This is a genomic window from Nocardiopsis listeri NBRC 13360 (assembly GCF_001570765.1).
GTDB classification, from domain to species: Bacteria; Actinomycetota; Actinomycetes; order Streptosporangiales; family Streptosporangiaceae; genus Nocardiopsis; species Nocardiopsis listeri.
Genome location: NZ_BCSH01000006.1, coordinates 1 through 56,362 on the forward strand (window position 1 = coordinate 1; position 56,362 = coordinate 56,362).

Genomic DNA, 56,362 nt, shown 5'->3' on the forward strand with positions numbered 1-56,362 from the left:
CCGGTAGGTCGGGCGGCCGTCGTGGGCACTAGTGCCGGCGGTGCCGGTAACGCCCAGAGGTGCTACTTCAAGGTGTGGACACGCCGATATCCCCACCCCGCCCGACAACCCCCAAGAACCAGAGCCCCCACCCGCCCCGGCCACCTCCACCCCCTGGAATCACTCATCTAGGGGATCAGGGATTCTCGGTCCGTCCTCGCATGGACGTGGCGGAGACCCGATCGTTCGGGGCCCCGCCACGTCGCCTCGCGGCCGAAGGTTCGGCCGTCATGGTGTGGATCGGTCACTCGGTGCTTCCGCCACCGTCTTCGGTTCCGGTGCCGCCACCGGAACCTTCACCACCTTCGGTTCCGGTGCCGGTGCCGTCGCCTTCGGTGCCGGTATCACCGCCGGAACCCTCTTCACCACCGCTACCGCCCTCGGAGCCGGTGTCACTCTCGGAGCCGCTACCGTCACCGGACCCGCTTCCCTCCTCGGACCCGCTGCCCTCTTCACCGCCGGCCCCCTCGCCACCGGAGCCCTCACCACCGGAGCCCTCGCTGCCGCCGGAGCCTTCCTCGGAACCACTCTCCTCGGCCGGGAGCTGTCCGCGGACCGCCCCGTCCGGGTAGTCGGCGGTGTGCGTGTCGACGTAGAAGTTCTCGGGGTTCTCCTCGATCTGGGCGACCGTGAAGCCCTCACCGGTGTCCGTGCCCTCTTCCGCGTCCTCCTCACCGGTGGTGAAGGGTCCCTGCACGCAACCAGAGCCGACCGAGGTGCCCTCGCCCTGGTCCTCCGGGTCGGGGAAGACCACACGCGGCGGACCGAACTCGCCTTCGGCCGCCTCGTGAAGATGGGTCGCGGTATCGGCCGAGCTCTCGAAGGGTTCGGTGACGCCGGAGAGCTCGATGTCGTAGCAGATGATCTCCTCATCGCTGTTGAGCCGCAGTCCGTAGGTCCCAGTCGCGCCCTCCTCGCCGTCGACCGACTGGTTCTCGGCGTCGACGACCATGTCCGGGGTCGCGTCGACCGTGAACTCGCTGGTGAACGTCTCGGGCTCTTGGACCTCCTGCCCGCCGTCCCCTTCGGAGCCCTCGGTCTCCTCCGTTCCTCCCGTTCCCTCGGTCTCCTCGGCCTGCTCCGTCGGCTCCATCCCCTCGGTCTGCTCCGCGTGCGCGACCGTCGACTGCGTCGCGGCCAGTAGACCCGCGGCGGCCGCGGCCATCGTCACGGTCATCCGCCCCACCGTCATCCTCATATCCGCTTCCCCTCATTCGGTGAAATGTGCGCGGACCCTCCTTTATGCAACGGGAATCGCTCCGACACTCACTCTGAGCCATCAACTCTCGGCAAAAACACCACATCTCCGCATCGCGGAACTGATGTTCGGCTCGCTTCGTACCCTCGGACCTCGGGAACGTGTTCCCCCGGAACCCCGTGCCTTGGGCGGTCATCGGAACGTGGTGGAACGCGGTCCGATATCGCCGGACCTGAGCGAGGAGAGGGACATCTTGACGGCAGATCTCGACCAGGCGTGGCGGGCCTTGGAGTCCGGTGACGTGGGCTCCGCGGTGAACTCACTACGTGGAGGGGCGGACGACCTCCGCCCGGCGGACGTCGGGCGCTTCGTGGGCGCGGTCGGACGCGCGGCGAACCTTCCCGACCTCAGCACGGCGGCGGAGGCGTTGGTGGAACGACCGGACGCCCCGCAGGCCTGCCACGACTTCGGTTACGCGTGTCTGGAGGCGGGCCTGCCGCACCTGGCGATCCCCGCGCTGCGAACGGGCCGGGCGAACGCGCCGGAGGCCGCCCCGATCCTGTGGGAACTCACCTCGGCGCTGGAGGACCTGGAGCGCCACGAGGACGCCGTACACGCGCTACGGACCTGGGACGGACCACTTCCGGACTGGCCCGGCGGATACCTCCTGGCGTACAACACGCTGTGCTCCGGCGACATCGACGTCGCACGCGAGCTCCTCGACCATCTCTCCACCCCCGAGGACGAGTCCTGGGATCTGGCCCACCACCGGATCACCCTCATGGTGGAAAGGGCCGAGGTGGCCCGGGAGACCGGTCCCATGGACCATCGTGATCTGCGTGGATGGCATTTCGCGCTGACGGGCGCCGTCCTGGGCCGGATTTCTCCACATGGTTTCGACGAGGGGATGGCCGGACGATTCGCCTACCTCGGCGACGGCTACGAGAGCTGTCGCACCGGGATCGCCGACCTCGTCGCGGTACTCGCCGCCGGCGGTCACGCTCCCGACGCGGTGATGCCCTTGCCGGACCGCTCCAGCCTCATCCTGGGGCTCGCCACCGCGCGACTGCTCGACCTGCCCGTTGTCCCGGTCGAGCCGGAACGCTCGGACGCCTTGGTCGTGGCCTACGACCTCACCGACACCGACATGGAACTTCGTCGGTCCCTCGTTCCTCGTTCGCCCGGTCAGGTCCTGTTCGAGCACGCTTCCTGCTGGTCCGATCCACCCGGTGTCGCCGCCGACGTGGTCTCGGTGCTGCACCAGACCGTGAACCCTCCCTGGGGCGGAAGCCTCCGCGTCGTGGACGGCGATCTCGTCCGGGACCCGGTCGACGAGCGTCCCGATGAGGAGATCGCCGAGGAGATCGTCGCGGTCGAACCGCGGGAGGGCGACCCCGAGGTGGTGCCCTTCACCGAGGCGGTGGCACGGAGGTGGGCGGACGGACCGAGGCTGCCCTCGATGACCTCCGGACCGGTGCGCAGCTCCAAGTTCGTCTGAGTTCCCGCCCCGACCCGGTGTCCCGGGTCTGGGCGGGCCGGTCGGTGGGTCGGGCCGGCGAATGGGCGAATGGACGAATGGTCGTGGTACCGGGTTGAAGCGCCTTGGGTGACCGTCGATCGACCGTCCCCACGGGCCATGCGTCTCGATTCGCCGGGCTTGGAACGCCACGACCTGCGACGTCGATTCGGGGTCGATTCGAGTTGTCCACAGGTTCCGGGGCGAAGACACGGGAAACCCGAATCTGTGGGTAAATGGAACGTATGGTCTCCCCTCGATCACTCTTCGCCAGGAACCCCGTCCGAACGACCCTCCTCCTCGGCCCGGCCTGTGCCCTGGCCTTGGGCACCTCCCTGATCGCCTCCCCGGCGCACGCCGTACCGGCCCCGGCCCCCACCTCCGCGCCGGCCCCGTCCGCCACCGCGATCACCTCGGAATTGCGGCCCGGTGACTCCGGTGAGCAGGTGCGCGCCCTCCAGGAACGGCTGAACGAACTCGGCTACTGGATCGACGGTTCGGACGGCGAGTTCGGCATGCACACCGAACACGCGGTCCTGGCCCTGCAAAAGGCCGCCGGCATCGACCGGGACGGCATCGTCGGCCCGGCCACCCGCGGTGCCCTCGACGAGGGCACCGTCCCCTCCGCCTCCTCCGATTCCGGCTCGGTGGTGGAGATCGACCTGGAACGGCAGTTGCTTCTGGTCGTCACCGACGGCGAGGTCCAGCGCGTCATCCACACCTCCACCGGTTCAGGTCAGCCCTACGAGGGCTCCGACGGCGACGAGCGGATCGCCGTCACCCCGGAGGGCTCCTACCCGGTCTTCCGTGAGGTCGACTCCTGGGACCCAGGACCCTACGGAGCGCTCTACCGACCCAAGTACTTCAACGGCGGCATCGCCGTGCACGGCTACCCGAGCGTCCCCGCGCAGCCGGCCTCCAGAGGTTGCGCCCGGGTCAGCCTGGCCGCCATGGACTGGTTGTGGGAGCAGGGACACCTGGACATCCACGCCACCGTCCTGGTGCGCTGAACCGATCGTCCACGCGGGGTCGGCCGGTGTGATCCGGACGACCCCGCCGGCACGGATGCGGGCTCTTGTCCCGGGTAGGACCGTTCCGTGCCCTTCCTCCTCGCCACCGAAGCCGGTGCCCCCGACCATCCCAACGAGGACTTCGCCGCGGTCACCACCACGTCCGCTGTGCTGCTCGATGGTGTCAGCGCCCCTCAGGATGAGGACAACGGTTGTTCGCACGGGGTCGCCTGGTACACGCGCAGGCTCGGGGCCCTGCTGTTGGCGGGGGTGGACTCCGGCCTCCCGATGCGCGAGGCGCTGGCGGAGGCGATCACGGCCGTGTCCGCCGCGCACGCGGGGACCTGCGACCTCACCGTTCAGGAGTCACCTTCGGCGACGGTGGTCGCGGTCCGTGTGCACGACGACGCCCTGGAGTACCTGGTGTTGTCCGATTCCGTGCTGCTGTCCCAGGACGACGGCCGAACCCGGGTGGTGGCCGACACGCGTCTCGACGACCTGCGCCCACGTGTGGGCCCGGGTACCGCGATCAGGGCCTGGCGCAACGTTCCGAACGGGTTCTGGACGGCGGGTGCCGATCCACGGGCCGCCGAAGAGGCGCTGACCGGCACGCTGCCCCGGGCGCCGTTCCTGGCGATGACCGACGGGGCGAGCCGGTCGGTGGAGGTCTTCGAGGACCTCTCCTGGTCCGAGATCTTCGCGTTGGCCCGGGAGCAGGGCCCCGATGCCCTGCTGAAGCGGGTGCGCGCCCTGGAAGGGGCCGACCCGTCGGGCCTCCGGTTCCCGCGTGGCAAGGTCCGGGACGACGCGACCGCCCTCTGGTGGAGCCCCTGACCTGGGACCGTTCGTGGTGGGAGCACCGACCATGGAAGCCCTAGTTTCGGCCTGGCCTGATATCCAGTTTCGGACATTCAATTCTATCCACGAGAAAGATCGTTTCCTCGACACGCCAGAGTGAACAGGGAAAAGAAAGTTACCGACATTACAGACGTTTTTGTCGATACACCAGATCACCTTTGCTCTGGTTCCCTGGAAAAGTCCTCAACGGGACGTCACGTACCGAAGCCCCCCTGCCCGAGAGAGACGTACGCCTCCCGTGAACCTGGGCGGCAAGCGCTTTCGCGCGTCCTCTTCATCCGGTACATTTCCCTGTAACCGATCGGTCGGTGTTCCCGCCACAACATCCCAATCCGACGGTCGACGTTCACGAAACACCCTTGTCCGCGCTCGTGTCGTACGAGCGCGGGAGCACCCTTTCCATGCCCTTGGCCGTCATCACGACAGCCGAAAAGGAGACCGAGTGAGTGTCCCAGACCTCCTCGAACCGACAGGCCCGAACCGTTCGCTGTACAGGTCCGGTCGGGTGGCCCGCGTCCGGGTCGACCTCATGAGCACGCCCACGACCGACGCCCACTCCGAATCGGAGCAGCGCCCCAACCCCAGGGACGCCCGCGACCCTGCGGAGTTCCTGCTGACCATGCGCCGCTACCTCGCCTGGGCCGGTGACTGGTCCTACCTGGAACTGGAGTACAAGTGCGGCGGTGTGGTCAGCGCCGAAAAGTTCCGCCGGGCCCTTGAGGGCACCGAGCTCCCCGGCTACGTGTTCCTGATGGCCTTCGTGACCGCCTGCGTCGGCACCGACGAGGGCGAACGTCTGCGGTGGGCCACCGCCTGGCACCGACTGCGCCGCGCGGCCCGTGCCGCCGAGGACGCCCGGTTGCGCGCGGCCTCGGAGCAGGACCAGAGCTGACCACTCGCCTGGGACCGTGACGGGCACCGGTCCCAGGCGACGTCCCTCGGAGAGCCGACGTCTCCTCGGAGAGCGCGGTGGGTCCCGCGCCGAATCGTTCGGGTGGCACATTCCCGAGCCGGCGACCGGTCGACCCCGCGCGGCCTCACCCCTTCCATCCTCGGAGTCCTGAGCACAACGCCCGCTTCGATCGGCTCCGACACGCGATGAAGGGCGTCCCCGCGACCCGACGAGCAGGTGGGTGAGCGCGCTCACGGATACGGGAAACCCGCAGTGGCAGGGTTTGTGGGCCTGTGGTTCGGATCACCCGGAATCCTTGGTCAAGTCGGGATCACCATCCCTTGGACATCCGTTGCACGCGGAAGTGTCCCCACGTCGGGCACATCCCAGGTGCCCCACCCGAAGGTGGCTCACGGCGCCGACCCAACACACGACCCCCGGGTCGCCCTGTACCTTCTTCCACCCTGTTCTGGAGGGCTCGTGAGCCTGACCACTGTGCGCCCGAACGCGGGCCCCAACGTACGCACCAACGTGCGCTCGGACACCGCCGTCGCGACTCCGACGCGGCCCACGACGCTGCTCGTACTCGTCCTGGCCGCGCTGTCCGCGATCGGGCCGCTCGCCACCGACCTGTACCTGCCGGCACTCCCGCAGATCGCCGCCGACCTGGGGTCGAGCGAATCCCGGGTGAAGCTCACCCTGACCGCCGTCATGGCCGGCCTGGCCCTGGGTCAGCTGGTCGCGGGTCCTCTCAGCGACCGTTGGGGGCGCCGTATGCCCCTCCTGGTCGGCACCGGTGTGTTCACCGCGGTGACCTTCGCGATCATGTTCGTGACGTCGACCGAGACGTTCATGGTGCTGCGGTTCGTGCAGGGGCTGGCCGCGGCGGCCGGCCTGGTGGTGTCCCGCGCGGTCGTGCGAGACGTGTTCCACGGCGACACCGCCGCCACCTTCTTCTCCCGGTTGATGCTGGTCACCGGGCTGGCGCCCATGCTCGGTCCGCTGCTCGGAGGGCAGCTCCTGTACCTGGGCCCTTGGCAGCTGATCTTCGGGACGCTGGGCCTGGCCGGCGCTCTCACGTTCGCGCTGGTGTACTTCTCCCTCCCGGAGAGCCTTCCCGAGGAGCGTCGCACCAGGCAGGACCCGCGTGTGCTCGCCCGGACCTTCGTTCGACTGCTGAGCGACCCCGGTTTCATCGCACCCACCGCCGTCCTGGCGTTGAGCTTCGGGATGAGCTTCACCTACATCTCGGCGTTCTCCTTCGTTTCACAGAACCAGTTCGACGCGACCGCCCAGCAGTTCAGTCTGGTCTTCGGGGTGACCACTCTCGGGATGATCCTCGGCAACCAGGTGAACGTGGCGCTGATCCGACGGATGGAGCTGCGCCGTCGGCTGGGCGTGGGGCTCCTGGGCGCCATCGCCTCGGTGCTGGTCATGGGTCTCCTGGCGGTCTCCGGGCACGCCGACCTGCTGAACGTCACCGCCGCGCTGTTCGTGATGATGCTCTTCACCGGGCTGATCTCGCCCAACGCCACGGCGATGGCACTCTCCGGGCAGCCCTCGGAGATCGCCGGAACGAGCTCGGCGCTGCTGGGCACGCTCCAGTTCGCGGTGGGCTCCGGCCTCGCGGCCACCGCCGGCCTGACCGGCGCCGCCACCCTGGGCAGCATGACCACGGTGATGCTGCTGACCGCGGTGGGCGCGCTGGCGGTGTTCCTGTACGCCGCCCGCCGCACCCCCGCCCCGGCCGTCTGAACGAACCCGACTCCGAGGGCCCCGACGTCGACGCGTCGGGGCCCTCTGCGCGTCCGGCCCCGGACCGGTGGGTTCGGAACCCTCCCACCTACCCTGGGAGGATGTCCGAAACGGCGATGACGATGGCGGAGGCCACTTGGCCCGGGGAGCTTCGTCCCTACCAACTCTCCGCCCTCGACGAGGTGGACCGCCGTTGGGGCCGTGGGGACCGGCGGACCTGGATCGTGCTCCCGCCGGGCTCGGGCAAGACCCTCGTCGGGCTGGAGGCCGCCCGAAGGCTGGGACGCCGAACCGTGGTGCTGGCGCCCAACACCGCCATCCAGGGCCAGTGGATCCGGCACTGGGAATCCTTCGAACGCCCCAAGGGCTGTGACGCCGGCGGTGACCGTTCACTGGGGGACGCCGTCAACGTGCTCACCTACCAGTCCCTGGCGGTCTTCGACCCCGACGCCGAAACGGACGACGAGGGACGCTCACCCACCCCCGTCAGTGACCGGCTGCACCCCAACGGCCGCGCCCTGATCGACGCCCTGCACGACGCGGGCCCGCTCACCCTTCTGCTCGACGAGTGCCATCACCTGTTGCAGGTGTGGGGTCGTCTTCTCGCCGAGATCCTCGACGAACTCCCGGACGCACACGTGATCGGGTTGACCGGCACACCGGCGGGCAGTCTCACCGGTACCGAACGCGATCTCGTCGACCGACTCTTCGCATCGCCCATCACCGGCGCGTCCATTCCCGCCCTGGTCCGCGACGGCTACCTGGCGCCCTTCGCCGAGCTCGTGTACGTCGTCGAACCCGCCCTCACCGAACACGAGTACCTCGCCGGTCAGGGCACCCGGTTCAGCACGATGTGCACCGACCTGCTCGAACCCGGGTTCGCGAGCACCGACTTCCTGCCCTGGTTGGACGCCCGTTTCGTCTCCCGCGACACCGCCGAGGGTGGGCGCCTGGGATGGGGGACCCTCGCCACGGACGACCCCGAACTCACCGACGCCGTGCTGCGGCTGCACCACGAGGGGCTGATCGCCCGACCGGACGGCGCCCGCGTGTACGAACAACATCGGCACCCGCCACGGGCGCAGGACTGGACGAGGCTGATCGGGGACTACGCCCACCACTGCCTGGACCCCGACACTCCACAGGACAAGGAGGCACGCGAACGGATCCGCGCCGCCCTGCCCTCCGTGGGATACCACCTGACCCGCCGTGGAATCCGCAGGGGCGCCTCACCGGTGGACCGGGTGCTGGCTCGCAGCTCCGCCAAGTCCCTGGCCACCGTGGACATCCTCGCCACGGAACGGGACGCCGTCGGAACGCGACTGCGCGCCCTGGTGCTGTGCGACCACGAGCGCGCCACCGCCCGAACCCCCGCGACGCTGCGCGGGGTGCTTGCCGACGACGCCGGTTCGGCCTGGCTCCAGGTGGCCCGGCTGGCCGAGGATCCTCGCACCCGCGACCTGGATCCCGTTCTGGTCACCGGACGCACCGTCGCCGCCGGTGCCGGCACCGCGACGGCGCTGCTGGACTTCGCCCGCGCGGAAGCGCCCAAGGCCGACCTTTCCATCCGTGAGCTGGACGGTCTGCACGTGGTCGAGGGTTCCTGGTCCTCGCGCACCTGGGTGGGGGTGGTGACGCGTTTCCTGGAAAGCGGACGTTCCCAGGTCCTGGTGGGCACGCGTGCCCTGCTAGGCGAGGGGTGGGACGCGCGCGGGGTCAACACGGTGGTGGACCTGACCACCGCCACCACCCCCACCGCCGTGGTGCAGAGCCGGGGGCGTGCGCTGCGGCTGGACCCGGAGTGGCCGGAGAAGGTCGCGCACACCTGGACCGTGGTGTGCGTGAGCCACGAACATCCGCGCGGGTCGGCCGACTGGGACCGGTTCGTGCGCAAACACGAGGGCTACCTGGGTGTGGGCGCCGACGGTGCGGTGATGAGCGGGGTCGCGCATGTGGACCCCGAGCTCTCGCCCTACGAACCGCCCACGGAGACGGCCCCGCTCAACACGCGAATGCTGGAGCGGGCGACCGATCGGGACGGCACCCGGGACCGATGGCGGCTCGGTACCGGCTACGAGGACACCTTGCTGCCGACGTTGCGGGTGTACGAGCGGCGAGAGCGCCGGGCCGAGACCACGGAAGCCGGAGTGGACGTGGCCGTGCCCGGACCACCCGAGGTGCTGGTGGGCGAACGGGGTATCGTGCCCACGCCCCGACGTCTCCCCGCGGGCCGGGACCTGCTTCCCACATGGGTGCTCGGTTCGCTCATGGCCGTGTGCCTGGTGGCGACGGCCTTCACAACGTGGCCGATCGCGCTCGCCCTCGTCTTCGGTACGGCCGCGGGCGTCCACTGGTGGCGGGCTCTCGGCCGGACCCACCGAGAGGCCGCACGTCTCAGATCCTTGGCACGCCGGCCGGTGGACACCTCCCGCTACGCGTGCGCGGTCGCCGAGGCCTTGTGTTCGGCGGACCTGTCCGACACCGGAGCGCGAGGGGTACGTGTGCACGTGGACACCGACGGGGTGTACCGGTTCACCCTGACCGACCCGGCTTCCGCGGAATTGTTCGCCGAATCCCTGGACGAGGTCCTCGCGCCCCTGATCGGCGACCCGCGCTATCTGATCCCCCGGCATGTGCTCACCACACCGACCGAGGGGGCGGGGGAAGACGCCACCATGGCGGTCCTGCACGCGGTGCCCTCGGCCCTGGCCCGCAACAAGAAGGGGGCGCTGGCCTTCGAGCGGGCGTGGAACCGGTGGGTCTCCCTGGGCGAGGCGGTGCACACGCGCAACGAGACGGGCCGGGCCCTACTGGCCGCGCACCAGGGCAGCGCACCGTTGGAAGTAACCACCGCCCGCCGCCTGGTCTGGGACTGAACGCGCCTTCAGACGCCCATCTTCGAGAACGGTTCACGCGAATTCCTCATCAATAGGAAAACATTACAAGCACCTCCTTTCGGAAAACGAGAATTAGTTATCCGATCGTCTCTCAAAGGAGTGCTTTAATCTCGCTTTACCGATCTAGCATCAATTGTCGGCGAATGCCCATGCGGTGAGAACCGGTGTGCTCGTTCGCCGTCGCCGCAGCCCAGCCGCTTCCAGTGCGCGTGCGACATCCCCCACCGGTCGTGGAACGGAAACGACCGGATGAGACGAAGTGAGGGTTCCTTGGCTCCCCGATCCCCCGAACACTCCCTACGCGCTGCCCAGGGCGCCGTGGCCTTCATCGCCTTCGGCGCGCTCACCCTGGCGGCGGCCCCCGCCCACGCCGACACCGGAGAGGTCGGTTACGCACGGGCGCACATCGCCGATGATGCCCGCATCCAGTTGTTCGGTCCTCGGGGCGGTGACGTCCACGGCACCTATCGCTACCTGGACGCCTACGAGGACGAGATCTTCGCCGACTCCCGGACCAGCATCCTGGTGGACGTGGACACGGACGAACTCTTCTCACGTGTGCTCTTCGAGGAACTGCGCGTCGAACTCACCAAGGGCGACGTCGAGGCCATGCGTGAGGCGGCCTCCGGTGGCGTCTCCCGACCGGGCTTGGAGAACGCTGAGGGTTCCTCCGAAGAGCCCGTCCTCCATGCCTCCTTCACCGGCACCACGATCGAGACGCATCGGAACTGGGCCGGCGACGAGGAGTTCGTCCACGACGCGGGCGAGAGCTCCGTGGAGGTGAACGAGATCGGCGCCGAGTTCTCGTTCGTCACCAACACCTCCCCCTGGGAGGAGAGCATCGAAGGCACGCCCCTGTGGGGCGCCCACCACTCCCTCGAACTCGTCGTGGACTTCCCCGAGGAGGGGTTCAGCGTCACCTACGGGATCGGGGACACCTGGGTCGCAGGCGACCTTCCGCCCGAGGAAGACGACGGAGACGAAGGCGGGGAGGACGACGAGAACGAAGGTGGGGACGGGGGCGACACCGGCGGCGAGGAGGGCGGCAAAGGTGACACCGATCCCGATGAGTCCGAGGATTCCGATGACGAGGGCGACCAGGACGAGCAGGGCGATCAGGGCGGCTCCGACCCCGAGAAGGACACTGAGGCCCCGGCCGACGAGAAGCCCGGCAAGGAAGACGACCTGGCCCGGACCGGTGTGCCCGTCCTCGGCCTGATCGCCGCAGGCACCGCGATCGCCGCCGGGGGTGGCGCCGCCGCCTACCTGGCCCGCCGCAGGAAGAACTCCGCTCCGGAAAAGGCGACGAACACCCCGGAGAACGCCGAGGGTTGATCCCGTCGAGGACCTCTGGGCACGTGTGAAGTACCAACGGGGCGGCCCGTCACAGGGCCGCCCCGTTCCCGTTCTCAGGACCGGGGAAAGTAGGAGTCCACGAAGGGGTTGCGGAACTTCCCGGTCGGGTCGAAGCGCTCCAGCAGGCCGGCGAAGTCGGCCGCCCGTTCGTACCTACCGACGACCTCCAGGGGCCGCAGTGTCGTGAGCTTGCCCCAGTGCGGGCGCGCGCCCAGCGGGGCGAGCCGTTCCTCCACCTCCCGAAGGACCGGGGTCACCGCCTCCGGGTTCCGATGCCAGGTGAAGTGGAAGGTCACCGAGTCGCGGCCGTGAGCGGGGCTCAGCCACAGGTCATCGGCGCGGACCGTGCGCACCTCCCCGACGTACAGCACCGGGGCGACGCGATGGCCGATCTCTGCGAGCGCCGCGAAGGCCTCGGGAGCGGCTTCCCGAGGCAGGTAGAGCTCGGACTGGAGTTCGGCACCGGCGCTCGGGGGCAGTTCCGGACGAAAGTGCGGCAGCCGATCACACCACGGGCCGGGCACGTCCAGCTGTTCGGTGGCGGGTTCGGTGGGCCACCCCGGGACCGGGTGCTGGGGAACGTTCGCCGTACGTCCGCCGGACCACGCGTCCCCGGGCTCGTCCACGCGTCGCTTCAGCCAGACCCTTCCGGTTCGCTCGCGCCAGTCGGTGAACAGGCTGACACTGTAGGCGGCCCCGAAGACAGCGTCGAAGTTCTCCGCGACCTCGTCCAGGGGCACGTCGAGTCGGACCCGCTGGGAGACCTCGAAGGTGGGTTCGGTCTCCAGGGTGAGCCGGGTGACGATCCCCAACGCGCCGAGCGCCACGACCGCTCCGGGAAAGGCGTCGTCGCCCCGGCCCAACCGGACCGTCTCCCCATCGGCGCCCATCAGTTCGATCTCGCGGACCGCCGCGGCCAGGCACCGTTGTCGGTCACCGGACCCATGCGTGCCGGTGGCGCAGGAGCCAGCCACCGAGATGTGCGGCAACGACGCCAGGTTGCCCAGCGCGAGCCCCCTCCGGTGCAGCTCTGCGGCCAGGTCCGCGTACCGGGTGCCACCGGAGACGGTGACGGTGTCCCCGCCGACCTCGATCTCCTTGGGGAGCGCGTCCAACCGGACCAGGTCGTGTTCGGAATCCGCGACCTGGTTGAAGGAGTGCCCGCTGCCCAACGCCCGAATCCGTGTGGTCTGCCGAACCAGGGACGAGAGTTCGTCGACACTGGCCGGCCGGTGGATACGCGGGCTGGTGTAGGTGAGGTTGCCGGCCCAGTTACGGGCCGGCGTGGTCGAGGCGGTCATGGGGCCTCCAGAGGGGGTCACCATCTGGGAGCGTTCCCAGAGTTCGGATCGGGCACGCTACCAGACCGGCCTTCCGAGCCAACGGCAACCGAAGAGGGCATGGGAGCGTCCTACCCGGCGTCCCCCGGCATCGAGGAGAACCATGTCCCCCGTCCAGATCATCCGCACCGTGGCCACCGCCCTGATCGCCGCTGGTGGTGCACTCGGACTGGTCCCCACCGGCCCCTGCGGAGCGGGCTGGTGGTCCTTCCCCATGCCTCGTGGATATGCCGGCTTCGGATCGTTCAACAGCGAGGACCTGCCCCACCAGACCACCATCGGGCTGAGCGGGTGCGAAACGGCCTTGGCCCCGGTGGGTTCGTGGGCCATCGCCCTGATCGCGGCCGGTATCGCGCTGCTCGTGACCCTACGAATGAACGCCCGGAACAGAACGACGGAGAAGCCGCAGGAGTAGGCGAGAAGTTCCGGTGGCACCGAAGAAACCACCCGAGCCGATCCCACGATCCGGACGGCTGTGGGTTCGATGCGCCACAAAAGAAGCCGCCCGGGCTGCTTGCGCAGTTCGGGCGGCTGCGGGTTCAAGGCAGCACAAAAGCGACCGCCGGGCTGCTTGCACATACCCGGCGGTCGCTCCACTGTCTCAAGGTGGCGCACTCGGGAGGATTCGAACCCCCAACCTTCTGATCCGTAGTCAGATGCTCTATCCATTGAGCTACGAGTGCAGGTTTTCAGTTGTGTGTCGCTTGTTCGAGCTGCGCTCTCCCTTGCGACGTCTCCGACTCTATCACGCCATGGGAGTGGGTTCGCTCCAATTATCGGTGTGACGCGGGCCATGCGGACGCCGCCGGTGGGCCGGCGGCGTCCGGGCAGGTCAGACCGCTTCCTCCACGGAGGCCGCCCACAGTTCGAGGGCGGTGTCGACCTGGTCGCCGTCGACGATCAGCGCCGGGATGAACCGGACGACGTTGCCGGCCGGGCCGCAGGTCAGCAGAAGCAGACCGTTCTGGGCGGCGGCCTGCTGGGCACGCTGGGCGGTCTCCCCGTCGGGTGAACCATCGGCCTTCACGAACTCGCAGGCCTGCATCAGGCCGCGACCCCGCACGTCGCCGATGGCCGGGTTGGCCTCGGCGATCTTGGCCAGACCTTGCTGGAGGCGCTCGCCCTGGCGGGCGGCGTTCTCCACCAGCCCCTCTTCCTGGATGACGTCCAGGGTGGCCAGGGCACCGGCGCAGGCGACGGCGTTGCCGCCGTAGGTCCCGCCCTGGGATCCCGGCCAGGCCTTGTCCATGATCGCGCTGGAAGCGGCGATGGCGGAGAGCGGGAACCCGCTGGCGAGCCCCTTGGCCGTGATGACGATGTCCGGGCGAACGCCGGAGGGCTCGTGCCCCCAGAACGTTCCGGTGCGGCCGAAACCGGTCTGCACCTCGTCCAGGACCAGCAGGAACCCGTGCTGGTCGGCGCGCTCGCGCAGGCCTTGGAGGAACGCGTCCGGGACGGGAACGTAGCCGCCCTCTCCGAGGACCGGTTCGATGAACACCGCCGCGGTGTCCTTGGGCGAGGTGACCGTGGCGAACTGGTAGTCGAGCTCGCGCAGGGCGTAGGCGACGGCGTCGGCCTCGGACATGCCCAGCCGGTAGGCGTACGGGAAGGGCGTTACCACGACACCGGGGACGAGCGGCCCGATGCCCGCGCGGATCTTGGTGCCGGAGGTGGTCAGGGAGGCGGCGCCCATGGTGCGCCCGTGGAAGGAGCCCTGGAAGACGACGGCGTTCTGGCGTCCGGTGGCCTGGCGGGCCAGGCGCAGGGCCGCTTCGACCGCCTCACTGCCGGAGTTGACGTAGAACAGCCGATCGACGCCCTCGGGCAGGACCTCGCCGAGGCGTTCGGTGAGTCGCAGCAGGGGACGATGCATAACGGTGGTGTACTGGCCGTGGATCAGGGTCGCGACCTGTTCCTGGGCGGCGGCGACCACCTTGGGGTGGCAGTGTCCGGTGCTGGTCACACCGATCCCGGCCGTGAAGTCCAGGAAACGGCGGTCGTCCTCGTCGTAGATGTAGACACCCTCACCTCGTGCGGCGACGACCGGGGTCGCCTGCTTGAGGACCGGGGAAAGCTCCGCCATGCGATGGCCTCAATTCCTTGTATCGGGTTCCGTAGGATTGTTGACAATCGACACTGCTATGGAAACATCCGGGACGCGGCGGTGTCCAGCGGACGCACGCCGGGCAGTTCTCTGACCACAAGTCGACTGAGGAGCAAGACATGTCGGATCGGGAAGCACGGGTCGTCGCACAGGTGAACAAGATGCTCTTCCTCGGGGGGAAGTGGCGTGAGGCGTCCACGGGGTCCACATTCCCCGTGGAGGACCCTTCCACCCGCAAGGTTCTGTGCGATGTCGCCGACGCGGGTAAGGAGGACGGCCTCGAAGCATTGGACGTCGCGACGCGTGTCCAGCCGGAGTGGGCCAAGACCTCGCCCCGGGAGCGCGGCGAGATCCTGTACCGGAGCTACCAACTGCTGATGGAGCGCCAGGAGGACTTGGCGGTTCTGATGACCCTAGAGATGGGCAAGCCACTCGCGGAGGCACGCGGCGAGATCGCCTACGCCGCCGAGTTCTTCCGCTGGTTCTCCGAGGAGGCCGTGCGGGTCGAGGGTGGTTTCTCCATCTCACCGGACGGTAAGTCGCGATTCCTCGTCATGCGACAGCCGGTCGGCCCCTGCATGCTCATCACCCCTTGGAACTTCCCCATGGCGATGGGAACCCGCAAGATCGGGCCGGCCATCGCGGCGGGGTGCACGATGATCCTCAAGCCGGCCCAGCAGACCCCTCTGTCGGCGCTGGCCCTGGCCGACATCCTCACCGAGGCGGGTCTGCCGGAAGGGGTCCTGAGCGTCCTGCCCACCACGGACGCGGGCGGGCTCACCGAACCCCTGCTCACCGACGGCCGGATCCGCAAGGTGTCGTTCACGGGATCGACGGCGGTGGGCCGCAAGCTGCTGGAGCAGAGCGCCGGCCAGGTACTGCGCACCTCCATGGAGCTGGGCGGCAACGCGCCCTTCATCGTCTTCGACGACGCCGACCTGGACGCGGCCGTGGACGGTGCGATGCTCGCCAAGATGCGCAACATCGGGGAGGCGTGCACGGCGGCCAACCGGATCTACGCCCAGTCGGGAATCGCGGAGGAGTTCTCGGCCCGGCTCAGCGAGCGCATGGGCGCGCTCCGGTCGGGCCGTGGGGTGGAGGACAACGTGGACGTGGGTCCGCTGATCGACGAGAAGGCTCGGCGGAAGGTGCAGGACCTGGTCGACGACGCCGTCGAACGTGGGGCGAACGTACTGGTGGGCGGCGGCCCCGGGGAGGGTCCCGGGCACTTCTACCAGCCGACGGTGCTGGCGAACGTGCCGTTCGCGGCGGAGCTGTCCACCACCGAGATCTTCGGCCCGGTGGCCCCGGTGATGCCCTTCGACACCGAGGAGGAAGTGCTCCACGCCGCCAACGACACCGAGTACGGCCTGGTCAGCTACCTGTACACGCGGGACCTGAACCGTGCGTTCCGGGTCAGTGAGGCCCTGGAGACCGGCATGGTCGGCCTGAACCAGGGTGTGGTCTCCAACCCGGCGGCCCCGTTCGGCGGGGTGAAGCACTCCGGCCTGGGACGCGAAGGTGGCCGGGTCGGTATCGACGAGTTCCTCGACATGAAGTACGTCGGGATCGGCGGGCTTTCCTAGTCGAACCCGGTCGAACACTCGGGCATGGGCCGCCGCGCTTCGGAGCACGGCGGCCCTTTTCGCGGCCGACCCGGAAGGAGCGCGGCTTCCCATCACCGCCACGGCGAGGGGCCGGGTACCGCACGTCGCGACACCCGGCTCCTTCGGCCGTTCTCCGGCCCGTTCAGTCCTTCGTGGTGGACTCGGGAAGTTCCTCGTCGTCCCCGGGTCCGTTGCCGCCCTCGGCGTTGATCCGTTCGACGGTGTCGATCATGTGCGACTCGATCAGGGCGAGCAGACGTTCCTCCTCGCCCTCGACGATCGTGTCCAGGATCCGCCGGTGCTCCTCTAGGAGTTCCTCCGGTTCCGGGTAGACGTCCTGCATCACCGTCAGGCACATACGGGTCTCCACCAGCAGTGTCTGCGCCATGCGCTCCAATCGGGAGTTGCCCGAGCAGCTGACCAGGGCCCGGTGGAATTCCTGGTCGGCGTCGCTCATCTCCTCGCGGTCCCCCTTGGCCGCGGCCTGCGCCAACCGGTCGACGGCGGGGGTGAGGCGGGCCAGGGCCTCGCCCCGGTTGCCCCTCATGATCAGCTCGCACGCGGCACGTTCCACCGCGAGTCGGGCGACGTAGATGTCCCGCACGTCCGTGGGGGTCAACTCGCACACGAACAGGCCCCTGTGCCGTTCACTGCGGAGCAGACCCTCCTGAACCAGACGCTGCATCGCTTCGCGGAGCGGTCCCCGGCTCACCCCCAGGCGCCCGGCGAGTTCGGCCTCGCCCAGCTGGTCCCCCGGGGAGAGGGAGCCGTACATGATCGCCGAGCGCAGTTGGTCGGCGATCAGCTCGGCGGTGGAGCGCCGTGGGACGGGTCTGAGCTGACCAGGGGATGACATGTGGTCTTCCCTTCTCGGGACTCGATTCGGATTCCTGACGGGCGGTCGACACCTCGACCACGAACACGGGGGCCGGACTCAGGCGGACGAACCGGACATGTGCCGGCCCCCGAGGTTAACGGGCGACGAACGGGTCCCTGACAGTGGAGGCACCCGTTCGGAACAGGTTGCCGGGCCCGTTGCGCGCACCGCACCGCCCCACCAACCGAAGCCCCTCCCAGACGCTCACCTGGTTGGCGGTGAGCACCGTCTTGCCCAGGAGTGCCTCCATGGGGTCGATGAGGTCGGCGCTGTGCAGAGCGGTGTCCGGCACCAGGACCACCTCCGACCTCGGGTGGTCGTTGGTGATGACGTAGTCGACCACGTCGTCGGGTTCCAGTCGCCCCACCTCGGCGGCGGTGGGGATGCCGTGGCTGGCCAGGGACACCACCGAGACACCCGCGTCGTCGAGGAAGTCCACGAACCGTTGACCGACGTCGTCGGGGTAGGTCGCGGCGATGGCGACCCTTGATACTCCCAACTGGCGCAGGGCGTGCACGAACGCGAAGGAGGTGCTGGACGTGGGCACGCCCACGACGTCGCGCACCCCTTGGACCTGGCGTTGTGCCCCTTGCCAGCCGAACACGAAGCTACCGCTGGTACAGGCCCAGACCGCGGCATCGACCTCCAGGGCGGCGAGCTCCTGCGCCCCCTTGGCGAGCACGCCTTCACTGCCCACGTCCATGAGGGCGTCCACACGGTGGGCGTCCTCGCGCATGAGCGTGTGCACGAGAGGTAGTTCGACGTCATCGAGCAGGTCGGCGAAGGCCGGGTAGTCGTCTTCGGCGCTGTGGCCGGGATACAGGAATCCGACGCGGGTCATGTCTCTCCTCTGGGTCGAGGCGCTCTCCGTGGCCGGTGGTCGGTGGTCGGTGGGTGCCGTCAGGCGGCGCTGGGCGCGGCCACGTCGATCAGGCTCTGTCCGCGTGCGACGGCGCGGCGGCCGGCCGCGTTCATGACCGCCCACATGGTGACCTGGTTGGCCGCTATGACGGGTTTACCCAGTTCGCGCTCCAAGGGCGCGATGATGTCGTAGGTGAGGACGTTGGTGCAGCTGATGTAGACGGCCTGGGCGTCGGGGTGGTCCGCCTCGTGCACGGCGTGGGCGACCTCGGCGTAGGTGACCTTCCAGATGTGGCTGAGCAGGCCGAGTCCGATGCTCGAGGTGACGCCGACGCCGTGTTCGGCGAGGTAGTCCAGGAGTCGGTCGGTCACGCTGTCCACGTACGGGGTGACCACCGCGATCCGGTCGGTGCCGAGGGCCTTGAGCGCCTCGATCAGGGCGCCCGATGTGGTGGCCGCCCTTGGGGCTCCGGCCGCCAGCATGGTGCGGTGGAGTCCGCGTTCGCCCTCGGCCCCGTGCACGAAGCTGCCCGAGGCACAGGCGTAGCCGACGGCCAGGGGTTCGGGTGCCATGAGCGCCTTGACGGCGCGGGTCACCGCCTTGCCCTTGCTGAGGGCCGCGGCCTGGTCGACCGTCACCGGAACGTGGACGTAGGGCAGGCGGGTGACGTGCAAGGACACGTCGTCGGGCGTCCATCGCCACAGTTCGCGGTCGAGCGCGAAGTCGTAGGGGGCTAGCACGCCGACCCCGGCCTGCCAGGGGGTCGTGGTGGCGGCCGACAGTTCGACGACCTTCGGGCCGTTCGCCTGCCCGGACTCCCGGTCGGGCGCCCGTCCGGTCGCTTCCCGGTCGGTCTCGGGCCCGGGCCGCCGCGCCGAACCCGTCGAGTTCGTGTGCTCGGTGCCGGGTCGGGGCTCCGGTCCGGTTCCCTCGGTTCTCATCGGTCACTCACCTCCCGTTGACGTGCTCTGTCCAGCCGTGTGCGGTGTTCCGGATGTGCCGGCACGGGCCTCGGTACGCGGTGGGTGTCGAGGCCGCCGTGGGTCCTGTGGCCGCCGTTCAGCGGTCGAGCCGTTCGTACAGGAGGCGTTCACCGACGCTGCCGGAGCGCCAGACGTCGTTGCAGGCCTCGGCCATGGCGGGCAGGTTCTCCACCACGGTGGCGAACACGTTGCCGGGGACCCATCCCACGTCTCCGTTGAGCAGCAGGTTGTTCCGGCCGTAGAAGAGGGCCAGGTCGATGACCCCCGGCAGGTGATCGATGCCCTTGTCCTCCTTGAAGGAGCGGTCGAGCATGCCGGAGTCGAAGGAGAAGTAGACGAGGTCACCGGGGATCGGGGTGACGGTGGGGTTCTCCTGTCCGGGTTCGGGGTCGGCGAACCGCGGCACCATCGTGTAGACCTCGTTGCGCGCGTACTTGGCGTGTTGGACGGCGTCGCCCTGCGGGAGGGCGTTCCACACCGCTTCACATGTGCGGGGCGCTTCCTTGTCGAGGAGTTCGGCGACGCAGGAGACCCCGCGTCGGGTGAGCGTGACGGTCATGTACCTGGGCAAGTGGGTTCCCTTCGGCGGGGCCTACATGAGTCCTGGGAGACCGACCCGAGGGGCCGTTCGGGCCGCTGATGTCACGATGCCATTGATTGTCGACAATCCTACGATCAATCTCCGGAGTCAGGCAATAGACCCGAGACGAACGGGTATCCCGCCAGTGCCGACGCGGGTGCAAGGTGTGCTTTTGCCCAAGAACAGCCCTTTTGTGGATTGTTGACAATCCTATGTGGGCTCCTTAGCGTTTCCGGTGCAGGGCGAAACCAGCACCTCGACGGCACCGCATCACCAGTCGCTACCGGAAAGCTCGTGCCAGTGAACCGTCCTCCCGGCTCCACCACCGTCTCCGCACCCGAACGACCGCGTCTGCTCGTCCTCCACGGCGAGGACCTCCCACCGGGGCACGAACGTCTCGACGACCACCCCGGGTTGGGCGAGGTCGTCTACACCGACGCCGAAGGGCTGTCCGCCGCCCTTCCCGGTGCCGACGCGCTCCTGGTCTGGGACCTGTTCACCGAAGCGCTCGCCCGATCCTGGCCCAGGGCCGACCGACTGCGGTGGGTGCACGCCGCCACCACCGGGGTGGACAACCTGATGTTCCCCGGGCTGGTCGAGAGCGACGCCGTGGTCACCAACTCGCGCGGGGTCTTCGACGAGCACATCGCCGAATACGTGCTGGGCCTGGTCATCGCCTTCGCCAAGGACTTCCACCGCACGTCGGAGCTACAGCGCGGGCACCGGTGGCTGCACCGCGAGACCGAGCGCGTCACCGGCAAACGCGCGCTGGTCGTCGGTACCGGCCCCATCGGTCGAGCGATCGGGCGCAAGCTCGCCGCGGTGGGGATGGAGGTCCGCGCCTCCGGCAGCCACGCCCGCGACGGCGATCCCGACTTCGGTCACGTGGTCGCCTCCAGCCTGGCGGAACGCACCGATGACGACGACCCCACGTTGTTCCAGGCCCTCCCCGAGGCCGACTACGTGGTCGTCGCCGCGCCGCTCACCGCCGCCACCCGAGGCCTCGTCGACCGGCGCTTCCTCGACCTCATGAAGCCCACCGCGCGCCTGATCAACATCGCCCGTGGCCCCATCGTCGTCCAGTCCGACCTGGTCAACGCCCTCCAAGAGGGTTCGATCGCCGGCTCGGCCCTGGACGTCTTCGAACGGGAACCGCTCAAGGCCATCAACCCGCTGTGGGGCCTGCCCGGGTCCATCGTCTCGCCGCACATGTCCGGTGACGTGGTCGGGTGGCGCGATGACCTGGTCGAGCTGTTCCTGGACAACCTCGCCCGTTACCTGGACGGGCGGGAACTGCGCAACGTCGTGGACAAGGACCGGGGCTACGTACCCGGCTGACCCCTCGCGTGACTTGGGAGGCTGAAGTGACGATCCGTTCCGAACGGGCCGGGACCGAAGACACGGGCACGGCCGCCGACCCGGCCGTCGGCACCGCGGGGAACGCGCCCGGGTCCGACCCCGCGGTCCCCCGCGCCCGTTCCGGTGCGAGCGCACCGGCCGACCTGTCCGCCGAACAACTGCTGCGCGCCTACTCCACCGGGGAGCTCTCCCCGGTGGAGGCCGTCGACTCCGTGCTCGAACGCATCGAGCAGGACAACCCGGCGCTCAACGCGTTCTGCCTGGTGCGCCCCGAGGAGGCCCGCGAGGCCGCGCGCGCCTCGGCCGAACGGTGGCGGCGCGGCGAACCGGTCGGGAAGCTCGACGGGGTGCCCGCCTCCATCAAGGACATCCACCTGACGAAGGGGTGGCCCACCCTGAAGGGGTCGGTGACCTCTTCCCAGGAGGGCCCGTGGGAGGAGGACTCCCCGGTCACGGCACGCCTGCGCGAGCACGGGGCGGTGTTCGTCGGCAAGACCACCACCCCCGAACTGGCGTGGAAGGGGGTCACGGACAACCCGCTCACCGGGATCACCCGTAACCCCTGGGACCTGTCCACCACTCCGGGCGGCTCCAGCGGCGGCTCGGCGGCGGCGGTCGCCGCGGGGATGGGTCCACTGTCGACGGGGACCGACGGGGGCGGGTCCATCCGCATCCCGGCGAGCTTCACCGGGGTCTGCGGGATCAAGCCCACGTGGGGGTTGGTGCCGCACTACCCGGCGAGCCCGTTCGGGTCACTGGCGCACACCGGTCCGATGACCCGCACCGTCGGCGACATGGCGCTGATGCTGGACGTGATCTCCGGCTTCGACTCCCGCGACTGGATGGCGATGCCGCCCCCCGCTCCCGGTCTGGCCGAGGCCGGACGCGGAGAGGACCCGCGCGAACTGGTCCGAGGGATGCGGATCGCCTACAGCCCGACCCTGGGTGGGTTGGACGTGGACCCGGAGGTGGCCCGCTCGGTCGCCGACGCGGTGCGCGTGTTCGAGGGGCTCGGCGCCAAGGTGGAGGAGGCCGACCCGGAGCTGCCCGATTCCATGGCGGAGTTCCACGTGCTCTGGTACTCGGGCGCGGCCAAGGCCACCGAGAAGCTCACCGACCGTGAGCGTGACCTTCAGGACCCGGGACTGCGCGAGATCATCGAGGAAGGACTGTCCTACTCGGCGCACGACTACCTGACCGCGATGGCCCTGCGGATGGCCATGGGCGCTCGTATGGGCCGCTTCCACGAGACCTACGATCTGTTGCTCACGCCGACCATGCCGATGGTGGCCTTCGAGGCCGGACTGGAGTCGCCGCCCGAGCTGTCCGGGCGAAGGTGGACCTCCTGGGCCGGTTTCAGCTATCCGTTCAACATGACCCAGCAGCCGGCGGCGAGCGTGCCGTGCGGGTTCAGCGATTCGGGGTTGCCGATCGGCCTCCAGATCGTGGGTCCACGACACTCGGATCCCCGGGTGCTGCGGGCGTGCCGAGCCTTCGAACTGGCCCGCCCGTGGGCCGGGCGCCGTCCCTGAACTCCTGTTCCCATGTTCCCCGGGGGCCCATCGCCCCCGGGGGTGTGCATTGGCGATACGGTGACCATGACACGACCGTGATCACGTCCGCACCACCCGTGATCGACCCCCCGCGGCACTCGGACCACGTTTGGCCGGTTCTGGGACTTTTGACCGGCCACTTCGATGGCTTAAGACCCCCGATGAACCCCATATACGTATTAACGTCTTCCTCGGAGTGGTGTCGCGAGCACGCGGACGCGAGGAGAGGGAGGACCGATGACGATCGGTGGAGCCGAGAACGCTCGGAAACAGATCAGGGTCTTCCTCGTCGATGACCACGAGGTCGTCCGGCGCGGCGTGGCGGCCCTCCTCGAGACCGAGGACGACATGACCGTCGTCGGTGAGGCCGGGACCGCCGAACAGGCACTGGCACGGATCCCCGTGGTGCTTCCCGACGTCGCGGTGTTGGACGTGCGGCTGCCCGGTGGTTCCGGGGTCCAGGTCTGCCGGGAGATCCGGTCCGACCACCCCGAGATCGCCTGCCTGATGCTCACCTCCTTCGCCGACGAGGACGCGCTGTACGACGCCGTCATGGCCGGGGCCGCCGGGTACGTGCTCAAGCAGATCCACGGCGCGGACCTGGTCGGCGCGGTGCGCACCGTCGCCGCCGGCGGCTCCCTGCTGGACTCCGGAAGCACGGGTGCGATGCTGGAGCGGTTGCGCGGTGCCCAGGCCGAGCCCGACCCGCTGGCGGAGCTGACCCCGCAGGAACGGCAGATTCTCGACCTCATCGGCGAGGGCATGACCAACCGGCAGATCGGCGAGCGGCTGTACCTGGCGGAGAAGACCGTGAAGAACTACGTGTCGGCGCTGCTGGCCAAGTTGGACCTCAAGCGCCGTACCCAGGCCGCCGTCCTCGTCGCGGAGCTGCGCGGCCGCCGCTACTGAGACCCTCGATTCCCCTCGGGCCCCACCGCGTGCGGGGCCCGTTCGGTGTGATGGGGATCCTGTTCCGTGCCCGGTCGAACTGGGAGGATGAAGCCTTCTTCATCTTCGCTTCATCCTGTCTTCCCGCGGGACGAGGACACTCTGTCGATATGAGATCACCTCTGGTGCCCCTGATCACCGGGACGTTGACGGTCGTCCTCGTGACGGCCGCCGCCCTGGTATGGGCGTTCTTCCTGCGTTCTCCGGGTCCGGTACCCGCCTCGGAGGTGGTGGTCGGTGAGTCGCCCGAGGGCGCCACCGTCGAGCCCACCGACGAAGGCGTGGTCCCCCCTCCCCCACCCGTCACCGAGGAGTCGGGCGAGCCGACCGAGACGAGCCCGGAGGCCGAGCCGTCCGCCGGCCCCGCGCCGACCGGCTTCCCGTTCGACTGCCTCGACGAGGGCTCCGGACACGAGAGCTGGGGCGAGGACCAATGGGACGACTGGTGGGAGCTGTGCCAGGACCAGCGGTTCGGGGACGATGACGATGACGACTGATCCCGAGGACGGACCCGACGCGACCACCGTCCGGGTACCGACCGCCGGCGACCACGAGGACCCCGCCGAACGGCGCTCCACCGGCCGTTCCGAAGGCACCTTCGTGTTCCCGACCCTGGTGATGCGCGGTCCCCAACCGGAACTCCCCCACCGTCGACGCGTTCCCGCACGACTCCTCATCATGGCCTGGGTGGTCCTGCTCATGGCCGCCGTGCTCCTGATGGTCAACGTCGTCACGTGGAGCGCGCTGACCGCGAGGGTGGACGAACGCGTGGATCGGGCGCTGAGTCAGGAGACCGGCGAGTTCGAGGAGTTCGCGTCCGTGGGCATCGACCCGCTGACCGGGGAACCCTTCACCGACGTGGGCGCCCTCATCCGGGTCCACCTGGAGCGGCAGCATCCCGACGACTCCGAGATCCTCTTCGGCTGGGTCGAGGAGGGCGAGACCACCGAGACCACCGAGACCCCCCGACAACGAGGGGGCGCCGCCGGGAGCGAAGGGGAGACGACGACCGAACCCGGGCGGATCCGGCAGGGCCAGGACCCGCCGCACGACCTTTCCGCCGACCCGGAGTCCGTCGCGGCGATCCTGGAGTCCCCGGACGCGCGCGGCGCACTCGACACCCCGGCGGGTCCGGTCGAGTGGGAGAAGGTCCGCGCGCTGCCCCCGGAGGGCGTCCAGGGCCCGGCCGGTTGGTTCGTCATCGGTTACTTCACCGAAGAGGACCACGCCGCCACCGGCTCCACCATGGGCACCATCGCCCTGGTGAGCACGCTGGGTCTGCTCGCCGCGAGCACGGCCGCCTGGTGGGTGGCCGGACGCATCCTCGCTCCGGTCCGGCTGGTGCGCCGAACCGCCGCAGCGATCGGCGAGGAGGACCTCACCCAGCGGATCGAGGTGTCCGGCCGGGACGACATCGCCGCCCTGGCCGAACAGTTCAACAGCATGTTGGACCGGTTGGAGGGCGCCTTCACCGCTCAGCGGCGGTTCGTCGACGACGCCGGCCACGAACTGCGCACCCCCATCACCATCGTGCGCGGACACCTCGAACTCATGGGCGACTCCCCCGAGGAACGCGAGGAGGTCGTCCGGCTGGTCACCGACGAACTCGACCGCATGGGGCGGATCGTGGAGGACCTGCTGTTGCTGGCCAAGGCGCAACAGCCCGACTTCGTGCGCCCCGAGCCGGTCTCGCTGGCCGAGCTGACCAGCGACATCGACGCGAAGGTACGCCCGTTGGGCGACCGGTCGTGGCGGCTGGAGACCATCGCCGATGGCACGGCCCGACTCGACCCGCAGCGGGTCACGCAGGCGATGGTGCAGTTGGCCGCCAACGCCGTCCGATACGGCCCCGCGGGGTCCACCGTGCGGATCGGCTCCGCCTTGGTGGGTTCGGACGTTCGCCTGTGGGTGTCCGACGAGGGGTCGGGGATCCCGGCCGAGGACCACGGCAGGATCTTCGAACGGTTCTCCCGTGGTGGGCGGACCGCGCGGGGCGGCGACGGCGGCGCCGGGCTGGGCCTGGCCATCGTCCGCGCCATCGCCGAGGCGCACCACGGCAGGGTCGACCTGCGTTCGACACCCGGTCGAGGATCGACGTTCACCCTGGTCCTCCCGGTCGACAGAACCTTGGGAAGGGAGCGCGCGTGAGTCGCGTACTCATCGTCGAGGACGAGGAGCGGATCGCCTCGTTCGTCCGCAAGGGCCTGACCGCGAACGGGTTCACCACCACCGTGGTGGGTACCGGCGGGGAGGCCGTGGACTACGCCGTCACCGGCGGGTTCGACCTGATGTTGTTGGACCTGGGGTTGCCCGACACCGACGGGTTCGACGTGCTGCGCCGGATCCGGTCGATGGGTGTGCAGACCCCCGTGGTGATCCTGACCGCGCGGGACGGGGTGCGCGACACCGTGACCGGACTGGAGATCGGGGCGGACGACTACGTCACCAAGCCGTTCCGGTTCGAGGAACTGCTCGCCCGGGTGCGGCTGCGGATGCGCACCGAACGCACGGCGGACCTGACGGTGCTGCGCGCGGGCGGGATGTCCCTGGACCTGCGCACCCGACGAGCGTCGGTGGACGAGTCGACCGTGGACCTGACCGCCCGCGAGTTCGCCCTGTTGGAGCTGCTCATGCGCCACCCCGGGCAGGTCCTGACCCGTCAGCAGATGCTGTCGCACGTGTGGGGCTACGACTACGACCCCGGGTCGAACGTGGTGGACGTGTTCGTGCGGGCGCTGCGTCGCAAGGTGGGCGCGGAGCGGATCGTGACGGTGCGGGGCATGGGGTACCGGCTGACCGGTTGATCGGACGGCGTCGACGGTTGGACGACGCTTCGGCCATACCGATCGTTCGGTGGAGTGGACGGTCGGGCGATCATGAGGGTTTCCTCATCCGGCACTCATGATCACCTCACGGCCGGTGCCCAGGATGATGACCATGATCTGGTTCGCGTTGGCGGTCGACCTGGCCGCGATCACGGTGTTGTCCTATGTCCTCTACTTCCGTCGGCACGGCCGTCGGGACCTGTTGTTGGCCTACGTGGCACTGAACGTCGGCATCTTCGCCGTGGTGGCGATGATGGCCCGCCAGGAGGTGGGGCTCGCGGTCGGCTTCGGGTTGTTCGGTGTGCTGTCGATCCTGCGGCTGCGGTCGGACCTGATCAGTCAGGGCGAGATCGGCTACTACTTCGTCGCGATCGCCCTGGGTCTGATCAACGCGATCGCGCCCCCGTTGGTGATGGTGGGTCTGAACATCCTGCTGCTGGGTGTGCTGTACCTGGCCGGCCACCCCAAGCTCCTGCCCCGCACCCAACGGCGGATCATGACGCTGGACGTGGTGCACGAGGACCCCATCGCGCTCCGGCAGGATTTGGAGGGTCGGCTGCGCGGCAAGGTTCGGCACGTGGAGGTCACCGAGGTGGACTACGTGCGCGACCTCATGGTGGTGGACGTTCGGTTCCTGGAACCGAGGCTCGAAGCGGCCCCGGGCCCGCTGCCGGGCGAGCGTCGTCACTCCATGCCGGCCTGGTGGGGTGAACGATGAGGCCCTCGCTCACCGGCGGCCCGGCGGGGTCCCTCGCCGTCGGACGCTCCCCCGAGTTCCCTCCCGGTGGTCCCCCGCCCGGCCTCGCCGGACTGCACCCGGTGTCCCTGAGCGAGATGAACGCGCGCGCCGCCCTGGTGTCCCGGACCTGCCGCAAGTACCTGGTCCCCATCGAACTGATGCCGGAACTCTTCGCGGGCGCCGAGCGGGACTTCGGCGTTCTGGAGATCGGGGGCCGGACCTCCTTCCGGTACTCGTCCGCCTACATGGACACCCCGGACCTGGGCACCTTCCACGACCACCGCCAGGGTCGGCGGCTCCGGTACAAGGTGCGCACCCGCACCTACGTGGACACCGGCACCAAGATGTTCGAGGTGAAGCTGAAGGGGGCGCGCGGCGTCACCGACAAGGTGCGGATCGAGCTGCCGATGGAGGCGCCCTCGGACCGGCTGACCCCGCGGACACGGGAGTTCCTCGATCGCTCCCTGACCGCCTACCGGATGGAGGCACCCGACACGCTGCTGCCCGCCGCGGTGACGGATTACCGACGATCCACGGTGGTGTCGTCCTGTGGCCAGGAGCGCGTCACGGTCGACACCGATCTCGTCGGATACCGGGGGGACCGGTCGGTGCGGATGCGCCCGGACGTGGTGTTGTTGGAGATCAAGACCCGGGGCGGGCTCACCCGGACCGAACGCCGACTGCACCGACTGGGACTGAGGGAGGCCCGGTTCAGCAAGTACGCGGCGGCGCTGTCCTCACTGGAACCGGGGCTTCGAGGCAATCGTTGGCTGCGCGCGATGGGCCGTTGCCTGGACCTGCCGGAGCCGGTGCGCGGTCTTCGGACCGGGACGTGATCGCAGGCCGCAGCGCCGAATGAGGGGCCGGGTGTTTCACGTGAAACCTTCGGCTCCACGCTCGCGTCGCGGGCGTGGACGGCCGCCGCCTCGTAACCGGTCGAGACGGCGGCCTCGCCGTGAGCCCCCTCCCGCTACAAGAGGGCGAACACGACGCACCAATGCTGTCACCCGCCACCGCACAGGTCCAGACCGGTGGCCGAAACCTGCCACGGAGTTTCGTTTTTTTCGAATATGGTATGTTCGAGCCATGGCGAGCACACTGCGTGAACGAACGGTCCTTCCTCCCGACGATCTTTCCGAGCTGACTCGATTCGCCCGGAACATGGGCGATGAGGGCGGCGCACACGCCCGATTGGTCGGCCCGGACGGTTCCGCGATCGACCTTCCCGAGGAACTCCACGAGGTCCTACGGGATGTGGTCGCCGCGCTCTCCCAAGGCTTGGCGATCTCCATCGCCCCGCACAACACCATGTTGACCACTCAGGAGGCCGCGGATCTCTTGGCGGTGTCCCGCCCCACTCTGGTCAAACTCCTGGAAGAGGGCGAGATCCCGTTCAGCATGCGCGGACGTCACCGTCGTGTTCTGCTTCGGGAGGTCCTGGAGTACCAGGAGCACACCAGACGGGAGCGTGAACAGGTCCTCGACCGAATGGCCGCCGAGGCCGAGGAGATGGACCTGTACGACACCACCGCAGCCCCCCGGAACACCAGGTGAGAACGGACGATCTTGGCCTTCCCAGCCTTCCTCGACACCTGTGTCCTCTATCCGGCCTACTTGTGCGACACACTCCTTCGTCTGGCGACCGCCGGAGCGTACCGCCCCTTGTGGTCGGCGGACGTCCTTGATGAGTTGAGTCGCAACCTCGTCCAACGGGGGATTCCCGTGGACAAGGTGGATCGCCGCATAGGTCAGATGAACCGGGCGTTCCCGGACGCGACGGTCCACGGATACGACACGCTCGTCGACGGGATGAAGAACGATCCCAAGGACCGTCATGTCCTCGCCGCCGCGGTCAGAGCCAACGCGGAAGTCATCGTCACCTTCAACACCAGAGACTTTCCCAACGCGGCTCTGGCCCCCTATGACCTCCTGGCGGTTCACCCCGACGACTTCCTCCTGGACCAACTGGACCTCTACCCGGGTCTGGTGCTTCAGGTGTTGGAGAAGCAGGCCGCTTCATACCGCCGAGAACCCACCACCGTGCCGGGTGTGCTCGCCCTGCTCGATCGCACCGGGACCCCTCGATTCGCTTCGGAGGTACACCGGCATCTGCGCTGACACCCGCCACCGCACAGGTCCAGACCGGTGGCCGAAACCTGCCACTCCCGGGGGCTACCGGAGACCCGGGTGGGTGAGGGCCTGGGCGACCCGGCGCCAGTCCACGTCGCTCAATCCGCCCGACCGGAGGTCCTCCACCACGGTCTTCAGGGTGCGCAGATCGAAGTCGTCGCTGATGGGCCTGGTCCCGTCGCGGTGGTCGCGCACCAGCTCGGTGACGTAGAGGCGCAGGCGCTCCGAGCCGTGACGGGCGTGCTCACGGGCCTGGGCCTGCCAGCGGGCGTCGTGGGGGATCCAGGCCTCGATGACTTCGGTGGGGTCCGGATGCACCGGAGGCACTAGGACCTTCCGATCCATGAGGACGATCGCCCTCGGACACCCAGGGGACGTAGACAGTTCCGGCACTTCTGGTTCACTCCGCCGTTCCAGGACCCGCAGTAGTCGCAGTACACGTGAGCTCCTCCCTGGCCTGTTCCTGCCGACGGTAAAGCCATTCGGGCTCCGGTAGGGGCGGAATGGAACAAGTGCTCCCCATCGAGTCGGATCAGGCGATCGGGCCGTCCTCGCGATCGGGCACGTGACAGGATTTCGAGGAACCTCCGAACACCACCGAACGGGTGATGCCTCATGCTGTCCACAGAGAAGATCGGCGACTACCTGGCCAGGTTGTCGGCCAAGGAACCAACCCCCGGTGGCGGGGCGGCAGCGGCACTCCACGCGGCGCAGGGAGCCGCCCTGATCGCGATGGTCGCCCGATACAGCACCGGCGAGAAGTACGCCGAGCACGCCGACGAGATCGCTCGGATCACCGAGAGCGCCGATGAACTCGTGGCCCGGTCCCTGGAGTGCGCCGACGCCGACGAGACCGCCTTCGGAGCCATGGGCGACGCCTACGGACTTCCCCGAGGCACCGACGAGGAGAATGCCGCCCGCAAGGAGGCGATCTCCGACGCCGCCGCCGGGGCCGCTCGACCACCGATGAGGGTGATCGCCATCGCCCGGAAAATCGTCGACCTGGCCGGGGAGCTGATTCCGATCGGCAACCGTAACCTGATCACCGACCTGGCCGCCGCCGCGGACGCCGCTCGGGCGGCGGCCGGCACCAGCCGGGTGAACATCGAGATCAACCGGCCGAGCGTCAAGGACTCGGACATGGCGCTCCGTCTCTCTCGGTCGGCGGATGATGTCGACGCCGTCCAGACGGACGCCGACAGGGTGACCGAACAGGTGCGCGAGGTGATCCGCCGATGAGCGTGCTCTCGGGCAAGGAGATCGCCGCGCAGGTCCGGCAGGAGACGCGCGAACGCGCCACCGATCTGAGCGAGCAGGGCAGGCCTCCCCGGCTCGCCGTGGTGGTGGCCACCGATGACGGAGGTAGCGCCTGGTACGTGAGCTCGATCGCCCGCGCGGCGGAGAAGGTCGGCATCACCTGCGACGTCGTGGACCTGGGTGCGGACGCTTCAGCGAAGGTCATCGCGGATCGTCTCGACGAACTGGGTCGGGACGCGAAGGTGCACGGGATCATCCTGCAAACACCGCTGCCGGAGGGCGTCTCGGCATCGGAGCTCGCCGAACGGATTCCGGTCGACAAGGACGTGGACGGGGCCAACCCCGCCTCACTCGGCCGACTGGCCGCCGGGCTGACCGCGTTCGCGCCGGCGACGGCCGAAGCCGTGGTGACGATCCTGGAACACCACGAGGTGGCGTTGGAGGGTGTGGAGGTCGCGGTGGTGGGCCGGTCCACCGTGGTCGGTAAGCCCCTCGCCCACCTGTTGTTGGATCGGAACGCGACGGTCACCGTGTGCCATTCGAGGACGAGTGATCTCCCCGAGGTGACTTCCCGCGCGCGCGTGCTGGTCGCGGCCGTTGGTCGGCCGGCGCTCATCGGCGCGGACCATGTGCGATCCGGCGCGGTGGTCGTGGACGTGGGCACCAACCCGACCGAGGAGGGTGGCCTGGTCGGTGACGTAGACGCCGACGCCGTGTCGGAGAAGGCCGGGGCGCTCACCCCTGTTCCAGGTGGTGTGGGACCGGTGACCACGGCACTGCTGTTGCGCCACACGGTGGACGCCGCCTTCCGGTGAGCCGTCGAGGGCCGATCTCGGCTCGTCCGACCGGGCGCGCGGGTCCGGCCCCGACCGAGGTCGATCCCGCGTGCTCGGGGTGGGTCGGTGGCGGGCCCGGGCGCGCGGGGGTCGTGGGTGTCCTACGTGCGATGCCGGTCGGGTGTGCGCGGCCGGTCGGGTGTGCGCGGCCAGTGGAGTCGGTGGAAGTGGCGGCCTTGTTCGAGCCAGCCCTGGCCGTTGTCCAGGCGATGCAGTGCTGCGGTCTCCTCCTCGTCCAGGGGTCGGTTGGTGTCCTGGCCGTGTTCGTCGAGGTCGGGGGCGTAGCGAGTCGGGTCGTAGCCGTCCCCTTCGTGGTCGTTGGTTTTCACGGGGTCGCTCCTCGCTGTCGCGGGACGGAACCGGGCACGGGCACGGGCACGGGTCCGGGTTCGAGTTCGGGTGCCGGGCCCGGCGGTGGGCCGTGGTGCTCGCGGAGGCGGACTTCGAGGAGTTCGGGGGTGGGTTCGATCTCGGTGCGCCAGTGCGTGTGCGGGTCACGGTGCACGGCGACCCACAGGGTGCCGGTGTAGGCCACCCGGTGGGTGCGGCCCCAGCGGTGGACGAGTTCTTGGAGGGCTTGGCCCGGAAGATAGCGGGCCCGGCCATGGTCATCGGTGTGGGCACCGGGGTGGTCGGCCCGACCGATGCAGTACCAGCGTTCACCCCGCCCGGTGTCACCTTGGGCTGCGCACAGTCGCGTCACGCCGCCCGCCTTCCCGGTCGGCCAAGGTAGGCGCGGATGGTGTTGCGCAAGGTCGCGAACTCAGCCCGCTCGTCCGGTTCCAGGTCGCGCACGTACCCGCGTACCCGGCGGCTGCGCCTGCGCACGGGGCCGGCTTCGGCCGGTTCGGGTGTGGTGGGCGGCGGGCTCTGGCCGGTGTGGTGGGTGCGGTAGGCGTCCAGTTCGATGACCACCGCCAGGGCACCTTCTCCACGCTGGTGGTCGGGTTCGGTCCGGAGTCGGAAGCCGGTGTCCTGGTCGCGCAGGTCGATCACGGTGAACCCGGTGTCCTGGTCCACGGGTTCGGGTTCAGGGGCCGGTTCGGGCCGGTGGTGCCTGCCCTTGGGGGCGGGGAGCACGGCGGCGTCGATTCCCGAGTCGAAGGTGCGGGCCCGGCTCCCCTCGCCCTGGGCGCTGTGCCCGGGTGTGGAGTGCTTCATCGGCAGGTCGACGCGGTGGTCCAGGGAGAAGGCGGACTCAGCGGCCAGGGAGCGGACGGCCAGCAGGTCGGCCGAGGCGAGGTAGGTCATCGCACGGCCTCCGCACAGCGGTCGAGGTGGGCACCGAACGGGTTGGTGCGCTTGCGGTGCGTCACGTCGGCGGGCAAGGGTTTCGGACAGCAGGGCGCCATGGGCGCGCACCTCCTGGCTCGGGCGCCGTCTGGAACGGGACGACGCAACAGAACGAGTACAGTCCACATCTTGCACCCTAGAAATCTAGGATTCAAGTGCTATGAAATAGATTGCTAGTCCTGAGATTGCTAAATGTCCGGTTTCTCGCATTGGGAGCTACCATCAGCAGCACACAGAAGCAGCGCACACACACCAGGAAGGCCAAGGTGGCAGCCAGTCCCACGATCCGGAGGCGCCAGCTCTCCGCCGTGCTCCGGAGAATGCGGAAGGATGCGGGTCTCTCCTTGGAGGAGGCCGCCAAGCGGGTGGAGTGGTCCCGCGCGAAGCTCGGGCACATCGAGACAGGCGAGCGCAAGAGGCCGAGCGTGGTGGAGATCCGGGCCCTGCTCCACGAGTACGGCGTCGATACAACGGATCCTCGCCACAAGGCCGTCCTCACACTGGTCAGGAACGCCCAACAGCGCGGCTGGTGGACTCGCTACGATGACATTCTCACCGGCTCCTACGTCGAGTTGGAAGCCGAAGCCACGAGCATCGCGAACTATGAGGCCTTCGGTGTACCCGGGCTTCTACAAACACCTGGGTTGGCCAGGCTCATGCAACGAGCACGACTCTGGCGCAATGCCGAAGACATTCAGCGTGCAGTTGATGCCCGAACCCGTAGGCAACAGATCCTTACCGGCGATAATCCGACCCAGCTCTGGGCCGTTATCGAAGAACACGCGCTCCAAAGGCTCGCAGGTGCCCCCGAAGTCATGCTCGAACAGATCGAGCACTTGATCGATCTCGCGGACTCCTCCAACAACGTGACCCTCCAAGTGCTCCCCACCGACGCAGGGGTGCATGCTGGCGTAGCAGGCCCGTTCGTCATCATGGACTTCGCCGAACCAGCAGGACCCATCGTGTATCTGGAGACCTACACCGATGGCCTGTACCTCGAACGAGACACCGAGATCGCACGATACCGGCGCCTGTGGGACCACATTCGCACCTCGGCGTTGGACGAGGAGCGGACGATCCCGTACCTGAAGAAGATGATGAACCGATAGGAAGAGCCGATGTACTCGTTCCCTGCTGAGGCCTCCTGGCGTACGTCCTCCTACACGCAGCAGCAGAACTGCGTAGAAGTCGCGGACACCCCAGGACTGTCTGCTGTCCGCGACACCAAGAACCGGGATAACGGCCACCTGGCGTTCATGTCACCCGAGTGGCACGCGTTCATTGACAGCGTGAAGTCCTGACCCGCTCCGAACACGACCAAGAGCGAAGGCCCCCGGGTGAACCGGGGGCCTTCGTGTACTCGTTCCACAGGCAATATATCCCGCAATCGATGTTCCGGGAAGAGTGAGGACTTGTAGCGTCGGGCTCTCGCAGTGTGGGCAGCGCGATACCGACGGAGACCGAACTCCCCCCGATACAACCACGATGCGCCATAGGGGCGAGGCGTGTCACCTCTGATTTCCACAGGCTGTGGATAACTTCGACTCGCCGCCGAATGTGCCGGCTACGTCACGAATGCCTCGGCTTCCAGATCCGGAAGTCAAGGCTCGGTCGGGTCAGTCGGCGGGGCGCAGGTCCAGTCCCCTCAACAACTGGGCGTTGAGCGCGACGATGATGGTCGACAGGCTCATCAGCACCGCACCGACTGCCGGAGCCAGGACGAACCCGACCGGCGCCAGGACACCCGCCGCCAACGGCACGGCGACGACGTTGTACCCCGCCGCCCACACCAGGTTCTGGATCATCTTCCGGTAGCCCGCGTTGGACAGCTTCCGAACGGAGACCACGCCTCGCGGGTCGTCCGAGGCCAGCACCACCCCGGCGGACTCGATGGCCACGTCCGTACCCGCGCCGATGGCGATACCGACGTCCGCTCGGGCGAGGGCCGGCGCGTCGTTGACTCCGTCGCCCACCATCGCCACCCGGCGGCCACGATCCTGAAGATCACGAACCACCGCGTCCTTCTGGTCGGGCAGCACTTGGGCGAACACCTCGTCGAGGCCGAGCCCTGCGGCGACGGAGTCGGCGACGTTGCGGGCGTCACCGGTCACGATGGCCACCTGCACGCCCTGCTCCTTGAGCTGTCGGACGGCGGACGCGGATTCGGGTCGGATCTCGTCGGCCAGGGCCAAGGCCCCGACGATGGCCCCGTCATCGATCACGTGCAGCACGGTCGAGCCTTGGTCCCGCCAGGACCGGGTGCGCTCGGCCAGGTCCTCGGGTTCGGTGAGACCCAGCGACTCCAGCAGGGCGGGTCCGCCCACGTGCACGTCGATCCCGTCCACGGTCCCCCGAACGCCACGTCCGGGCAGCGAGTGGAAGTCGGTGGCCCTGGGGACCTCGCCGGCCTCGCGGGCCGCTTCGACGATCGCCTTCGCCGAGGGGTGCTCGGAGTCGGCCTCCACGGCACCGGCCAGCGACAGCATGCGCTCGGGCGACTCACCGTCCATGGCGGTCATGTCCAGGACCGCGGGAGTGCCCTTGGTGAGGGTGCCGGTCTTGTCGAACAGCACCGTGTCCACCAGGCGGGTGCGCTCCAGCGACAGCCGGTCCTTGACCAGGATGCCGTTGCGCGCGGACAGGGTCGTGGAGATCGCGATGACCAGCGGGATCGCCAGGCCGAGCGCGTGGGGGCAGGCGATCACCAGCACCGTGACGGTCCGTTCGACGGCCTGGCTGGAATCCCCGAGGAACAGCCCCCACACGAGCGAGGTGAGGACGGCCGCGGACAGGGCGAACCAGAACAACAGTCCGGCTGCTCGGTCGGCGAGCGCCTGGGAACGTGAGCGCGACTCCTGCGCTTGGGAGACCAGTCGTTGGATCCCGGCGAGCGTGGTGTCGTCTCCGACGGCGTCCACCCGAACCCGCAGGGCGGAGTCGGTGGCGACGGTCCCGGCGACCACACGGTCGCCGTCGGTTCGGGTGACCGTGCGGGACTCGCCGGTGATCATCGACTCGTCGACGTCGGCACGGCCCTGGAGCACGGTGCCGTCCGCGGGCACGCGTCCCCCGGAGCGGACCAGGACGGTGTCGCCGGCGGCCAGCCGCGCGATGGAGATCTCCTCGACCTCATCATCGGCGCCCACGCGTTCGGTCTGGTCGGGCAGGAGTTCGGCGAGGGCCTCCAACGCTCCGGACGCCTGGCCCAGCGCCCGCATCTCCAGCCAGTGGCCGAGCAGCATCACCACGACAAGGAGGACGAGTTCCCACCAAAAGTCCAGTTCCGTGCCGACCACACCGAACGTGGCGAGCAGACTGGAGCCGAAGGCGACGGTGATCGCCATGGCGACCAGGGTCATCATGCCCGGCTTGCGTTCCCGCAGTTCGGCGGGCACACCGGCGAGGAAGGGCCATCCGCCGTAGAGGAAGACGACGGTGCCCAGGAGCGGCGGTACCCAGGTGAGCGCGTCGGGGACGTCGTAGCCGAACCAGCCGGCCACCATGTGGCTGGTGAACACCACCGGCACGCTCAGGAGCAGGCTCCACCAGAACCGCTTCCGGAACATGGCCGCGTGGTCGCCATGGCCGCCATGGCCCCCATGACCGCCGTGACCGCCGTGATCGTGCCCCGTGTGATCCGGGTGACCGTGGGTGTCTGTGTTCATACTTACGCCCCTTCCCCCCGGAAGCGCCCTCCATGGGCTCCTTCGGAGCGAATGTCCGCGATACCGTCCATTCCTCTCGACAACGCATACCCCCTCCGGGTATTCCGAATCGATGCGCGTACCCCGACGAAAAAGGAGCGCCCGTCGATCTCCTCGACGGACGCTCCTCGTGTTCCTTCTTGTCGAACCTAGGCCGCGACCTCGGATTCCTTGCCGTACCAGGGCCACCAGTGGACGGTGTGTCCGTGCGGGATCATCCGGTCCAGACGGATCGTCAGCCGCAACGCGAACCCTCCGGCGATCATCCCGGCCAACAGGTCCGTGAACCAGTGGAACTGTAGGTAGATCGACACGGTCGACTGAAGTAACGCGATGCCCACGATGCAGTACGCCAGGCGTTTGATGATGTGCGGTCGGGCCGCGCCGAACCTGATGATCAGGAACAGCACCAGCCCGTAGATGAGGATCGCGTTGGCCCCGTGCCCCGATGGGAAGGCCACGTTCCCCGCCCCGGCGAAGAAGTCCGGGTCCTGGTACTTGGCGTGTCCCCGGTTGATGAACAGCTTCATCACCGAGACCATCGACATCACCCCGAAGACGCCGCCCGCTCCCAGGATGATCGGCCGCCAGCTCCGGTGCCAGTAGGCCAGCTGGACCGCGGTCACACCCAGGACCGGCAGGGCCACGTAACGGGAGGCCACGTTGTCGGGCCAGTAGATCAGCGGCTCGCGCAACGCGTCCCAGTAGGGCCGATGCGCGTCGTTGAGGAAGTTGTCGACCGGATGCAACGGCCCGGCAGCGAGCATCGTCACGACGATCAGGGCCACGAAGAACATGATCGCGAGTCGGTCCGAGGCGAGCCCCCACGCGATCTCGCTCACACTCGGCCACTTCACGGCACGCACGACGGGCGGCCCCGGGGCGAGCTCGTCGGCTCGGACCACGGGTATGGGACCGCTGTACGGACCGGGTTCGGGTCTGCGTCGTTCCGGTTCGTGAGGCGGAGGTGTCTGTCTGGACCGTGTGCGCCTGGTCCTCGGAGAATGCGTCATGTGCTCAGTGCTGTCTCACACGTCGTGGGCTTGCCTGTGGCACTGCTGGGGCGTGGGGGACGGGCTAGCCGCGGTTGTCGGACTGGTTCTGAGGGCCTCGGGGTCGACACCTGGTGTCGGTAACGTATCGAGGGGCATTTCCCTCCCTCCCGCACCCGGTTCGACGACCGAACCTTCAGGCTGGTTCGCGGTGTTCGCGACCGGCCTTTCGCAGGTTCGGCATTCCAAGACGAACAGATCGTCGTCGTCGATGTCCCCCACCCGCGCCGGCCCCACTCCAATTCAGTTCGCGCAGGTCAGGCGGCACCTTGGGCTGTGGCCGTGACGTCCACTACATTCCATCCGGCCTTTTCCAGATATCGCCGACAGGTGAGCCTACCCGGCCACGCTATGTCATTGGCGCTTCGACGGCCCGAATGTGATCCTTCTACCTCGGACTTTGCCGAAGCCTCCCCCGGCCGATCCGACCGCTTCACCCGTCCGCGATCCGTTCGTGATTCCTTCGTTAGCACTCCGTGCCCGAAGGTCCGGTCGACCCACCCGGGTGTGGCACTCTTCAAAGAGCTTGTCAGACAGTGGTGTGCGGGCCTCGAAGCCGGTCACACCCGGGACGGAGAACGGAAGGGCCCTGGATGGTCGACCTCCCGCAGTTGCCGGATGATCCCTCGAAACTGGCCCGTGAGCCGTTGAGGGAGCAGATCCGGCAGGTTCTGGTCGAGGGCCTGTTGTCGGGTCGTTGGCAGCCGGGCGAACGCATCGTCGAACGTCGGGTCGCCACCGAGCTCAAGGTGAGCCAGGCACCGGTCCGCGAGGCCCTACGCGAGCTGGAGACGCTGCGTCTCATCGAGACCGTGCCCAACAAGGGCGCCAGGGTTCGGGCGTTCGGTGTCCAGGACATGGCGGAGATCTATCCCGTGCGCGCCGGTCTGGAGCTCGTCGCCGCGCAGTTGGCCGCCCCGCGCCTGGCCCAGGATCCGTCACCGCTGGAGCGGGAGGTGGAGGCCCTGCGGGACGCGACCGCCAGGGGCGACGTCACCGACCAGATCCGGCACAGCGTGGAGTTCCACCGCGAGGTCGTACGGGCCGCGAACAACAGCGTGCTGCTGCACACCTGGGAGTCCCTGGGCGTGGAGGTGTGGACCGCGCTCTCGGTGCGGTGGCTCGACATGGAGCTGCACGCCAAGGCGGTCGACCACGCCCAGATCACCAAGGCGTTCCGCGAGGGGGACCCCTCCGTCGGCCGATTGCTCAGCGACCACGTCCTGAACTACGTCGAGGCGGCGCTGAAGACCCACGAGGGTCGACACTGAAGGACCCCCGGTCCAGCCCGGGTCTCGGTTCCGGAATCCGGGAGCGATCTGGTGTTATGCGCGGAACTTCGGGTATCTCCCGTAAAGTTGTATTGATCGATCATCGATCAGAACGTAGAGTGTGCGCGACACACGTCACACCGCTACACGCGTACGCCCTGGTGGCACGGTGTCGTTCATCCGGCCGGTGAACGAACTCGGGCCACCTCTGTGCGCATGCTTACCGCCCTCCAGGCCGGGAAGCAATGCCCTCAAGGGTTTCGGCGCGACAACTGCACACGCGACCCGATTCACTTCGCGTCCACACGCGGGCCCGGCCACGGCCCCGGCGGACGCTCCCCGCAACAGCCACGGTGTCGCCACCGATGAGCCCGGCGGCGACACACGCTCGGGCCACGCCTGACAGCGGGGCCCGAGCGGGCCAGGCCACCCGGCCCACAGGTCGGGAGGGCAGGCCTTCTCGTACGTAGAAAGGCACGACATGGCTGACACGGCCAAGCCGAAGGGCGGGACCGCACGGGCCTCCACGGCCAAGCGGCGCACCCGCAAGGACACGACCGGTCTCGGCAACGAGAAGCCGGAGACACTCCTCGACTACTACCGCCAGATGCTGTTCATCCGACGCTTCGAGGAGCGCACCGGCCAGGCCTACACCCAGGCCCGGATCGGCGGTTACTGCCACCTCAACCTCGGCGAAGAGGCCACCGTCGTCGGTCTGATGACGGCCCTCCAGGAGCGCGACTACCTGTTCACGAACTACCGTGACCACGGGTACGCGATCGGCAAGGGCATGGACCCCAAGCGGGTCATGGCCGAGCTCTACGGGCGCACCGACGGTGTCGCCAAGGGCTGGGGCGGGTCGATGCACATGTACGACACCGAGACCCGCATGCTCGGCGGCTACGGCATCGTCGGCGGACAGCTGCCGCTGGCCACCGGCGCGGCGCTGGCCGTCACCTACCGTGGCGGCGACGAGGTCGTCATGTGCCAGATGGGCGATGGCACCACCAACATCGGCGCCTGGCACGAGTCCCTCAACCTCGCCAAGTTGTGGAACCTGCCCGTCGTGTTCGTGGTGATCAACAACTTCACCGGCATGGGCACCACCGTCGACATGTCCTCCGCCGAGCCCGAGCTGTACAAGCGCGGCGCCGCCTTCCGGATGGAGGGTGAGCGCGTGGACGGCCGCGACGTCCTGGCCGTTCGCGACACCGCCGCCAGGCTGGTCGAGCGCGCACGCGAGGAGCAGACCCCGTTCCTGTTGGAGGCCTGGAGCCACCGGCAGAAGGGCCACTCCGTCGTGGACCCCGCCAAGTACCGCACCGAAGAGCAGCGTGACGAGGCCCGTTCCGACGAGAACGACCCGATCCGGATCTTCGACGCCCAGCTGACCAAGGCCGGCGTCCTCACGGACGAGCTCCGCGACGAGATCGCCGCATCCGTCAAGGCCGAGGTCGCCGAGGCCGCCGACTTCGCGGAGAACAGCCCGCACCCGGACCCGTCCACGCTCTTCGACTACACGTACGCCACCCCGGTTCCCAACGAGTCGCGGCGCATGCCCGCCGACCCGGTGTTCGCGGAGTAGGGAAGGAACAGTCACATGTCCGTGATCACATACCGCCAGGCTCTGCGGGACACTCTGCGCGCCGAGATGGTGCGCGACGAGAACGTCCTCGTCATCGGCGAGGAGATCGGTGTCTTCGAGGGCTCCTACAAGATCACCGAGGGCCTCCTCAAGGAGTTCGGCCCCCGGCGCGTCAAGGACACCCCGATCGCCGAGGAAGGCTTCGTCGGCGCGGCCGTCGGCGCCGCCATGCTCGGCCTGCGCCCCGTCGTCGAGCTCATGACGATCAACTTCTCGCTGATCGCCATCGACCAGATCATCAACCACGCCGCCAAGATCTACGGGATGTTCGGTGGCCAGACCAGCGTTCCCCTGGTCATCCGCACCCCCGGGGGCGGCGGCCAGCAGCTGGGCGCGACCCACTCCCAGAACATCGAGCTGTTCTACTCCTTCATCCCCGGCCTCAAGGTGATGGCTCCCAGCACCCCGGCCGAGGCCTCCTCGATGCTTCGCGCGGCCATCCGCGACGACGACCCGGTGCTGTTCCTGGAGAACCTGGGCCTGTACAACTCCAAGGGCGAGGTCCCCGACGACTACGCCGAGCCCGAGAACGACGACGCCGCCACCATCGGGCGTGCCGCGGTCACTCGCGAAGGCAGCGACATCACGCTGATCGGCTACTCCCGGATGGCCATGGTCGCGAACCAGGTCGCCGAGAAGCTGGCCGAGGAGGACGACATCAGCGTCGAGGTCGTCGACCTGCGCAGCCTGCGTCCGCTGGACCGGCAGACCTTCGTGGACTCGGTCAAGAAGACCGGTTCCGCGGTCATCTGCGAGGACGACTGGCTCACCTACGGGATCGGCGCGGAGATCGCCGCCTCCATCCAGGAGGGGGCCTTCGACTACCTGGACGCTCCGGTTCGTCGAGTGGCCATGGCCGAGGTGCCGATGCCCTACGCCAAGCCGCTGGAGACCGCGGCCCTGCCGTCGATCGAGTCGATCAGCACCGTGATCAAGGAGACCCTGAGCGCCGTCGGCAAACGGGTCGGGTAGAGGGAGATTCAATGAGCGAGATCCACATGCCGCGCCTCTCCGACACCATGGAGGAAGGCGTCATCTCCACCTGGGTGAAGAAGGTGGGGGACGAGGTTTCCTCCGGTGACGTGCTGGTCGAGATCGAGACCGACAAGGCCGTCATGGAGTACGAGGCCTACGAGGACGGTTACCTGGTCAAGCAGACCGCCTCCGAGGGCGACACCGTGGCGATCGGTGAGGTCATCGGCATCATCGGCGATTCCCCGGACGCGGTGCCCGAGGAGTCGGGTGGCTCTGACGCTCCCGCCGCCGAGGAGAAGGCCGCCGAGCCCGAGGAGGAGGCCAAGGGCGAGGAGGAGCCCGCCGAGGCGACCTCCTCCGCCCCCGCCGAGCCCACCACTCCGGCGGGCGACGTCGACGGCCCTCGTCCGCGCACCTCCCCCCTGGCCCGCAGGCTGGCCAAGGAGTACGGTCTGGACATCACCAAGGTCCAGGGCTCCGGCCCCAAGGGGCGGATCGTGCGCGCCGACATCGAGGCCGCGGCCAAGGAGGGGTACGCCGCCCAGGACGTTCCCGCCGAGGAAAAGGCCGCCCCGAGCGCGCCCGCCAAGGCACCAGCGGCGCAGTCCTTCGATGACGCTCGCGACTCCGAGGAGCTCAAGACCAGCAACGTGCGCAAGGTGATCGCGCGCCGTCTGACCGAGAGCAAGCAGACGGTCCCGCACTTCTACCTGCGCCGCGCGATCGACGCCGAGGCCCTCAAGGCCTTCCGCGCCCAGATCAACGAGCAGCTGTCGAGCACGGGCGTCAAGATCAGCTTCAACGACCTGATCGTCAAGGCGTGCGCCACCACGCTCAAGCTCCACCCGGCGGTCAACACCTCCTGGGTGGAGGACAAGCTGGTCCAGCACCACCGCGTCAACGTCGGTGTGGCGGTGGCCGTGGACGCCGGTCTGGTCGTTCCTGTGCTGCACGACACGGACAAGGCCACGTTGTCGGAGATCTCCACCCGCACGCGTGACCTGGCCGGCAAGGCCCGCGACAACAAGCTCAAGCCGCAGGAGATGAGCGGCGGCACGTTCAGCGTGTCCAACCTGGGCATGTTCGGCGTGGACAGCTTCTCCGCGGTGATCAACCCGCCGGAGGCCGCGATCCTGGCCGTGGGCGCCATGCGTCCGGAGCCGACGGTCGTGGACGGTGAGGTGCGGGTGCGCAACCGCATCTCCCTGGAACTGTCCGTCGACCACCGTGCGGTGGACGGTGCCGTCGGCGCCGCGTTCCTCAAGGACCTCGCCGAGATCCTCGAAGAGCCCATGCGGATCATCCTGTAGGTCATCGGTGGCGCTTCGTGCGTCGGTGAAGTCGAACGCCCCGGTCGGGTCCTCCGGCCGGGGCGTTCGCCATAGCCGGCATGATCGACGCATCACCATGGAAAGGCCGCACAGTATGACGAACCACCTCTGGCCAGCCGAGCGGATCGGTGCCCTCGGCACGCTGCTCCGGAACGTCGACCCCGGGAAGTGGACCGAGGCCGATCTGTCTCGGATGGCGGTCGAAGAGGGTTGGCGTTGGGAGGCCGGAGAGTGGGGACCGATCCTGCGTACACGCTCCTACGGTGACGCGTGGTTGCGCCCGGTCGACGACTTCATGGGGATCCACGTGACCCGGGAGGAGTACGTCGGCCTGCACTTCCCGTTGGGGCGGGTCGGAACCGGGACACGGGAACAGGTCGAGGCGTTCCGTGACGCGGGCCGTGCCCTGCGCCAGGGGTTGGGCGAACCGAACGTCATCGGTTCCGACGACGAGAGCCCCTTCCATGACGAGAGCCCCTACTGGGGCGCTCCCTTCCTACGCTGGCGCCGGAGCGAGCACAGCCTGGACCTGCGTGCCGGCCGTGACGGCCCGGTCCTGTGCCTGGTCCCGACCTCCCCCGCCGAGGGTTGGTACTGGTACCAGCGTGAGCACGGGGGTGACACGACCGCCGGTTTCCTCGGGGTTTCCATGACCGGCGACGTCGGTGGCATGAACATCGCGGGAATCACCCGGTTCGACGACTGGAAGTCCTACGCGCGTCGTTTGGTCGACGTTTTTCGCGACATGCCCGCGGAACTGACCGCGATGGACCACGAACGTTCCTTCGGCTTCCACGGTCGCTTCCCCGGTGAGGAGGGCGGGCCCTGGGTCTTCCACTTCGAGCTCGGCGAACACGTGCGCCTGGGCCTGGACAAGGTCGCGGCCGACGCGCTGCGGAACGACCCCGAGGCGTCCGCCCCGGAGGAACTCGGCTGGATCGAGGCCACCGAGGAACGCCACCTGGAGATGGACGTCACCCACGTCTCTCCCGCCTACCGCTTCGACGAGGTCAACGCGGTGCGCCTGGCGATGCTCGTGCTGGAGACCGCCGAAGCCCTGGGGATCCGCACCCCCGAGGACCTCTCCCTGACCGACAACGGCGACACCGTTCCGATGCCCGGTGGTGGGTGGCGTGAGGCCTACCGGATCAGCGACTACGGGCTCTGTGTCACCGGCAATCCCTGATCCGGGCGGGTAACGTCCGCCCATGAGCCTTGTACTGCACCTGACCGAGCTCTCCCGGTGGTCGGCCGGCGGGGACATCGAAGCCGCGTCCTTGGACACCGAGGGATACCTCCACGCCTCCCCCGACGAGGCGACCATGCTCGCCGTGGCGAACGCCTTCTACGCCGAACCGGCCGAACCCCTGGTCGTCCTGGTGGTGGACACCGGCCTGCTGGACGCCGAGGTCCGTTGGGAGTCCGCCGCCCCGGTCCCCCCGCCCGGGGTGCGCTCCGACGTGCGTTTCCCCCACGTCTACGGTCCCATCCCCCGGCGCTCCGTGACGTCGGTGCTGCGGCTCGTCCGTGACGCGTCGGGACGCCACACTGCGTTGGAGGAGGGCCACCCCACCTCGTGAGCGCGAGGTCGACCGGTCGACGACACGGCAAGCGTTCTGGCGACACGGAGTTCTGGCGACACAGTGTTTTAGTGACACGTCGACTTGAGGACACGGCGACTTGGCGACAGGACGATGAGCACAAAAGGCGAAGGGCCTGTCCACAGCCTGTGGACAAGCCCTTCGCTCCGACGCTCGGGCGGGTCGATTCAGACGTGCCCGAGCCTGGTCCGATCGGGCACCACGTCGCTGTGCTGGCCGACGCTGACGGGGATCGTGTGGCGAGCCCGCCCCCTGTCGATCCCGAGGAACCGGTTCAGGTGGCCCTTCTTGCCGACCACGAACCAGGCGATGGCACCGAACAAGGGGAACCAGAGGATGAAGATCACCCACAGGAGCTTGCCCCCGGTCGAGGTGTCACTGTTGGCGAGAGCGGAGACGACCGCCGCGACGACCATCACCACGACCGCGAGGAACGCGAGTCCGACGAGGACACCGGTGATCCCGCCCATCCAGGCGACCGTCCGACCGCTGGTGTCCGTCAGTTGGGCCAGTCGCTCCAACTGCGGTGTCTCCGACAGGTTCGTGATCATGACTCCCCCAAGCATGATGTGGCTAACCTGCTACACAGGGTAATAATCACGGGCATCAAGAGAGTACATTCCTTCGGTTACGGGCGTTTCCCCCTTGTGCCCCACGGATTCCGGTTCCGTGGTCCTCTCGCGGTCGAACTCCCTACTTTCCGGTAGCGCCCCCCACCAGGCCTTTCCACTGCTTTACTGGTTCCATGGGCGAGCTTCGGCGAACTGGCAGCAACATTTCGACCCTCCGACCCCCGACCGGCGCCGCCGGGGAAACCGGCACCCTCGACCACCGAATCACGAGAGCCCGCGCACACCCCGGGGCCCACGCTCCAAGGGTCCGGTGAACGGTGGCCAGGCGACCCCGATACCTCTGGCTGGCCGAACAACTGCGCGCTCCCATCCTCAGCGGGGAGATGACCCCGGGAACCCGGTTGCCCTCCCGCACCCGCCTGGCCCGCTCCTACCGGGTCAGCGAGCAGATCTCCCGCACCGCGCTGCGGCTCCTGGTCACCGAGGGTCTCGTCGAGTCCAGACCCGGATCCGGGTACTTCGTTCGTGCCGTCCCCGAGGTGTTCAGGCTCTCCCGCACCGACGCCACCTCGGGTTCCGGACTGGGCGGGCTGATCCGGGAACGGGTCGGCACCGAACAGGAACGTGGTTCGGGCCGGCTCGCCGCCCGGCTGCGTCTGCGTGACGGCGACCCGGTGTACCGGACCACCTCCCGCGGTCTGCACGGCGACCGCTCGGTCACCCTGCACCTCTCGTGGGAGCCGGCGATCCTCACCGCCGGAACCCTGCGTACCCCTTTCGACACCGCCGACGTAGGCCCCCTCGAACGGCTCGGCTTCGTGGGACATCCCGTCGACCGGGTCGTGGAGGAGGTCGGGATCCGCTCCCTGCGCGACACGGAGGCCGAACTACTGGACATCCCGCCCGGGGTCCCCGTCCTCGTCGTGGAACGGACCCACTTCAGCGGTGATCGTCCGGTGGAGACCTCCGACCTCATCGGTTCCGCCGAACAGTGTCGCCTCCTCTACAAATTGTCCTTGGGTCGACCCCGCGGCCTCCGACCCCCGACCTGAGCCGGACACGACGAAGGGCGGTGGCCCGTCCCTCCCGTAGGAGGGACCGACCACCGCCCTCAGGTCACACCCGACCGGCCGGGCATCCGGAGCGGACACCCGAACCCGCCACGGATCAGGCCTGGGTGAACTCCTTGGCCACGACCTCGGCGATCTGCGCGGTGTTCAGCGCGGCGCCCTTGCGCAGGTTGTCCCCGCACAGGAACAGGTCCAGCGACTTGGGGTCGTCGATCGACTGACGGATACGACCGACCCAGGTCGGGTCGGTGCCCACCACGTCGTTCGGGGTCGGGAACTCGCCCTTGGCGGGGTCGTCCAGGACCTCGACGCCCTCGGCGGCGCCCAGCAGCTTGCGGGCGTCGTCGGCGGCGACCTCGCTGTCGAAGGTCGCGTGCACGACCAGCGAGTGCGTGGTGATCACCGGGACGCGGACACAGGTCGCGGAGACCTTCAGGTCCGACAGGCCCAGGATCTTGCGGGACTCGTTGCGGACCTTCAGCTCCTCGGAGGACCAGCCGTCGTCCTTGAGCGAACCCGCCCACGGCACGACGTTGTAGGCCAGCGGCGCCGGGAACGGGCCGAGCTCGTCGACGGCCTCGCGCATGTCGCCACCCTTGTCACCGAGGGTGCGGTCCGAACCGGCCTTGGCCATCTGGTCGCGCAGGACGTCGATGCCCTCCTGACCGGCACCGGAGGCGGCCTGGTAGGAGGAGACCACGAGTTCCTTGACGCCGTAGGTGCGGTGCAGGGCACCGATCGCCACGATCATCGAGAGGGTGGTGCAGTTCGGGTTGGAGATGATGCCGCGCGGACGGTTGCGGACCTGGTCCGAGTTGACCTCGGGCACCACCAGCGGGACGTCCGGGTCGAGCCGGAAGGCGCCGGAGTTGTCGACGGCGACCGCGCCGCGGGCGGCGGCGATCGGCGCCCACTCCTTGGACACCTCGTCCGGTACGTCGAACATGGCGACGTCGACGCCGTCGAAGACCTCGGGGGTCAGGGCCTGGACCACGACGTCCTCGCCGCGAACGCTCAGGACCTTGCCGGCGCTGCGCGCGGAGGCGACGAGACGGATCTCGCCCCAGACGTTCTCGCGCCGGCTGAGGATCTCACGCATGACGGTGCCGACCGCGCCGGTCGCGCCGACGAGGGCGAGGGTGGGAAGACGGTTGCTCATCGGCCGGTACCTCCATAGACGACAGCTTCGACCTGGTCGGCGTCGAGCTGGAACTCACTGTGCGCGGCCTGGACCGCGGCGTCGACCTGGTCCTCTTCGACGATGACCGAGATGCGGATCTCCGAGGTGGAGATCATCTCGACGTTGGTGCCGGAAGTGGCGATGGAGTCGAAGAAGCGGGCGGTCACACCCGGGTAGGAACGCATACCGGCGCCGATCAACGAGACCTTGCCGATCTTGTCGTCGTAACGCAGGGAGTCGTAACCGACCTTGTCCTGGACCTTCTTCAAGGCGTCGACGGCCTGCTTGCCGGAGTCCTTGGGAACGGTGAAGGAGATGTCGGTGCGCGAGGTGGAGACCGCCGACACGTTCTGGACGATCATGTCGATGTTGATCTCGGCGTCCGCGAGCGCCTTGAAGATCGTCGCGGCCTCACCGACCTTGTCGGGGACGCCTACGACGGTGATCTTGGCTTCGCTCCGGTCGAAAGAGACCCCGGAGATGATCGGCTGTTCCATGCCTTTGCTTTCCTCGACTTCCGAAACGATCCACGTGCCGGGCTTCTGGCTGAACGACGAGCGGACGTGCAAGGGGATGTTGAACTGGCGCGCGTACTCGACGCAGCGCAGGTGCAGGATCTTGGTGCCGCTCGCGGCCATCTCCAGCATCTCCTCGTAGGAGATCTGCGGGATGCGCTGAGCGGTGGGCACGACACGCGGGTCGGCGGTGAACACGCCGTCCACGTCGCTGTAGATCTCGCAGGCGTCGGCGTTGAGCGCACCCGCGAGAGCGACGGCCGTGGTGTCCGAACCGCCACGGCCCAGGGACGTGATGTCCTTCGTGTCCTGGGAGACGCCCTGGAAACCGGCGACGATGCAGATCGCGCCCTCGCCGACGGCTTCCTGGATACGCCCGGGCGTCACGTCGATGATCTTGGCGTTGCCGTGCAACGACGTGGTGATGACTCCGGCTTGGGAGCCGGTGAAGGAGCGAGCCTCGTACCCGAGGTTCTCGATGGCCATGGCCACGAGTGCCATGGACATGCGCTCACCCGCGGTGACGAGCATGTCGAGCTCGCGGGCGGGCGGCATCGGGGAGACCTGTTCGGCCAGGTCCAGCAGTTCGTCGGTCGTGTCGCCCATCGCGGAGACGACGACCACGACGTCATGTCCCGCCTTTTTCTGAGCCACGATCCTTTGGGCTACTCGCTTGATGGCTTCCGCGTCGGCCACGGAAGACCCACCGTACTTCTGCACGATTAGGGCCACGATCGATGCTCCTGAGGAGTTGGGATCAAGACAATTCACAAGGGAGTGTAGTCGTCGACACCTCGCCGTACCCGCTCCGACCTGCGACGGGAGGGCGTGGCGTCTTGACACACCAGCGCTCGGGCCTACCCGCTCGAACGGAGGTTACTCATATTTCGTCCCCATTACGGGAGAATGTGAGCTAGAACTCCAGGCTTCTGCGGCCTTCGAAGGCACGACCCAAAGTGACCTCGTCGGCGTACTCGAGGTCGCCGCCGACGGGCAGACCGCTGGCCAGGCGGGTGACTTTCAGCCCCATGGGTTTGACCAACCGCGCCAGGTAGGTCGCGGTGGCCTCCCCTTCCAGGTTGGGATCGGTCGCCAGGATCAGCTCGGTCACCTGGCCGTCGGCCAGACGGGTCATGAGCTCCTTGACGCGCAGGTCGTCCGGTCCCACGCCCTCGATGGGGCTGATGGCGCCGCCGAGCACGTGGTAGCGGCCCCGGAACTCCCGGGTGCGCTCGATGGCGACGACGTCCTTGGACTCCTCCACGACACAGATGATCGTGGTGTCGCGACGGGCGTCACGGCAGATTCGGCACTCGGTCTCTTCGGCGACGTTGCCGCAGACGGAGCAGAAGCGGACCCGCTCCTTGACCTCGACGAGCGCGTTGACCAAGCGCTTGACGTCCGCGTGTTCGGCGGACAGGAGGTGGAAGGCGATGCGTTGCGCGCTCTTCGGACCGACGCCGGGCAGCCGCCCGAGCTCGTCGATCAGATTCTGAACCGCGCCTTCGTACATGCCTACCCACTCGGTCGGAACCGGGATCACCCCGGCGGGGCCGTTGTCGCCCCTTGTGGTCCCCACCGTATCGGGGGCCGGTGACCTCTTCGGACAGGGGCCGGCGAAGGAGAGGAGGTGGCCCGGCCTCGCCGCCCCGGCCGTTTCACCGGGACGGCGCCGTCTCCTCGATCCTTCCGACAAGGCCTCGGCCCGTCAGGAAGGGAGGCCGGTCCCTGCTTCTCGAACCACGGGGGGTCACCGTTCGGGCGCCGTCAGGCCCTGTTCATTGGCAACCCGGGGAGGTGCCGGCGGTGGGACGGCACGCTTTTCGCCATCACACCGAAGGCGCCGCTGTGCCCCCTTGCACCCGTTCCTGACTTATTCGGCGCCCGAACACGCCGAAGCGCTAGCGGCGTCGCGAAACGAACACCGCCTAGAAGCCGGGGAGACCGGGGATCCCGCCACCTCCGGGCATGCCCTCGGTCAGCGGGCCCATCTTCTCCTGCTGGAGACGCTCGACCTGCGCCTCGGCGTCGCGGATCGCCGCCAGGACCAGGTCCGCGATGGTCTGGGAGGTCTCCTCCGCGTCGGTGGGGTCGACGGCCTTGGGGTCGACGGTGATGTCCTCGACCTGTCCGCGCCCGCTCAGCTTGACCTTGACCAGGCCACCACCGGAGGTGCCCTCGACCTCGGCCTCCTCCAGGGCCTGCTGCGCCTCCACAAGCTGCTGTTGCATCTGCTGGGCCTGCTGGAGCAGGGCCTGCATGTCCATTCCGCCAGGGTTCACGGCCGTCTCCTCGCCGCACTCGAGGTGCTGGGTCTCTTTCCGGATGTCACTCGTCTGTGAGGGTAGTCGGTACATCCGGTGCCGTTCGCGCTTCGTTCGACGAGCCGATCGAGCGGCTCGGATCCCGGTTCGTCACGGGGAGGACTTGGTCGCACCGTTGACCCGATTTCACCAGCGAAAAGCCCCAAGAGAGCGGCGGGGAGCGGCCTCGGTTGACATGATGGCGACAGGGTCGCTCGACCCCTTCGGTGTCCTCCGACACCGCATCCGACCAGCGACGACCAGGGGACTGAGGACGTGTTGACCGCAAGGGAGCGCAACTCGGCACTGATCGAGGCGATAATCGCGGACGGCACACTGAGGGACGCCGCCCTCGTGGAGGCGTTCCGCGCCGTGCCCCGCCACCTGTTCATCCCGGAGACGGGCGCGGTGACCGCGCGCGGCGGCACGCTGAGCGCCGAGGGGAACCCGGACCGCTGGTTGGCCGCCGTCTACACGGACAACGCCATCGTCACCCGCTTGGAGGGGCCGGAGGCCCCTCGGCAACGTCGATCTCGCCAGGGTCCGGCCACCTCGTGCAGTTCGGCGCCGACCGTGCTCGCGCGGATACTGGAACTGGCCGACCTCGCCAACGGTCAGCGGGTGCTGGAGGTGGGCACCGGAACGGGCTGGAACACGGCCTTGCTCACCCACCGGCTGGGCGACCGGGCCGTGACTTCCTTGGAGATCGACGACCGACTGCTGGGCGCGGCCCGGCGGGCACTGCACGACACCGGATTGTCCCCCGCCACCCACCTGGCGGACGGCCATTCCGGGCACCCGGACGGCGCGCCGTACGACCGGATCATCAGTGTCTGCGGGGTGCGCCGGGTGCCGGGTGCCTGGTTGGAACAGCTGGTCGAGGGCGGGCTGGTCGTGTGCCCGTGGGGCCTGTTGGAGAGCGCGGGAGTGCTCATGCGCCTCGAACGTCGAGCCGGGGGCGCCGCGCTGGGCCGTTTCCACGGAGGCGTGGGGTTCGTGGCGCTGCGCACCCCGGGGTCCTCATCACCGCCGGTACGAGACACCGGACAACAGCCCGACGAGTACCGTCTCACCCAGGAGGACCCGGTATCGCCCCTGCTGACCTTCGCGTCCGCGTTCGCCCTGTCGGTGATGGTGCCGGACTGGCGGATGCGGCGGCGCTGGATCGGTACCGGATCGGGCCTGTGGCTGTGCGATCGAAGGGGTGATTCCTGGGTGCGGATCTATCCCTACGGCACTTCGTGGATGGTCGAGCAAGGCGGCCCGCGCAGCATCTGGGACGAGTTCGAGGATGCCTTGAGGCTCTGGGCCGATCTGGGCCGGCCGGAGCCGGACCGGTTCGGGTTGGCCGTGGACCCCGACGGTGGTCAGCGGCTATGGCTGGACGACCCCGAGGGACGATCCTGGCCGGTGGGTTCACCGATCTGAGGTCTCGCTCCTCGGAACGGTGTTCTTCTCCCGGAACCTGCGCAGCAGTTCCTCCTTGCGCTCCCGGGCGTCCCCCGTCGCTCCGCCCTTGTCCCCCGCCTTGCCACCGCGCAGAGTGGAACGGGCCACAGTGGTGCGTTGCCCGCCCATGCCGAGCATGTTGTTGTTCTTCGCCACGGAGTCCTCCTGTTCGAATAGTGCGAGACACTACGTCTCGCCAAACGGACTCCCCTTGATCATAGCGGCGTCAATACGAGACGTCTCGTCATTTTGAGCCACTACCTTGGAACCATGGCAGACAACACCGCCGAACAGACCCGCCGGGCACCGGATCCCCGCCGGCGCAGCCAACGCGCGCGCAACGCCATCATCGACGCGGCCGCCGAACTCCTGGGCGAGGTCGGTTACGCCAGACTGACGATGGAGGCCATCGCCTCTCGCGCCCGGGTCGGCAAACAGACCATCTACCGGTGGTGGCCCTCCAAAGCCGCCGTGGTCTTCGACGTGTTCACCCGGCTCACCGGTTCGGAGGCCGGTGAACCCCTGCCCGACACCGGCGACCTGGCCGCCGACCTCAGGACCGTCTTTCGGGCCACCGCCGACGAGTTCGTCGACTCCACGATGGACCGCACCACCCGGGCCTTCACCGCGGAGATCCAGAACGACGAAGAATTCGCCCGCGCCGTCTACGAACACCTGACCGAGCCCAACATCGTGGCCTTCCGGAATCGACTGCGATCCGCGCAGGACGCCGGCCAGGTCCGCGCCGACGTCGACCTGGACCTGGCCGTGGAGATGTTCAACGGCCCGTTCCAGCACCGGTGGCTGCTGCGCACCGGACCGATCGACCACGCCTACACCGACGCCCTGGTCGACACGGTCCTGCGCGCGTTGCGGCCCTGAAGCCTCCGCCGAGGGGGCGACCCTCACCCCGCCGGCGGCACGGCTCACAGTTGACCGGGCGCCTCGTGCTCGATCTCCTCGATCAGCCTGCCGCCGAGCTCGGTCTCGATGAGGGCGGTACCGCCACCGGAACCACCGTTGGACGCCGCGTCCTGCCGCGAACCACCCGTCGAAGGAGCGTTGTCCGTGGACGCATCATCGTCGGGCGCGGCCGGCGACGGCCCCGGAACGGACGCCTTCGCGGGGCCCGCGTCCCGGCCCCCCGGAGCGTTTCCACCCTGGACACCACCGCCGCGGGTCGGTGCCGGGGCCCCATAGTCCTCCGGCGGCGGGGCGGCGGCGTCCTCATAGGGGTCCGGCGGTGGCTCCGGACGGTCGCTGAGCAACCGCTCCGGTGGCGGACCCGTGGGTCGCGCCGGTTCCGGAGCCGGTTCGGAAGCCGCAGGCGCGGCGGCCCGGGGCTCGGACCGTCCCGGTGGGGCGTCCCACCCGGCGGGTTCGGCCGGTCGCGGCGCGGGCTGCGGTCGCTGTGTCTGCGGGCCACCACTCGTTCCCGAAGGCGCCACGCGCACCTCGATGCCCAGCACCTGCTGGATCGCCCCGGCCACGACCTTGTCGCTACCGGTGTTGGTGAAGCCCTTGGCCTCGTTGGGCTTGTTGAAGCCGAGCAGCACGGTGTTGCCCTCGGCCCCGATCGGCTGCACGTCACCGCCGTGCAGCATCATCCAGGTGAACCGGCGACGGCCCTTGACGGCTTCCATGATCTGGTGCCAGGCACCCTGGAGCCGGCCCAGGTCCAGAGGACCACCGCCACCGGCGGGCGCACTCTGCTGCGGCGCCGCCTGAGGACGGGAGGGCGCGGGCGCGTCCCAGCCCGAGGGCTCGTTCCGTCCGCTCGGACTCGGAGCCGGATTCGGAGCCGGTTCGACGGTTCGGGAGGGTTCGGGCCGTGCGGGCTGCGGAGCCGGGGGTTGCCGCACCGGAGCCGGGGCCGGATCGGGTACGGGGGGCGCGGCTTGCGCGGGGGCCTGAGCCATCGGTGCCGTGGGCGCCTGTGGCCCGGACGCCGCCGGCGCCACCGCCCCGGACGCCAGCCGGCGCTCCATCTGTTCCAGCCTGGCCAGCAGCGCGGTCTGGTCACCGTCGGTGGCGGGCAGCAGGATCCGCGAACACAACAGCTCCAGGAGCAGGCGCGGCGCGGTGGCGCCCCGCATCTCCGTGAGCCCCTGGTTGAGGACCTCCGCGGCCCGGGACAGTTCCGCCGGCCCCAGCCGCGCGGCCTGCTCCTTCATCTGGTCCACCGACTCCGGAGAGACGTTGACCAGGCCCTTGTCGATGGCATCCGGAACCGCGGCGAGCACCACCAGGTCACGGAAGCGCTCCAGCAGGTCCGTGGTGAAACGACGCGGATCGTGACCGCCCTCGACCACTCGGTCCACCAGACCGAACACGGCCGCGCCATCACGCGCTCCCAGGAAATCGACCATCTCGCCGAGCAGGCCGGAGTCGGTGTAGCCCAGCAGGGAGACGGCGCCCTCCCGGGTGATGCCGCCCTCGTCCGAACCGGCGATCAGCTGGTCCAGGACGGAAAGGGTGTCACGCGCCGAACCCGCGCCCGCGCGCACCACCAGCGGAAGGGCGGCCGGGTCGTAGGAGACCTCCTCCTGCTTGAGGAGGTCCTCCATGAGCTCCTTGAGGGTGCTCGGCGGGATGAGCCGGAAGGGGTAGTGGTGGGTCCGCGAACGGATCGTCCCGATGACCTTCTCGGGCTCGGTGGTCGCGAACACGAACTTCAGGTGCGGCGGGGGTTCCTCGACGAGCTTGAGCAGCGCGTTGAAACCCTCGCGGGTCACCATGTGCGCCTCGTCGATGATGTAGATCTTGTAGCGCGATTTCACCGGCGCGAAGAAAGCCCTCTCCCGCAGGTCACGCGCGTCGTCGACACCACCGTGGGAGGCGGCGTCGATCTCGATCACGTCGAGGCTGCCACCGCCGTCGGGGGCGAGCCCCTCGCAGGAGTCACAGGTTCCACAGGGATCCGGGGTCGGCCCCTGCTCACAGTTGAGAGAGCGCGCGAGGATGCGCGCACTGGTGGTCTTGCCACAACCGCGCGGTCCGCTGAAGAGGTAGGCGTGGTTGATACGTCCGCTCCGCAGCGCCTGGCGCAACGGGTCGGTCACGTGCTCCTGGCCGCGCACCTCACCGAACGTCGCGGGACGGTACTTGCGGTACAGCGCGATGCTCACGGTGTGATCACTCCCCTGGTCCCTGCCACGGTCCCATTCAACCCTCTGGGAGTGACGACTCGCGCCGGGTCGGGGAAACCGGGAGGGATCGATCCGGGGCGGGTACCCCCGAGAACAAGAAAGGACCCCCCGCGCACCCGCCAGAGCCTACTTATCCTTGCTGCCTTCCGGCCCTGGGGAGGTTCATAGGATGACGCCGCACGAGGGGTCTGCCCCAGAGTGTATCCGAAGCCGGCACTGCTCCGGCAACCCTCGTCGGCCCGAGTTCCGTCGGGTCGAACCCGTTCGAAGCACTCCCGCGAAGCCTGTACAGTTGCTCTCGGAGGATTCGCCTAGTGGCCTAGGGCGCACGCTTGGAAAGCGTGTTGGGGGCAACCCCTCAAGGGTTCGAATCCCTTATCCTCCGCCACAGCCCATCAGGGCAGACGCAAGGCCCCGATCGCACAGCGGTCGGGGCCTTCGTCGTTTCCGGGACCGGGCGATCACGGGCGGGGGATGTTGCGGAGGTTGGAGCGGGCCAGGTCGATCATGGCCCCCACCCCGCCCTGGAGGACCGTTCGTCCCGCCGAGAGGGCGAACCCGGTGATCTGGTCGGCGGTGATCCGCGAGGGCACCGACAGCGCGTTCGGGTCGGTGATCACGTCCACCAGCACCGGCCCGTCGGCCGACAGGGCCTCGTCCAGCGCCTGACGCACCTTCCGGGGATCCTCCACCCTGATCGACGGCATGCCCACGGCCTTGGCCACCGCGGCGTAGTCCACCGGCGGATGGTCGGTCTGGAACGCCGGCATGCCGTCCACCATCATCTCCAGGCGGACCATGCCGAGCGAGGAGTTGTTGAACACCACCGTCGTGATCGGCAGACCGTGCTGCTGGACGGTGATCAGCTCGCCGAGGAGCATGCTCAGTCCGCCGTCCCCGGACATGGAGACGATCCGACGCCCCGGGGCCGCGTAGGCGGCGCCGATCGCGTGCGGCAGGGCGTTGGCCATGGTCCCGTGGGTGAAGGAACCGATCACCCGCCGCCTGCCGTTCGGAGTGACGTACCGGGCCGCCCACACGTTGTTCATGCCGGTGTCGACGGTGAACACGGCGTCGTCCGGCGCGGCCTCGTCCAGGTGTCGGGCCACGTACTCGGGGTGGATCGGAGTGTGGTCCTCGATGTTCTTCGTGTAGGCGTCCACCACCCGGGTCAGGGCGCGTTCGTGCCGGCGGAGCATCTCGTCGAGGAAGCGCACGTCGTTCTTGGCGCGGATCACCGGCCGCAGTGCGCGCAGGGTGGCGGCGACGTCACCCTGCACCCCCAGTTTCAGGGGAACGCGACGACCCAGTCGGCGCGGGTCGTGATCCACCTGGACGACGTTCTTCTCGGGCAGGAAGTCGTCGTAGGGGAAGTCGCAGCCCAGCAGGACGGTGAGATCGGCCTCCTGAAGGGCGTCGTAGCAGGCCCCGTAGCCGAGCAGGCCGATCATGCCGACGTCGTGGGGATTGTCGTACTGGATCCACTCCTTGCCGCGCAGGGTGTGCCCGACCGGGGCCTTGATCTTCTCGGCGAGCCGGATGACCTCCTCGTGCGCGTCCCTGACCCCGGCCCCGCAGAACAGGGCGACCTTGTCGGCCTCGTTGATCCGTCGGGCGAGCTCGCGCACGTCGTCCTCACCGGGCCACGCGGTGGCGCGTCCGGCGGTGACGGGGGTGTCGTCGGCGGGCCCGCTCGCCTTCTGCCCGGCGATGTCCCCGGGCAGGACGAGG

53 protein-coding genes, 2 tRNA genes and 1 other RNA gene (1 of these 56 cut by a window edge) are annotated in these 56,362 nt (G+C 68.7%); 33 read left to right on the plus strand and 23 right to left on the minus strand.

The window, feature by feature from the left end:
* Nucleotides 1–283: 283 nt before the first annotated feature.
* Nucleotides 284–1,216, minus strand: coding sequence for a CHRD domain-containing protein (locus NLI01S_RS26190; RefSeq protein ID WP_223809064.1), 933 nt, complete (start codon nucleotides 1,214–1,216; stop codon nucleotides 284–286).
* A gap of 274 nt (nucleotides 1,217–1,490) precedes the next feature.
* Between NLI01S_RS26190 and NLI01S_RS01745 the strand changes: the two genes are divergently transcribed.
* The 7 genes from NLI01S_RS01745 to NLI01S_RS01775 all read left to right on the plus strand — a co-directional run bounded on the left by NLI01S_RS01745 (nucleotide 1,491) and on the right by NLI01S_RS01775 (nucleotide 11,500).
* Nucleotides 1,491–2,735, plus strand: a complete 1,245-nt coding sequence (locus NLI01S_RS01745; RefSeq protein WP_067598421.1) for a hypothetical protein — start codon at nucleotides 1,491–1,493, stop codon at nucleotides 2,733–2,735.
* 263 nt (nucleotides 2,736–2,998) lie between these two features.
* On the plus strand, nucleotides 2,999–3,763 hold the full coding sequence (locus tag NLI01S_RS01750) for a L,D-transpeptidase family protein (RefSeq protein WP_067598034.1): 765 nt from the start codon (nucleotides 2,999–3,001) through the stop codon (nucleotides 3,761–3,763).
* 87 nt (nucleotides 3,764–3,850) lie between these two features.
* Nucleotides 3,851–4,597 (plus strand): protein phosphatase 2C domain-containing protein, encoded by a 747-nt coding sequence (locus tag NLI01S_RS01755; RefSeq protein WP_067598037.1) that lies wholly within the window; start codon nucleotides 3,851–3,853, stop codon nucleotides 4,595–4,597.
* Between the two features lie 466 nt (nucleotides 4,598–5,063).
* Nucleotides 5,064–5,513 carry a hypothetical protein gene (locus NLI01S_RS01760; protein WP_067598040.1) on the plus strand — a complete coding sequence of 150 codons (450 nt, stop codon included), beginning with the start codon at nucleotides 5,064–5,066 and terminating at the stop codon, nucleotides 5,511–5,513.
* A 480-nt stretch (nucleotides 5,514–5,993) separates the two neighbouring features.
* A complete protein-coding gene (locus NLI01S_RS01765; RefSeq protein ID WP_067598043.1) occupies nucleotides 5,994–7,268 on the plus strand; it encodes a multidrug effflux MFS transporter in 1,275 nt (424 codons plus the stop codon).
* Nucleotides 7,269–7,369: 101 nt separating this feature from the next.
* Nucleotides 7,370–10,144: a DEAD/DEAH box helicase family protein gene (locus NLI01S_RS01770; RefSeq protein WP_067598047.1), complete on the plus strand. Its 2,775-nt coding sequence runs from the start codon at nucleotides 7,370–7,372 to the stop codon at nucleotides 10,142–10,144.
* 291 nt (nucleotides 10,145–10,435) lie between these two features.
* Nucleotides 10,436–11,500, plus strand: a complete 1,065-nt coding sequence (locus NLI01S_RS01775; protein WP_223809065.1) for a hypothetical protein — start codon at nucleotides 10,436–10,438, stop codon at nucleotides 11,498–11,500.
* Between the two features lie 74 nt (nucleotides 11,501–11,574).
* Here NLI01S_RS01775 and NLI01S_RS01780 read toward each other — a convergent pair whose 3' ends face one another.
* Nucleotides 11,575–12,822, minus strand: a complete 1,248-nt coding sequence (locus NLI01S_RS01780) for a D-arabinono-1,4-lactone oxidase (protein ID WP_067598054.1) — start codon at nucleotides 12,820–12,822, stop codon at nucleotides 11,575–11,577.
* 142 nt (nucleotides 12,823–12,964) lie between these two features.
* On the opposite strand from NLI01S_RS01780, the gene NLI01S_RS01785 reads away from it, so the two are divergent.
* Nucleotides 12,965–13,276, plus strand: coding sequence for a hypothetical protein (locus tag NLI01S_RS01785; RefSeq protein WP_067598057.1), 312 nt, complete (start codon nucleotides 12,965–12,967; stop codon nucleotides 13,274–13,276).
* A gap of 192 nt (nucleotides 13,277–13,468) precedes the next feature.
* Here NLI01S_RS01785 and NLI01S_RS01790 read toward each other — a convergent pair.
* Nucleotides 13,469–13,544, minus strand: a tRNA-Arg gene (locus tag NLI01S_RS01790).
* A gap of 149 nt (nucleotides 13,545–13,693) precedes the next feature.
* Nucleotides 13,694–14,944 (minus strand): aspartate aminotransferase family protein, encoded by a 1,251-nt coding sequence (locus NLI01S_RS01795; RefSeq protein WP_067598060.1) that lies wholly within the window; start codon nucleotides 14,942–14,944, stop codon nucleotides 13,694–13,696.
* 140 nt (nucleotides 14,945–15,084) lie between these two features.
* On the opposite strand from NLI01S_RS01795, the gene NLI01S_RS01800 reads away from it, so the two are divergent.
* Entirely contained in the window at nucleotides 15,085–16,551 is a 1,467-nt protein-coding gene (locus NLI01S_RS01800; RefSeq protein ID WP_067598063.1) for an NAD-dependent succinate-semialdehyde dehydrogenase, read from the plus strand.
* A gap of 163 nt (nucleotides 16,552–16,714) precedes the next feature.
* Here the strand turns inward: NLI01S_RS01800 and NLI01S_RS01805 are convergent, their stop codons facing one another.
* From NLI01S_RS01805 to NLI01S_RS01820, 4 genes are all read right to left on the minus strand, one after another.
* Nucleotides 16,715–17,428, minus strand: a complete 714-nt coding sequence (locus NLI01S_RS01805) for a GntR family transcriptional regulator (RefSeq protein WP_067598066.1) — start codon at nucleotides 17,426–17,428, stop codon at nucleotides 16,715–16,717.
* A 115-nt stretch (nucleotides 17,429–17,543) separates the two neighbouring features.
* A complete protein-coding gene (locus tag NLI01S_RS01810) occupies nucleotides 17,544–18,290 on the minus strand; it encodes a maleate cis-trans isomerase family protein (RefSeq protein WP_067598070.1) in 747 nt (248 codons plus the stop codon).
* Nucleotides 18,291–18,349: 59 nt separating this feature from the next.
* Nucleotides 18,350–19,252, minus strand: a complete 903-nt coding sequence (locus tag NLI01S_RS01815; protein ID WP_190318333.1) for a maleate cis-trans isomerase family protein — start codon at nucleotides 19,250–19,252, stop codon at nucleotides 18,350–18,352.
* Nucleotides 19,253–19,370: 118 nt separating this feature from the next.
* Complete coding sequence (locus NLI01S_RS01820) at nucleotides 19,371–19,853, minus strand: DUF3830 family protein (RefSeq protein ID WP_067598074.1); 483 nt, start codon at nucleotides 19,851–19,853, stop codon at nucleotides 19,371–19,373.
* Between the two features lie 321 nt (nucleotides 19,854–20,174).
* Here NLI01S_RS01820 and NLI01S_RS01825 point away from each other — a divergent pair, with 321 nt between their 5' ends.
* From NLI01S_RS01825 to NLI01S_RS01870, 10 genes are all read left to right on the plus strand, one after another.
* The gene (locus NLI01S_RS01825) at nucleotides 20,175–21,212 is read left to right on the plus strand and encodes a D-2-hydroxyacid dehydrogenase (protein WP_067598077.1); all 1,038 of its coding nucleotides are present in this window, start codon (nucleotides 20,175–20,177) and stop codon (nucleotides 21,210–21,212) included.
* 26 nt (nucleotides 21,213–21,238) lie between these two features.
* Nucleotides 21,239–22,765 carry an amidase gene (locus NLI01S_RS01830; protein WP_067598080.1) on the plus strand — a complete coding sequence of 509 codons (1,527 nt, stop codon included), beginning with the start codon at nucleotides 21,239–21,241 and terminating at the stop codon, nucleotides 22,763–22,765.
* 258 nt (nucleotides 22,766–23,023) lie between these two features.
* Entirely contained in the window at nucleotides 23,024–23,695 is a 672-nt protein-coding gene (locus NLI01S_RS01835; protein ID WP_067598083.1) for a response regulator, read from the plus strand.
* Between the two features lie 149 nt (nucleotides 23,696–23,844).
* The gene (locus NLI01S_RS01840) at nucleotides 23,845–24,231 is read left to right on the plus strand and encodes a hypothetical protein (RefSeq protein WP_223809066.1); all 387 of its coding nucleotides are present in this window, start codon (nucleotides 23,845–23,847) and stop codon (nucleotides 24,229–24,231) included.
* Nucleotides 24,221–25,882: a sensor histidine kinase gene (locus tag NLI01S_RS01845; RefSeq protein WP_067598089.1), complete on the plus strand. Its 1,662-nt coding sequence runs from the start codon at nucleotides 24,221–24,223 to the stop codon at nucleotides 25,880–25,882. Before NLI01S_RS01840 ends, NLI01S_RS01845 begins: the two co-directional genes overlap by 11 nt.
* A complete protein-coding gene (locus tag NLI01S_RS01850) occupies nucleotides 25,879–26,538 on the plus strand; it encodes a response regulator transcription factor (protein WP_067598092.1) in 660 nt (219 codons plus the stop codon). The genes NLI01S_RS01845 and NLI01S_RS01850 overlap by 4 nt, the downstream gene beginning before the upstream one ends.
* 133 nt (nucleotides 26,539–26,671) lie before the next feature.
* Nucleotides 26,672–27,277: a DUF4956 domain-containing protein gene (locus NLI01S_RS01855; RefSeq protein ID WP_067598427.1), complete on the plus strand. Its 606-nt coding sequence runs from the start codon at nucleotides 26,672–26,674 to the stop codon at nucleotides 27,275–27,277.
* Nucleotides 27,274–28,134 carry a polyphosphate polymerase domain-containing protein gene (locus tag NLI01S_RS01860; RefSeq protein WP_067598096.1) on the plus strand — a complete coding sequence of 287 codons (861 nt, stop codon included), beginning with the start codon at nucleotides 27,274–27,276 and terminating at the stop codon, nucleotides 28,132–28,134. Before NLI01S_RS01855 ends, NLI01S_RS01860 begins: the two co-directional genes overlap by 4 nt.
* Before the next feature lie 250 nt (nucleotides 28,135–28,384).
* A complete protein-coding gene (locus NLI01S_RS01865) occupies nucleotides 28,385–28,852 on the plus strand; it encodes a helix-turn-helix domain-containing protein (RefSeq protein WP_067598099.1) in 468 nt (155 codons plus the stop codon).
* Nucleotides 28,853–28,864: 12 nt separating this feature from the next.
* The gene (locus NLI01S_RS01870; RefSeq protein ID WP_067598102.1) at nucleotides 28,865–29,416 is read left to right on the plus strand and encodes a PIN domain-containing protein; all 552 of its coding nucleotides are present in this window, start codon (nucleotides 28,865–28,867) and stop codon (nucleotides 29,414–29,416) included.
* A 54-nt stretch (nucleotides 29,417–29,470) separates the two neighbouring features.
* On the opposite strand, the gene NLI01S_RS01875 is transcribed toward NLI01S_RS01870, so the two are convergent.
* Nucleotides 29,471–29,755: a hypothetical protein gene (locus NLI01S_RS01875; RefSeq protein WP_067598105.1), complete on the minus strand. Its 285-nt coding sequence runs from the start codon at nucleotides 29,753–29,755 to the stop codon at nucleotides 29,471–29,473.
* A gap of 288 nt (nucleotides 29,756–30,043) precedes the next feature.
* Here NLI01S_RS01875 and NLI01S_RS01880 point away from each other — a divergent pair, with 288 nt between their 5' ends.
* Together NLI01S_RS01880 and NLI01S_RS01885 are read left to right on the plus strand one after the other, a co-directional pair.
* Nucleotides 30,044–30,667 carry a cyclodeaminase/cyclohydrolase family protein gene (locus tag NLI01S_RS01880; protein ID WP_067598107.1) on the plus strand — a complete coding sequence of 208 codons (624 nt, stop codon included), beginning with the start codon at nucleotides 30,044–30,046 and terminating at the stop codon, nucleotides 30,665–30,667.
* The gene (locus tag NLI01S_RS01885) at nucleotides 30,664–31,500 is read left to right on the plus strand and encodes a bifunctional 5,10-methylenetetrahydrofolate dehydrogenase/5,10-methenyltetrahydrofolate cyclohydrolase (protein WP_067598110.1); all 837 of its coding nucleotides are present in this window, start codon (nucleotides 30,664–30,666) and stop codon (nucleotides 31,498–31,500) included. Before NLI01S_RS01880 ends, NLI01S_RS01885 begins: the two co-directional genes overlap by 4 nt.
* A gap of 122 nt (nucleotides 31,501–31,622) precedes the next feature.
* On the opposite strand, the gene NLI01S_RS25900 is transcribed toward NLI01S_RS01885, so the two are convergent.
* The 3 genes from NLI01S_RS25900 to NLI01S_RS01895 are packed head-to-tail and all read right to left on the minus strand — an operon-like array spanning nucleotide 31,623 to nucleotide 32,772.
* Nucleotides 31,623–31,850 carry a hypothetical protein gene (locus NLI01S_RS25900; RefSeq protein ID WP_190318337.1) on the minus strand — a complete coding sequence of 76 codons (228 nt, stop codon included), beginning with the start codon at nucleotides 31,848–31,850 and terminating at the stop codon, nucleotides 31,623–31,625.
* Nucleotides 31,847–32,224: a hypothetical protein gene (locus NLI01S_RS01890; protein ID WP_223809067.1), complete on the minus strand. Its 378-nt coding sequence runs from the start codon at nucleotides 32,222–32,224 to the stop codon at nucleotides 31,847–31,849. Before NLI01S_RS01890 ends, NLI01S_RS25900 begins: the two co-directional genes overlap by 4 nt.
* Nucleotides 32,221–32,772: a hypothetical protein gene (locus NLI01S_RS01895; RefSeq protein ID WP_067598113.1), complete on the minus strand. Its 552-nt coding sequence runs from the start codon at nucleotides 32,770–32,772 to the stop codon at nucleotides 32,221–32,223. The genes NLI01S_RS01890 and NLI01S_RS01895 overlap by 4 nt, the downstream gene beginning before the upstream one ends.
* 308 nt (nucleotides 32,773–33,080) lie before the next feature.
* On the opposite strand from NLI01S_RS01895, the gene NLI01S_RS01900 reads away from it, so the two are divergent.
* Together NLI01S_RS01900 and NLI01S_RS01905 are read left to right on the plus strand one after the other, a co-directional pair.
* On the plus strand, nucleotides 33,081–33,923 hold the full coding sequence (locus tag NLI01S_RS01900; protein ID WP_084392237.1) for a helix-turn-helix domain-containing protein: 843 nt from the start codon (nucleotides 33,081–33,083) through the stop codon (nucleotides 33,921–33,923).
* A gap of 9 nt (nucleotides 33,924–33,932) precedes the next feature.
* Nucleotides 33,933–34,115 (plus strand): DUF397 domain-containing protein, encoded by a 183-nt coding sequence (locus NLI01S_RS01905; RefSeq protein WP_067598116.1) that lies wholly within the window; start codon nucleotides 33,933–33,935, stop codon nucleotides 34,113–34,115.
* A 315-nt stretch (nucleotides 34,116–34,430) separates the two neighbouring features.
* Here the strand turns inward: NLI01S_RS01905 and NLI01S_RS01910 are convergent, their stop codons facing one another.
* Both NLI01S_RS01910 and NLI01S_RS01915 read right to left on the minus strand, forming a co-directional pair.
* Nucleotides 34,431–36,479, minus strand: a complete 2,049-nt coding sequence (locus NLI01S_RS01910; protein ID WP_067598119.1) for a heavy metal translocating P-type ATPase — start codon at nucleotides 36,477–36,479, stop codon at nucleotides 34,431–34,433.
* Between the two features lie 188 nt (nucleotides 36,480–36,667).
* A complete protein-coding gene (locus tag NLI01S_RS01915) occupies nucleotides 36,668–37,384 on the minus strand; it encodes a phosphatase PAP2 family protein (protein WP_223809079.1) in 717 nt (238 codons plus the stop codon).
* A gap of 779 nt (nucleotides 37,385–38,163) precedes the next feature.
* On the opposite strand from NLI01S_RS01915, the gene NLI01S_RS01920 reads away from it, so the two are divergent.
* The 6 genes from NLI01S_RS01920 (at nucleotide 38,164) to NLI01S_RS01945 (ending at nucleotide 44,372) form a co-directional block, all read left to right on the plus strand.
* Entirely contained in the window at nucleotides 38,164–38,841 is a 678-nt protein-coding gene (locus tag NLI01S_RS01920) for a GntR family transcriptional regulator (RefSeq protein WP_067598125.1), read from the plus strand.
* A gap of 481 nt (nucleotides 38,842–39,322) precedes the next feature.
* On the plus strand, nucleotides 39,323–40,426 hold the full coding sequence (gene pdhA, locus NLI01S_RS01925; protein WP_067598128.1) for a pyruvate dehydrogenase (acetyl-transferring) E1 component subunit alpha: 1,104 nt from the start codon (nucleotides 39,323–39,325) through the stop codon (nucleotides 40,424–40,426).
* A 15-nt stretch (nucleotides 40,427–40,441) separates the two neighbouring features.
* Nucleotides 40,442–41,458: an alpha-ketoacid dehydrogenase subunit beta gene (locus tag NLI01S_RS01930; protein WP_067598132.1), complete on the plus strand. Its 1,017-nt coding sequence runs from the start codon at nucleotides 40,442–40,444 to the stop codon at nucleotides 41,456–41,458.
* Between the two features lie 11 nt (nucleotides 41,459–41,469).
* Nucleotides 41,470–42,771 (plus strand): dihydrolipoamide acetyltransferase family protein, encoded by a 1,302-nt coding sequence (locus NLI01S_RS01935; protein ID WP_067598135.1) that lies wholly within the window; start codon nucleotides 41,470–41,472, stop codon nucleotides 42,769–42,771.
* Nucleotides 42,772–42,886: 115 nt separating this feature from the next.
* Nucleotides 42,887–43,978, plus strand: coding sequence for a hypothetical protein (locus NLI01S_RS01940; RefSeq protein ID WP_067598138.1), 1,092 nt, complete (start codon nucleotides 42,887–42,889; stop codon nucleotides 43,976–43,978).
* 22 nt (nucleotides 43,979–44,000) lie between these two features.
* Entirely contained in the window at nucleotides 44,001–44,372 is a 372-nt protein-coding gene (locus NLI01S_RS01945) for a DUF952 domain-containing protein (RefSeq protein WP_067598141.1), read from the plus strand.
* 188 nt (nucleotides 44,373–44,560) lie between these two features.
* Here the strand turns inward: NLI01S_RS01945 and NLI01S_RS01950 are convergent, their stop codons facing one another.
* Entirely contained in the window at nucleotides 44,561–44,944 is a 384-nt protein-coding gene (locus tag NLI01S_RS01950) for a PLD nuclease N-terminal domain-containing protein (protein ID WP_067598145.1), read from the minus strand.
* A gap of 338 nt (nucleotides 44,945–45,282) precedes the next feature.
* On the opposite strand from NLI01S_RS01950, the gene NLI01S_RS01955 reads away from it, so the two are divergent.
* Nucleotides 45,283–46,017 carry a GntR family transcriptional regulator gene (locus NLI01S_RS01955; RefSeq protein WP_067598148.1) on the plus strand — a complete coding sequence of 245 codons (735 nt, stop codon included), beginning with the start codon at nucleotides 45,283–45,285 and terminating at the stop codon, nucleotides 46,015–46,017.
* A gap of 115 nt (nucleotides 46,018–46,132) precedes the next feature.
* Here the strand turns inward: NLI01S_RS01955 and NLI01S_RS01960 are convergent, their stop codons facing one another.
* The 4 genes from NLI01S_RS01960 to NLI01S_RS01975 all read right to left on the minus strand — a co-directional run bounded on the left by NLI01S_RS01960 (nucleotide 46,133) and on the right by NLI01S_RS01975 (nucleotide 49,997).
* Nucleotides 46,133–47,194 (minus strand): aspartate-semialdehyde dehydrogenase, encoded by a 1,062-nt coding sequence (locus tag NLI01S_RS01960; protein ID WP_067598151.1) that lies wholly within the window; start codon nucleotides 47,192–47,194, stop codon nucleotides 46,133–46,135.
* Nucleotides 47,191–48,462: an aspartate kinase gene (locus NLI01S_RS01965; RefSeq protein WP_084392238.1), complete on the minus strand. Its 1,272-nt coding sequence runs from the start codon at nucleotides 48,460–48,462 to the stop codon at nucleotides 47,191–47,193. Before NLI01S_RS01965 ends, NLI01S_RS01960 begins: the two co-directional genes overlap by 4 nt.
* A gap of 181 nt (nucleotides 48,463–48,643) precedes the next feature.
* On the minus strand, nucleotides 48,644–49,243 hold the full coding sequence (recR, locus tag NLI01S_RS01970) for a recombination mediator RecR (protein WP_067598156.1): 600 nt from the start codon (nucleotides 49,241–49,243) through the stop codon (nucleotides 48,644–48,646).
* Between the two features lie 415 nt (nucleotides 49,244–49,658).
* Nucleotides 49,659–49,997: a YbaB/EbfC family nucleoid-associated protein gene (locus NLI01S_RS01975; protein WP_067598433.1), complete on the minus strand. Its 339-nt coding sequence runs from the start codon at nucleotides 49,995–49,997 to the stop codon at nucleotides 49,659–49,661.
* Nucleotides 49,998–50,312: 315 nt separating this feature from the next.
* Between NLI01S_RS01975 and NLI01S_RS01980 the strand changes: the two genes are divergently transcribed.
* Nucleotides 50,313–51,461 (plus strand): rRNA adenine N-6-methyltransferase family protein, encoded by a 1,149-nt coding sequence (locus NLI01S_RS01980; protein WP_067598159.1) that lies wholly within the window; start codon nucleotides 50,313–50,315, stop codon nucleotides 51,459–51,461.
* On the opposite strand, the gene NLI01S_RS01985 is transcribed toward NLI01S_RS01980, so the two are convergent.
* A complete protein-coding gene (locus tag NLI01S_RS01985; protein WP_067598162.1) occupies nucleotides 51,450–51,638 on the minus strand; it encodes a DUF6243 family protein in 189 nt (62 codons plus the stop codon). The two genes, NLI01S_RS01980 and NLI01S_RS01985, sit on opposite strands and share 12 nt — an antisense overlap.
* Nucleotides 51,639–51,752: 114 nt before the next feature.
* Between NLI01S_RS01985 and NLI01S_RS01990 the strand changes: the two genes are divergently transcribed.
* Nucleotides 51,753–52,364 (plus strand): TetR/AcrR family transcriptional regulator, encoded by a 612-nt coding sequence (locus NLI01S_RS01990; RefSeq protein WP_067598165.1) that lies wholly within the window; start codon nucleotides 51,753–51,755, stop codon nucleotides 52,362–52,364.
* Between the two features lie 44 nt (nucleotides 52,365–52,408).
* On the opposite strand, the gene NLI01S_RS01995 is transcribed toward NLI01S_RS01990, so the two are convergent.
* Both NLI01S_RS01995 and ffs read right to left on the minus strand, forming a co-directional pair.
* Nucleotides 52,409–54,610 carry a DNA polymerase III subunit gamma and tau gene (locus NLI01S_RS01995; protein WP_067598167.1) on the minus strand — a complete coding sequence of 734 codons (2,202 nt, stop codon included), beginning with the start codon at nucleotides 54,608–54,610 and terminating at the stop codon, nucleotides 52,409–52,411.
* 117 nt (nucleotides 54,611–54,727) lie between these two features.
* Nucleotides 54,728–54,823: signal recognition particle sRNA small type (gene ffs / locus NLI01S_RS02000), an RNA gene on the minus strand.
* Between the two features lie 108 nt (nucleotides 54,824–54,931).
* Here ffs and NLI01S_RS02005 point away from each other — a divergent pair.
* A tRNA-Ser gene (locus NLI01S_RS02005) sits at nucleotides 54,932–55,019 on the plus strand.
* A 73-nt stretch (nucleotides 55,020–55,092) separates the two neighbouring features.
* Here the strand turns inward: NLI01S_RS02005 and NLI01S_RS02010 are convergent.
* Nucleotides 55,093–56,362 carry the 3' portion of a pyruvate dehydrogenase gene (locus NLI01S_RS02010; protein ID WP_067598170.1) on the minus strand. It continues 470 nt past the right edge of the window, so the window shows 1,270 of its 1,740 coding nt (coding positions 471–1,740); the start codon falls outside the window, past its right edge; its stop codon occupies nucleotides 55,093–55,095.

Bases quoted from the DNA above. Each gene is read 5' to 3' on its own strand.
- NLI01S_RS01795 (WP_067598060.1), bottom strand. From the start codon at position 14,944: ATGGCGGAGCTTTCCCCGGTCCTCAAGCAGGCGACCCCGGTCGTCGCC.
- NLI01S_RS01975 (WP_067598433.1), bottom strand. From the start codon at position 49,997: ATGGACATGCAGGCCCTGCTCCAGCAGGCCCAGCAGATGCAACAGCAG.
- NLI01S_RS01815 (WP_190318333.1), bottom strand. From the start codon at position 19,252: ATGAGAACCGAGGGAACCGGACCGGAGCCCCGACCCGGCACCGAGCAC.
- NLI01S_RS01905 (WP_067598116.1), top strand. From the start codon at position 33,933: ATGTACTCGTTCCCTGCTGAGGCCTCCTGGCGTACGTCCTCCTACACG.
- NLI01S_RS01920 (WP_067598125.1), top strand. From the start codon at position 38,164: ATGGTCGACCTCCCGCAGTTGCCGGATGATCCCTCGAAACTGGCCCGT.
- NLI01S_RS01780 (WP_067598054.1), bottom strand. From the start codon at position 12,822: ATGACCGCCTCGACCACGCCGGCCCGTAACTGGGCCGGCAACCTCACC.
- NLI01S_RS01835 (WP_067598083.1), top strand. From the start codon at position 23,024: ATGACGATCGGTGGAGCCGAGAACGCTCGGAAACAGATCAGGGTCTTC.
- NLI01S_RS01860 (WP_067598096.1), top strand. From the start codon at position 27,274: ATGAGGCCCTCGCTCACCGGCGGCCCGGCGGGGTCCCTCGCCGTCGGA.
- NLI01S_RS01820 (WP_067598074.1), bottom strand. From the start codon at position 19,853: ATGACCGTCACGCTCACCCGACGCGGGGTCTCCTGCGTCGCCGAACTC.
- NLI01S_RS01805 (WP_067598066.1), bottom strand. From the start codon at position 17,428: ATGTCATCCCCTGGTCAGCTCAGACCCGTCCCACGGCGCTCCACCGCC.
- NLI01S_RS01950 (WP_067598145.1), bottom strand. From the start codon at position 44,944: ATGATCACGAACCTGTCGGAGACACCGCAGTTGGAGCGACTGGCCCAA.
- NLI01S_RS01865 (WP_067598099.1), top strand. From the start codon at position 28,385: ATGGCGAGCACACTGCGTGAACGAACGGTCCTTCCTCCCGACGATCTT.
- NLI01S_RS26190 (WP_223809064.1), bottom strand. From the start codon at position 1,216: ATGACCGTGACGATGGCCGCGGCCGCCGCGGGTCTACTGGCCGCGACG.
- NLI01S_RS01855 (WP_067598427.1), top strand. From the start codon at position 26,672: ATGATCTGGTTCGCGTTGGCGGTCGACCTGGCCGCGATCACGGTGTTG.
- pdhA (WP_067598128.1), top strand. From the start codon at position 39,323: ATGGCTGACACGGCCAAGCCGAAGGGCGGGACCGCACGGGCCTCCACG.
- NLI01S_RS01930 (WP_067598132.1), top strand. From the start codon at position 40,442: ATGTCCGTGATCACATACCGCCAGGCTCTGCGGGACACTCTGCGCGCC.
- NLI01S_RS01940 (WP_067598138.1), top strand. From the start codon at position 42,887: ATGACGAACCACCTCTGGCCAGCCGAGCGGATCGGTGCCCTCGGCACG.
- NLI01S_RS01770 (WP_067598047.1), top strand. From the start codon at position 7,370: ATGTCCGAAACGGCGATGACGATGGCGGAGGCCACTTGGCCCGGGGAG.
- NLI01S_RS01840 (WP_223809066.1), top strand. From the start codon at position 23,845: ATGAGATCACCTCTGGTGCCCCTGATCACCGGGACGTTGACGGTCGTC.
- NLI01S_RS01990 (WP_067598165.1), top strand. From the start codon at position 51,753: ATGGCAGACAACACCGCCGAACAGACCCGCCGGGCACCGGATCCCCGC.
- NLI01S_RS01810 (WP_067598070.1), bottom strand. From the start codon at position 18,290: ATGACCCGCGTCGGATTCCTGTATCCCGGCCACAGCGCCGAAGACGAC.
- NLI01S_RS01800 (WP_067598063.1), top strand. From the start codon at position 15,085: ATGTCGGATCGGGAAGCACGGGTCGTCGCACAGGTGAACAAGATGCTC.
- NLI01S_RS01750 (WP_067598034.1), top strand. From the start codon at position 2,999: ATGGTCTCCCCTCGATCACTCTTCGCCAGGAACCCCGTCCGAACGACC.
- NLI01S_RS01885 (WP_067598110.1), top strand. From the start codon at position 30,664: ATGAGCGTGCTCTCGGGCAAGGAGATCGCCGCGCAGGTCCGGCAGGAG.
- recR (WP_067598156.1), bottom strand. From the start codon at position 49,243: ATGTACGAAGGCGCGGTTCAGAATCTGATCGACGAGCTCGGGCGGCTG.
- NLI01S_RS01785 (WP_067598057.1), top strand. From the start codon at position 12,965: ATGTCCCCCGTCCAGATCATCCGCACCGTGGCCACCGCCCTGATCGCC.
- NLI01S_RS01910 (WP_067598119.1), bottom strand. From the start codon at position 36,479: ATGAACACAGACACCCACGGTCACCCGGATCACACGGGGCACGATCAC.
- NLI01S_RS01945 (WP_067598141.1), top strand. From the start codon at position 44,001: ATGAGCCTTGTACTGCACCTGACCGAGCTCTCCCGGTGGTCGGCCGGC.
- NLI01S_RS01895 (WP_067598113.1), bottom strand. From the start codon at position 32,772: ATGACCTACCTCGCCTCGGCCGACCTGCTGGCCGTCCGCTCCCTGGCC.
- NLI01S_RS01960 (WP_067598151.1), bottom strand. From the start codon at position 47,194: ATGAGCAACCGTCTTCCCACCCTCGCCCTCGTCGGCGCGACCGGCGCG.
- NLI01S_RS01935 (WP_067598135.1), top strand. From the start codon at position 41,470: ATGAGCGAGATCCACATGCCGCGCCTCTCCGACACCATGGAGGAAGGC.
- NLI01S_RS01845 (WP_067598089.1), top strand. From the start codon at position 24,221: ATGACGACTGATCCCGAGGACGGACCCGACGCGACCACCGTCCGGGTA.
- NLI01S_RS01880 (WP_067598107.1), top strand. From the start codon at position 30,044: ATGCTGTCCACAGAGAAGATCGGCGACTACCTGGCCAGGTTGTCGGCC.